General features: G+C 72.1%; 45 protein-coding genes (1 of these 45 cut by a window edge). 20 read left to right on the forward strand and 25 right to left on the reverse strand.

Features of this window, described 5'->3' with window-relative positions; all coding sequences use genetic code 11:
- From ACH01S_RS01360 to ACH01S_RS01390, 7 genes are all read right to left on the reverse strand, one after another.
- Positions 1–586, reverse strand: the 5' portion of a protein-coding gene (locus ACH01S_RS01360; protein WP_067884337.1) for a LysR family transcriptional regulator. 299 nt of this gene lie to the left of the window's left edge; 586 of the gene's 885 nt are visible here — the first part of the coding sequence; its start codon is at positions 584–586; its stop codon lies off the left edge, out of view.
- Between the two features lie 167 nt (positions 587–753).
- Positions 754–1,545 (reverse strand): DNA-formamidopyrimidine glycosylase family protein, encoded by a 792-nt coding sequence (locus ACH01S_RS01365; RefSeq protein WP_067884343.1) that lies wholly within the window; start codon positions 1,543–1,545, stop codon positions 754–756.
- 6 nt (positions 1,546–1,551) lie between these two features.
- On the reverse strand, positions 1,552–2,016 hold the full coding sequence (locus ACH01S_RS01370) for an RrF2 family transcriptional regulator (protein WP_067884347.1): 465 nt from the start codon (positions 2,014–2,016) through the stop codon (positions 1,552–1,554).
- Positions 2,017–2,220: 204 nt separating this feature from the next.
- Complete coding sequence (locus ACH01S_RS01375; protein ID WP_246236903.1) at positions 2,221–3,687, reverse strand: glycoside hydrolase family 3 protein; 1,467 nt, start codon at positions 3,685–3,687, stop codon at positions 2,221–2,223.
- A complete protein-coding gene (locus ACH01S_RS01380) occupies positions 3,684–4,592 on the reverse strand; it encodes a carbohydrate ABC transporter permease (RefSeq protein ID WP_083980137.1) in 909 nt (302 codons plus the stop codon). The genes ACH01S_RS01375 and ACH01S_RS01380 overlap by 4 nt, the downstream gene beginning before the upstream one ends.
- Positions 4,589–5,560 (reverse strand): carbohydrate ABC transporter permease, encoded by a 972-nt coding sequence (locus tag ACH01S_RS01385; protein WP_067884353.1) that lies wholly within the window; start codon positions 5,558–5,560, stop codon positions 4,589–4,591. The genes ACH01S_RS01380 and ACH01S_RS01385 overlap by 4 nt, the downstream gene beginning before the upstream one ends.
- Before the next feature lie 22 nt (positions 5,561–5,582).
- Positions 5,583–6,827, reverse strand: a complete 1,245-nt coding sequence (locus tag ACH01S_RS01390; RefSeq protein WP_246236904.1) for an extracellular solute-binding protein — start codon at positions 6,825–6,827, stop codon at positions 5,583–5,585.
- 279 nt (positions 6,828–7,106) lie between these two features.
- Here ACH01S_RS01390 and ACH01S_RS01395 point away from each other — a divergent pair, with 279 nt between their 5' ends.
- Positions 7,107–8,333, forward strand: coding sequence for an ROK family transcriptional regulator (locus ACH01S_RS01395; RefSeq protein WP_067884359.1), 1,227 nt, complete (start codon positions 7,107–7,109; stop codon positions 8,331–8,333).
- Between the two features lie 117 nt (positions 8,334–8,450).
- On the opposite strand, the gene ACH01S_RS45690 is transcribed toward ACH01S_RS01395, so the two are convergent.
- Positions 8,451–8,582 (reverse strand): hypothetical protein, encoded by a 132-nt coding sequence (locus ACH01S_RS45690; protein ID WP_255220025.1) that lies wholly within the window; start codon positions 8,580–8,582, stop codon positions 8,451–8,453.
- A gap of 229 nt (positions 8,583–8,811) precedes the next feature.
- Here ACH01S_RS45690 and secA2 point away from each other — a divergent pair, with 229 nt between their 5' ends.
- Positions 8,812–11,142, forward strand: a complete 2,331-nt coding sequence (gene secA2 / locus ACH01S_RS01400; RefSeq protein ID WP_083980139.1) for an accessory Sec system translocase SecA2 — start codon at positions 8,812–8,814, stop codon at positions 11,140–11,142.
- 74 nt (positions 11,143–11,216) lie between these two features.
- On the opposite strand, the gene ACH01S_RS41785 is transcribed toward secA2, so the two are convergent.
- On the reverse strand, positions 11,217–15,923 hold the full coding sequence (locus ACH01S_RS41785; protein ID WP_083980141.1) for an Lhr family helicase: 4,707 nt from the start codon (positions 15,921–15,923) through the stop codon (positions 11,217–11,219).
- A 128-nt stretch (positions 15,924–16,051) separates the two neighbouring features.
- Here ACH01S_RS41785 and ACH01S_RS01415 point away from each other — a divergent pair, with 128 nt between their 5' ends.
- Positions 16,052–17,311, forward strand: a complete 1,260-nt coding sequence (locus ACH01S_RS01415; protein ID WP_067884363.1) for an alpha/beta hydrolase fold domain-containing protein — start codon at positions 16,052–16,054, stop codon at positions 17,309–17,311.
- 9 nt (positions 17,312–17,320) lie between these two features.
- Positions 17,321–17,515: a DUF3046 domain-containing protein gene (locus tag ACH01S_RS41790; protein WP_083980143.1), complete on the forward strand. Its 195-nt coding sequence runs from the start codon at positions 17,321–17,323 to the stop codon at positions 17,513–17,515.
- 38 nt (positions 17,516–17,553) lie between these two features.
- Here ACH01S_RS41790 and ACH01S_RS01420 read toward each other — a convergent pair whose 3' ends face one another.
- The 3 genes from ACH01S_RS01420 to ACH01S_RS01430 all read right to left on the reverse strand — a co-directional run bounded on the left by ACH01S_RS01420 (position 17,554) and on the right by ACH01S_RS01430 (position 20,083).
- On the reverse strand, positions 17,554–18,711 hold the full coding sequence (locus tag ACH01S_RS01420) for a glutathionylspermidine synthase family protein (RefSeq protein ID WP_067884367.1): 1,158 nt from the start codon (positions 18,709–18,711) through the stop codon (positions 17,554–17,556).
- Between the two features lie 3 nt (positions 18,712–18,714).
- Positions 18,715–18,924 (reverse strand): hypothetical protein, encoded by a 210-nt coding sequence (locus ACH01S_RS01425; protein ID WP_246236905.1) that lies wholly within the window; start codon positions 18,922–18,924, stop codon positions 18,715–18,717.
- Between the two features lie 289 nt (positions 18,925–19,213).
- Positions 19,214–20,083: an ATP-grasp domain-containing protein gene (locus ACH01S_RS01430; RefSeq protein WP_067884369.1), complete on the reverse strand. Its 870-nt coding sequence runs from the start codon at positions 20,081–20,083 to the stop codon at positions 19,214–19,216.
- A gap of 240 nt (positions 20,084–20,323) precedes the next feature.
- On the opposite strand from ACH01S_RS01430, the gene recA reads away from it, so the two are divergent.
- The 3 genes from recA (at position 20,324) to rny (ending at position 24,695) form a co-directional block, all read left to right on the forward strand.
- Positions 20,324–21,448 carry a recombinase RecA gene (gene recA, locus ACH01S_RS01435; RefSeq protein ID WP_067884372.1) on the forward strand — a complete coding sequence of 375 codons (1,125 nt, stop codon included), beginning with the start codon at positions 20,324–20,326 and terminating at the stop codon, positions 21,446–21,448.
- Between the two features lie 334 nt (positions 21,449–21,782).
- The gene (locus ACH01S_RS01440; RefSeq protein WP_083980145.1) at positions 21,783–22,406 is read left to right on the forward strand and encodes a regulatory protein RecX; all 624 of its coding nucleotides are present in this window, start codon (positions 21,783–21,785) and stop codon (positions 22,404–22,406) included.
- Between the two features lie 717 nt (positions 22,407–23,123).
- Complete coding sequence (gene rny / locus ACH01S_RS01445) at positions 23,124–24,695, forward strand: ribonuclease Y (protein WP_067884376.1); 1,572 nt, start codon at positions 23,124–23,126, stop codon at positions 24,693–24,695.
- A gap of 551 nt (positions 24,696–25,246) precedes the next feature.
- Here rny and ACH01S_RS01450 read toward each other — a convergent pair.
- The 5 genes from ACH01S_RS01450 to ACH01S_RS01470 all read right to left on the reverse strand — a co-directional run bounded on the left by ACH01S_RS01450 (position 25,247) and on the right by ACH01S_RS01470 (position 31,012).
- Positions 25,247–27,268 carry a S9 family peptidase gene (locus tag ACH01S_RS01450; protein WP_067884378.1) on the reverse strand — a complete coding sequence of 674 codons (2,022 nt, stop codon included), beginning with the start codon at positions 27,266–27,268 and terminating at the stop codon, positions 25,247–25,249.
- A gap of 198 nt (positions 27,269–27,466) precedes the next feature.
- Complete coding sequence (locus tag ACH01S_RS01455; RefSeq protein WP_067884381.1) at positions 27,467–28,492, reverse strand: amino acid ABC transporter permease; 1,026 nt, start codon at positions 28,490–28,492, stop codon at positions 27,467–27,469.
- A complete protein-coding gene (locus ACH01S_RS01460) occupies positions 28,489–29,172 on the reverse strand; it encodes an amino acid ABC transporter permease (protein WP_067884384.1) in 684 nt (227 codons plus the stop codon). Before ACH01S_RS01460 ends, ACH01S_RS01455 begins: the two co-directional genes overlap by 4 nt.
- A 144-nt stretch (positions 29,173–29,316) precedes the next feature.
- On the reverse strand, positions 29,317–30,186 hold the full coding sequence (locus tag ACH01S_RS01465) for a glutamate ABC transporter substrate-binding protein (protein WP_067884388.1): 870 nt from the start codon (positions 30,184–30,186) through the stop codon (positions 29,317–29,319).
- Positions 30,187–30,289: 103 nt separating this feature from the next.
- Entirely contained in the window at positions 30,290–31,012 is a 723-nt protein-coding gene (locus ACH01S_RS01470; protein WP_246236943.1) for an amino acid ABC transporter ATP-binding protein, read from the reverse strand.
- Positions 31,013–31,317: 305 nt separating this feature from the next.
- On the opposite strand from ACH01S_RS01470, the gene miaB reads away from it, so the two are divergent.
- Positions 31,318–32,859 carry a tRNA (N6-isopentenyl adenosine(37)-C2)-methylthiotransferase MiaB gene (gene miaB / locus ACH01S_RS01475; protein WP_067884391.1) on the forward strand — a complete coding sequence of 514 codons (1,542 nt, stop codon included), beginning with the start codon at positions 31,318–31,320 and terminating at the stop codon, positions 32,857–32,859.
- A 48-nt stretch (positions 32,860–32,907) separates the two neighbouring features.
- Positions 32,908–33,693, forward strand: coding sequence for a class III extradiol ring-cleavage dioxygenase family protein (locus tag ACH01S_RS01480; RefSeq protein WP_246236907.1), 786 nt, complete (start codon positions 32,908–32,910; stop codon positions 33,691–33,693).
- Here ACH01S_RS01480 and ACH01S_RS01485 read toward each other — a convergent pair.
- Complete coding sequence (locus tag ACH01S_RS01485; protein ID WP_067884397.1) at positions 33,684–33,917, reverse strand: antitoxin; 234 nt, start codon at positions 33,915–33,917, stop codon at positions 33,684–33,686. The genes ACH01S_RS01480 and ACH01S_RS01485 overlap by 10 nt on opposite strands.
- 125 nt (positions 33,918–34,042) lie before the next feature.
- Here ACH01S_RS01485 and miaA point away from each other — a divergent pair, with 125 nt between their 5' ends.
- Positions 34,043–34,945 carry a tRNA (adenosine(37)-N6)-dimethylallyltransferase MiaA gene (gene miaA, locus ACH01S_RS01490; RefSeq protein WP_067884400.1) on the forward strand — a complete coding sequence of 301 codons (903 nt, stop codon included), beginning with the start codon at positions 34,043–34,045 and terminating at the stop codon, positions 34,943–34,945.
- A 31-nt stretch (positions 34,946–34,976) separates the two neighbouring features.
- Positions 34,977–35,795: a diaminopimelate epimerase gene (dapF, locus tag ACH01S_RS01495; protein ID WP_067884403.1), complete on the forward strand. Its 819-nt coding sequence runs from the start codon at positions 34,977–34,979 to the stop codon at positions 35,793–35,795.
- A gap of 307 nt (positions 35,796–36,102) precedes the next feature.
- Here dapF and ACH01S_RS01500 read toward each other — a convergent pair whose 3' ends face one another.
- Together ACH01S_RS01500 and ACH01S_RS01505 are read right to left on the reverse strand one after the other, a co-directional pair.
- Complete coding sequence (locus ACH01S_RS01500; protein WP_067884405.1) at positions 36,103–38,064, reverse strand: sensor histidine kinase; 1,962 nt, start codon at positions 38,062–38,064, stop codon at positions 36,103–36,105.
- Between the two features lie 522 nt (positions 38,065–38,586).
- Positions 38,587–39,198 (reverse strand): TetR/AcrR family transcriptional regulator, encoded by a 612-nt coding sequence (locus ACH01S_RS01505; protein WP_067884409.1) that lies wholly within the window; start codon positions 39,196–39,198, stop codon positions 38,587–38,589.
- A 107-nt stretch (positions 39,199–39,305) separates the two neighbouring features.
- Here ACH01S_RS01505 and ACH01S_RS01510 point away from each other — a divergent pair, with 107 nt between their 5' ends.
- From ACH01S_RS01510 to ACH01S_RS01530, 5 genes are all read left to right on the forward strand, one after another.
- A complete protein-coding gene (locus ACH01S_RS01510; protein WP_218010118.1) occupies positions 39,306–40,298 on the forward strand; it encodes a hypothetical protein in 993 nt (330 codons plus the stop codon).
- 92 nt (positions 40,299–40,390) lie between these two features.
- Complete coding sequence (locus ACH01S_RS01515) at positions 40,391–41,359, forward strand: ABC transporter permease (protein ID WP_067884412.1); 969 nt, start codon at positions 40,391–40,393, stop codon at positions 41,357–41,359.
- Positions 41,356–42,159 (forward strand): ABC transporter permease, encoded by an 804-nt coding sequence (locus ACH01S_RS01520; protein ID WP_067884414.1) that lies wholly within the window; start codon positions 41,356–41,358, stop codon positions 42,157–42,159. The genes ACH01S_RS01515 and ACH01S_RS01520 overlap by 4 nt, the downstream gene beginning before the upstream one ends.
- Positions 42,156–43,925, forward strand: coding sequence for a dipeptide ABC transporter ATP-binding protein (locus ACH01S_RS44820; protein WP_083980151.1), 1,770 nt, complete (start codon positions 42,156–42,158; stop codon positions 43,923–43,925). The genes ACH01S_RS01520 and ACH01S_RS44820 overlap by 4 nt, the downstream gene beginning before the upstream one ends.
- 203 nt (positions 43,926–44,128) lie before the next feature.
- Positions 44,129–45,592 (forward strand): ABC transporter family substrate-binding protein, encoded by a 1,464-nt coding sequence (locus ACH01S_RS01530; RefSeq protein WP_174564845.1) that lies wholly within the window; start codon positions 44,129–44,131, stop codon positions 45,590–45,592.
- On the opposite strand, the gene ACH01S_RS01535 is transcribed toward ACH01S_RS01530, so the two are convergent.
- The 5 genes from ACH01S_RS01535 to aceB form a co-directional block, all read right to left on the reverse strand.
- Positions 45,579–46,295: a hypothetical protein gene (locus ACH01S_RS01535; RefSeq protein WP_067884418.1), complete on the reverse strand. Its 717-nt coding sequence runs from the start codon at positions 46,293–46,295 to the stop codon at positions 45,579–45,581. The genes ACH01S_RS01530 and ACH01S_RS01535 overlap by 14 nt on opposite strands.
- 111 nt (positions 46,296–46,406) lie before the next feature.
- A complete protein-coding gene (locus tag ACH01S_RS01540) occupies positions 46,407–47,693 on the reverse strand; it encodes a (Fe-S)-binding protein (RefSeq protein ID WP_067884420.1) in 1,287 nt (428 codons plus the stop codon).
- On the reverse strand, positions 47,693–48,889 hold the full coding sequence (locus tag ACH01S_RS01545; protein ID WP_067884422.1) for an FAD-binding oxidoreductase: 1,197 nt from the start codon (positions 48,887–48,889) through the stop codon (positions 47,693–47,695). Before ACH01S_RS01545 ends, ACH01S_RS01540 begins: the two co-directional genes overlap by 1 nt.
- Complete coding sequence (locus ACH01S_RS01550) at positions 48,889–50,328, reverse strand: FAD-linked oxidase C-terminal domain-containing protein (protein ID WP_174564848.1); 1,440 nt, start codon at positions 50,326–50,328, stop codon at positions 48,889–48,891. The genes ACH01S_RS01545 and ACH01S_RS01550 overlap by 1 nt, the downstream gene beginning before the upstream one ends.
- 151 nt (positions 50,329–50,479) lie before the next feature.
- The gene (gene aceB / locus ACH01S_RS01555) at positions 50,480–52,087 is read right to left on the reverse strand and encodes a malate synthase A (protein ID WP_067884534.1); all 1,608 of its coding nucleotides are present in this window, start codon (positions 52,085–52,087) and stop codon (positions 50,480–50,482) included.
- 267 nt (positions 52,088–52,354) lie between these two features.
- Between aceB and hflX the strand changes: the two genes are divergently transcribed.
- From hflX to ACH01S_RS01575, 4 genes are all read left to right on the forward strand, one after another.
- Positions 52,355–53,791: a GTPase HflX gene (gene hflX / locus ACH01S_RS01560; protein ID WP_067884424.1), complete on the forward strand. Its 1,437-nt coding sequence runs from the start codon at positions 52,355–52,357 to the stop codon at positions 53,789–53,791.
- A 626-nt stretch (positions 53,792–54,417) separates the two neighbouring features.
- Positions 54,418–55,632, forward strand: a complete 1,215-nt coding sequence (gene hutI, locus ACH01S_RS01565) for an imidazolonepropionase (protein ID WP_067884426.1) — start codon at positions 54,418–54,420, stop codon at positions 55,630–55,632.
- 32 nt (positions 55,633–55,664) lie between these two features.
- A complete protein-coding gene (locus ACH01S_RS01570) occupies positions 55,665–56,510 on the forward strand; it encodes a DegV family protein (protein ID WP_067884428.1) in 846 nt (281 codons plus the stop codon).
- Between the two features lie 265 nt (positions 56,511–56,775).
- Positions 56,776–57,492: a ComEA family DNA-binding protein gene (locus ACH01S_RS01575; RefSeq protein ID WP_246236909.1), complete on the forward strand. Its 717-nt coding sequence runs from the start codon at positions 56,776–56,778 to the stop codon at positions 57,490–57,492.
- Positions 57,493–57,671: the final 179 nt, after the last annotated feature.

A 57,671-nucleotide genomic window follows, 5' to 3' on the forward strand; every position in this document is an offset into this window, starting at 1 on the left:
GCAGCTCGATGTGCCGGATGCCGGACAGGTCGTCCAGCGCGACGGACACCCGCGCCGCCAGCGGGTCGCCGGAGTGGACGGCGAGCATCCAGGGCAGCTCGCGGGACGGGCGCTGCTCGACGCCGTCCAGCGGCGGCCCGATCGTCACCCACGCGAGGTCGGCGGCGTGCGCGCGGACGGCCTCCAGGCACCGGCGGCTTGACCCGGCCGTCTCGAACTGCAGCGCCGTCTCGGGATGGCGCTCGCGGAACGCGGCGACGCCCGCCGCCATGAAGTGCCGGACGGTCGTCGCCCCGGTCGCGACGCGGACCGTCCCGCCGACGCCGCGGCGCAGGTCGTCCAGGCGGCGCAGCGCCGCGTCCAGGCCCGCGATGCCCTCGGCGGCGGCCCGCTCCAGGACGCGTCCGGCCCCGGTCGGCACGACGCCGCGCGGGCGCCGCTCCAGCAGCACGAGCCCCGTCTCCCGTTCGAGCCGCTTGACGTGCTGGCTGACCGCCGACTGGCTGCACGACAGGTCGCGGGCGACGGCGGAGAGGTTGCCCGCCGCGCAGACGGCCACGAACACGCGGAGATCGTCCAGGGTCATCTGCCCAAGGTAGAGCTGGGGGATCGATAAGGAAACCCGAGAATTGACTTGGAACGATCCCCGGCCGAGGATGCGGAGGACGGGCGCAGGATCCGGCGACCCGAGTGAACCGGCGGCGACCCGCCCGCGCGTCCCCGGGGGGCCGGGCGGGCGCCGACCGTGTCCGGCTAGCCGGGGGCGGGCTGGCAGCGGGGACACCAGAACGTGGCCCGCTCGCCCACCCGGGACGCCTGGTCGCGCCGCTCGATCCGGGCGCCGCAGCGGCGGCAGGGGCGCCCGGCCCGCCCGTACACCCAGTGCTCGCGGCCCCGTCCCAGGTCACCGGTCGTGATGTGGCCGTGCCGCGCCTTGTTGAGGTCCAGGAGCCGGTGAGCGAGCTCCACCAGCCCTTGCAGGTCGGGGACGTCCCGTACGGGGGTCCACGGATGTACGCCCCGCAGGAACAGGATCTCGGCCTTGTAGACGTTCCCGATCCCGGCGAGCAGGGTCTGGTCGAGCAGCGCCTCGCCGATCGCCTGGTCGGGCCGCCCGGCCAGGCGGGAGGCCGCCTCGGCGGCGAGCCCCCCGTCCCACGCCGGGTCGAGCAGGTCGGGCCCGAGATGGCCGACCGCCGTGTCCTCCTCGGCGGTCCGCAGCAGCTCCACCAGGCCGAGGGAGTAGCCCGAGGCCTGCCATTCGGCGTTGGCCAGCACGAGCCGGACGCGGTGGTCGCGCGGCGGCGGCCCGGCCGGGCCGATCCGCCAGCGCCCCTCCATCAGCAGGTGCGTGTGGACGGTCAGCCCGCCCTCCACCCGGATGAGCAGGTGCTTGCCGCGCGGCTCGGCGGCGAGGACCGTCCGGCCGCGCAGGTCGGCGGTCGCGAACCGGGGGACGCGGAAGTCCGAGCGCGTGAGCGGCCGCCCGGCGAGCGCCTCGCGCAGCCTGCGGGCGGTCAGCCAGACGACGTCACCTTCCGGCATGGGGACTCAGATGAAGGAGGGGCTTTCCCAGGCGGACGGGTCCTCGGTGAGCTTGCGGACGGGCTCCGGCAGCTCGCCTGCCGCGATGTGGGACAGCATGACCTGCTCCAGGATGGACCGCTCGCTGGCGCGCAGCGCGATCCACACCTCCTGCAGGGAGCTCGCGGGCCCCTCGTACCCGACGTGCTCGGGGCGCTCGCCCCGGACGCCGAGCAGCGGCCCGTCGATGGCGCGGATGATGTCGGCGAGCGAGATCTCCTCGGCCGGGCGCGCCAGCCAGTAGCCGCCCTCCGGCCCCCGCTGGCTCCGGACGAGGCCGGACCGGCGGAGCTGGCCGAGGATGTTCTCCAGGAACTTGGGCGGTATCTGCTGCGCCTCGGCGAGCTGGACCGCGGTCACCGGGCGGGACCCGGCGACCGCCAGCTCGGCGGAGGCGCGCAAGGCGTAGTCGACCCGGGCGGACAATCGCATGTACGCATTATCCCTTGTCGTCCGCACCGCTCGGACCGGCGGGGCCGCCGCGGGCGTGACACGCCCGCCGGAACCGGGCTCTTGTCCGGCGGGCGCGCCACGGGCCGGCGGGCCGCTCTCCGGCGGTCCCGGCCGGGCCTCGCGGGCCCGGCCGGGAGCGGTCGGATGCGGTCAGTTCACGGCCGGTTCGCGGTTGGTTCGCGGTCAGTTCGCGGTGGTCAGGCCGAGCAGCTCGGCGGCGGCCTGGGCGTTGGCGGCGGCGGCCCCGTAGGTGGCCATGTACACCGCGGAGCCGGGACGCCACACCGGGAGCCCCATCTCCACGACGACCGTGTCGGGACGGGCCGTCAGCAGCGCGTTGGCGAGCGCGCGCTGGCCCGCGTGGCGGTGCGCGTCCCGCAGCACGATGATCAGACCGCGGTCCTTGGCACGGTCCAAGACCTTCTCCACCGTTCCGTCCGCGCCGTCCGCCTGAACAGCGTCCGGCGCCCACGGACCGAGGCCCCACGGGGTCGGGCCGACCGCGATGTTGCCGCTCGACTCCGTCTCGACGACGAGCGGCGCCGAGTCCCAGCCGGGCAGCGAGCCCGACACCCGCACGGCGCGGCGCGCGGCCTCCAGCCCGGCGGCCCGGTCGACGACGGCGGCGGTGTGGCCCGCGAGCCACTCCTTCAGCCGCCGCGTGCGGTCCCCGGCGTCCCACAGGCGCTCCGCCGCGAGCCGTCCGGTGCGGACCGCCTCGCCGATCGCGGCGAGCGTCGCCTCGACCGTCTCGGCGTGCTCGTTCGGGCCGAGGCACAGCAGGTCGGCGCCCGCGATGAGGGCCCGCACGGACGCCTCGGGGATGCCGATCGCGCCGCTCGCGCCCTCCATGTCCAGCGCGTCGGTGACGATCACGCCCTGGTAGCCGAGGTGCTCGCGGAGCAGTCCGGTGATCGCCTCGGGGGAGAGGGTCGCCGGCACGCCGCGGGTGATGGCGGGCAGGTTGAGGTGCCCGGTCATCACCGCGCGGGTGCCGGCCTCGATCGCCGCCCGGAACGGGACGAGTTCGCGCCTGTCCAGCAGTTCCAGGTCGGCGTCGACGAGCGGGATGGACAGGTGCGAGTCGTCCACGGTCGCGCCGTGGCCGGGGAAGTGCTTCGCGCAGGCGGCGACGCCCGCCTCCTGCGTCCCCGCGACGGACGCGGCGGCGTGCCGCGCGACCAGCTCGGGGTCGGCGCCGAACGAGCGGGTGCCGATCACCGGGTTGTCGTCGGCGGTGTTGACGTCCACCGACGGCGCGAAGTTGAAGTTGACGCCGACCTCGGCGAGCTCGGCGCCGAGCGAGCGGTAGATCCGCCGGGTCAGCTCCGGGTCGTCCACGGCGCCGAGCGCCGCGTTGCCCGGGTAGGGGCTGCCCGCCCGGTGACCGCCGAGCCGGGTGACGTCGCCGCCCTCCTCGTCGATGGTCACGAACGGGTCGCCGGCCTTGCGCATCTGCGCGGTGAGCGCGGCGAGGGACTCCGGGCTCGGGACGTTCCCGGTCAGCGCGAACAGCGTCACGCCGCCGAGCCCGGCCTCAAGCTCGTCGAGCACCCAGCGGGGCGCGGTCGGACCGGGGAAGGAGGGGAGGAGCGTGCCGCGGGCGAGCCGGTCGATCTCGGCCGCGGTCGCGATGTCGTTGGTCGTCACCCCTTCACCGCCCCGGCGGTGAGTCCGGACACCATTCGGCGCTGGACGAGCAGGAAGAAGGCGATCACGGGAATGGTCAGCAGCGTCGACGCCGCCATGATGGGCCCCCATGCGTTTCCGCTGCGGCCGAAGAAGAACTGCAGCATGATCGGGAGGGTGTACTTGTTCTGGTCGTCGAGGAACGTGAACGCGAAGATGAACTCGTTCCACGCGGTGATGAACGAGAAGATGCTGGTCGCGACCAGACCGGGCGCGACGAGCGGGAGCATGACGCGGAAGAACGTGCGGATCGGGCCGGCGCCGTCGATGGCGGCGGCCTCCTCCAGTTCGCGCGGCACCGCGGCGACGAATCCCCGCAGCATCCAGATCGCGAACGGCACGGCGAAACCGATGTAGACGATGGAGAGGCCGGCCAGGCTGTTCAGCAGCTCCAGCCGCTTGAGGTCGAGGAAGAGCGGGATGACCAGCGCCTCCAGCGGCACCATCTGGACCACCAGCAGCATGACCAGGAACGTGGTGCGGAACCGGAAGCGGAACCGCGCCACCGCGACGGCGGCCAGCAGCGAGAGCAGGCTCGACACGATGACGGTGACGATGGCGAGGATCGCGCTGTTGCGGAAGTACTCCCAGAAGGAGACCTCGGCGATCCCGCCGTTCAGGACGAGGTCGAAGTGCGCGAGCGTCGGATGGGACGGGAAGGGCTTCGGCGTCGTGCTGAAGATCTCGGTGTTCGGCTTGAAGGCCGTGGAGACCATCCAGAACACCGGGAAGACCGCGAAGATGAAGACGAGGAGGCCCGTCCCGTTGAGAAGTACCTTGCGCCAGCGCTTGGAGGCTCCGGGGCGGCGGCCGCCCGCGTGCGCGGCGGGCCGCGGACCGGGGCGCCGCGCCGTCGTGGCCGTCACTTCATCTCCCCCTGTCGGACCATGACCCGGACGTAGAGGGCCGTGACGATGAGCAGGATGATCGTGAGCACGAGCGCGATCGCCGAGCCCATGCCGAGCTTCGGATTCATCGACCCGAAGGCCTCCGAGTAGGCGTACAGCGACAGGTTGAACGCGTCGCGGTTGGCCAGCCCGGACATGATGAAGAGCTGCGTGAAGACCTTGAAGTCCCAGATGATCGACATGACGATCAGCACGAGGAAGATCGGCTTGAGCATCGGGTAGGTGAGGCTCCAGAACGTCCGCCACGGGCCCGAGCCGTCCACCCGGGCCGCCTCGTACAGTTCGCCGGGGACGCTCTTCAGCCCCGCGAGCACCGACACCGCGACGAACGGGCACGCCTGCCAGACGACGCACACGGTGAGGACGGTGTAGGTGGACAGCGGGGTCGCGAACCAGTTGTAGTCGTTCCAGCCGCCGCCGACGAGGAAGTTCGGCAGCAGGTCGAGGAACCAGTTGACGACGCCGCCGGTCGAGCCGAACAGCCAGCTGAAGATGATCGCCGCCGTCACCGGCGGGGTCGCCCAGGCGACCATGACGCCGCCCGCGACGAAGGACGACATCTTCCGGCCGAGCTTGTTGAGCAGCAGCCCCACCAGCGTGCCGACGACCATGGTGAGGGTCACCGCGACGACGGCGAACAGCACCGTGTGCCGGAGGGTCTGCCAGAAGAAGGGGTCATTGAGGATCTTGTCGAAGTTCTCCGTCCCGACCTGCTCGGCCGGCTCCCCGCGCAACTGGCGGTTGCCGACCTTCTGGAACGACATGATCCCGATCTGGATCATGGGCCAGAACATCAGGACGACGATCACGACCACGGTCGGCGCGATCAGCAGGTACGGCCCGAATCGGGGCCTGCGGCGGGCGCGCGCCCGGCCGGACGATCTCCGGCCGGGCGCCTTGCCCACCGCGGGTGCGGTGTCGAGCATGGACGTTCCGATCAGCCGGGTACTACGGGTTCAGCAGGGTGTTGGCCTGCTCGTTCGCCTTCTTCATCTCCGCGTCCGCGGGCTTGCCCTGCATGATCGCCTTGACCGCGTTCGGCAGCACCTTCTTGGCCTGCTCGAACTCGCCCCACCCGGCGCTGATCGGCGGGAACTTGGTGTTGGTGGCGATCTGGGTGAAGACCTGCAGCTTGGGGTCGCTGAACGAGACGTCCGAGCGCATGGACGAGAAGCCGCTGTAGTCGGCCCACGCCTTGGCGTTCTTGGCGTTGTTCAGCACGGTGATGTAGTCGAAGGCCGCGCTCTTGGCCTTGCTGTCCTTCCAGACGGCGAGGTCGGAGCCGCCCGCCATCACGGGAGCGTTCCCGCCAGCCTTGCTCGGGATGGGGAAGACGCCCCACTTGTCCTGGTTCTTCGTGGAGATCTTCTTCATCTCCTTGAGGGACCAGCTTCCGTCGAAGTACATGCCGAGCTTGCCGAGGGCGAAGTCGCGCTGCGGACCCTCAAGCTCGTTCTTGCCGATGTACTTCTCGGGCGCGACCTTGTCCTTGTTGACGAGGCCGGCGTAGAAGCTGACGGCCTCGACGGCGGCGGGCTGGTCGAGCTGGCCCTTCCAGGCGTCGCCCTCCTTGGTGGCCACGTCGCCGTTGTTGCCCCAGATGAAGCTGAGCAGGGCGTTGGTCTGGTCGCTCGGGACGCCGATGCCCGGAACCTTCTTGGAGTCCTGGATCTTCTTCGCCGCGGCGGAGAGCTCGGCCCAGGTCTTCGGCGGCTGGATGTTCAGCTCCTGGAACCAGTCCGTGCGGTACCAGACGCCCCGGACGCCGCCGTACCACGGCACCGCGTAGGTCTTGCCGCTCGCCTGGTCGTTCTCCAGCGCGGTCTTGTTCAGCGTCTTGCCGTCCGCCCAGCCGCCGAACTCGTCGGTGATCTCGGCGAGGTTGCCCTGCTCGATGTGCGACTGGACGTCGGTGTTGCCCAGCTCGGTGACGTCCGGGCCCTCGCCCCCGGCCGCCGCCTTCTGGAACGTGGTCGCGACCTGCGGCCACGGGACGTACTTGATCTGCACGTCGGTGTTCGGGTGCTTGGTCTTGAAGTCGGCCTCGACGGTGTCCAGGAACTTCGTCTGCTCCGGCGTTCCCTCGCCCATCATCCAGACCTTGAGCTGCGCCGGGTCCTTGGCCCCCGCGCTCCCCTTGTCGTCCTTGTCGTCGCCGCCGCAGGCCGTGGCGGCCAGGGCGATCGCGGCCACCGTAGCCGCAACCTTGATGTACTTCACTGGGGATCCTTTCCGGCATCGCCTCGCGCGGCCTTGTGGCCTGCGGTGCGAGGGGAGATGGGGACCCTTTAGGGTCCCAGCCATGCCCCTCTCGCGTTCGCAACGCTCGCGGGCGCCCTGCTCGCCAGTCCGCGCTCTGCGCGCGCCCCCGGTCCGGGGTACCGGACCGGTCGGCGCTTGGGCGTAAACTAACAAGAAACTTTCCTAAACAAAACCTGCCGTTAGCGGATTGAGACATCGAGGGGTACCAGCATGGTCGCCAACCGCCCGGGAACGCCGAGGCTGCTGCGCGAGCTCAACGATCGCGCGGCCCTGGACCTGCTCGTGCGCCAGGGTCCGCTGACCCGCGCGCAGATCGGGGAGCACACCGGGCTCTCCAAGGTAACCGCCTCCCAGCTGTTGTCGCGCCTGGAGGACCGCGGGCTGGTCTCCGTCGTGGGATCGCAGGCCGGGGGGCGCGGGCCGAACGCCGCGCTGTACGCGGTCGTCCCGTCCAGCGCCTACGTGGCGGGCCTGGAGGTCGGGCCGGACGGCGTCACCGCGGGCGTCGCCGACATCACCGGGCACATGGTCGCCCAGGTCACCGTGGACCCGAACGGCGCCGACGAGCCGGTGAAGATGGTGCACAGCGCCGTCGTGAAGGCGTGCCGCTCCGCCCGGGTCGCGCTGTCCAGGCTGAGCGCGTTCGTGATCGGCACCCCCGGCGTCGTCGACCCGCGGTCCGGCGACGTGCAGTTCTCCTTCGACCTGCCCGCCTGGCACGAGGGCGTCCTCGCCGCGCTGCGCACCGACCTGCGCCGTCCCGTGACGATCGAGAACGACGTGAACCTCGCCGCCATCGCCGAACGCGCCTACGGGGTCGCCCACGACACGCCCGACTTCGCGCTGATGTGGCTGGACCGCGGCATGGGCCTCTCGGTCATGCTGGGCGGACGGCTGCACCGCGGCCGGTGGGGCGGCGCGGGCGAGATCGGGTACCTGCCCGTGCCCGGCGCCCCGCTGCCGATCGGCTCCGCCCGCCGCGCCCCCGTGGACGAGGGCGTCACCGAGTCGACGTCCTGGGGGATCCCGACCCTCGCGGGCGGCTACGGCGCCCTCGTCGGCGCCGACGCCGTCCGGTCGCTCGCCCACGAGCACGGCGTCACCGAGCCGACCGCCGTGGAGTGCGTCCGCGCGGCCGCCGCCGACGAGACCCGCGGCGGCGCGTTCCTCGACGACCTCGCCCGCCGCATCTCCTACGGCGTGACCTCGGTGAACATCGTCCTGGACCCGGGACTCGTGGTGCTGTCGGGCAGCCTCGGGCGGGCGGGCGGACGGCCCCTCGCCCGCCGCATCGAGGAGATCGTCGGGCGGATCAGCCCGACCAGCCCGACCGTGTCCGTCACCGAGGTGGAGGGCAACCCCGTCCTGCGCGGGGCGCTGTACGCGGCGCTGGAGCAGGCGCGGGACGACGTGTTCTCGACGGCGGGCGCGTCCTAGCCCTCCTTCCGGTCTTTTCCGGCTCCGGGAACGCGAAAGCGCCCCCGCCGATGGCGGAGGCGCTCGCTGACGCGTTCCCCGTGAACCCCGATACCGGGCCTGACCTGGCCGACGCCGCTACTTGGCGGACGTCGCCTCGGCCGGCTCCGGGAGGCGCCGCGGGTCGTTCAGCGCCCTGTCGATGACGGTCTGACTGATGATCTGGCGCCTGCGCCGGAGCGCGGCGGCCTTGCGTGCCGTAGGTGTCATGGTGAAACCCCGTTCCGCGGCGGCGTTCCCCCCGCCACCGCAACCCCGTGATGACCCCATGTTCTCAAACGAGAGGCTCGTCGGGGATCCGTCCGAGGAATGAAATCGGTGTCAGACCAAGTGGGGAGAACGGCCTCGGTCCACAGGCGGGTCCGGCCCTGGGATCATGGGAACGCAGTCACCCACCGGCCCGTTGGGGGAACCGTGACCGATCGACCAAGGGTATGCCATGGCGCTGCGTGAGCGGCTGCGCAGGCTCGTCCAGAAGCCCGGAAGCGTCGACCTCGCGCCCTTCCGCGCCCTGGTCGCGGCGGCCGCCGAGCGCGAGGACGCCGCCCGGAGGCTGTCCGACGAGGAGCTGACCGCCGCCGCGTCCGCCCTCCGCCGCGAGGAGGACCTCGCCGAGCTGTGCGCGCTCGGCCGCGAGGCCGCCCGGCGGACGCTCGGCGAGCGCCCGTTCGACGTCCAGCTCGTCGGGACGCTCGCGCTGCTGTCCGGGCACGTCGCCGAGATGGCGACCGGCGAGGGCAAGACGCTCTCCGGCGCTTTGGCCGCCGCCGGATACGCCTTGCGCGGACGCCAGGTTCACGTGATGTCCGTCAACGATTATCTGGCGCGGCGTGACGCCGAGTGGATGGGACCGCTGTACGCGATGCTCGGCGTCACCGTCGGCTGGGTCGGGCAGTCGTCCACGCCGGAGGAGCGGCGCGCCGCCTACCGCGCGGACGTCACCTACGCCCCGGTCAGCGAGATCGGCTTCGACCTCCTGCGCGACCGGCTCGCCACCGACCCCGGCGACGTGGTGCTGCCCGAGCCGTCCGTCGCGCTGATCGACGAGGCCGACTCGGTGCTGGTGGACGAGGCCATGGTCCCGCTCGTCCTCGCGGGCGCCGCCGACCTCGACGCCGCCGACCCCCGGTACGCCGACCTCGTCCGGCGGCTGCGGCCCGGCCTGCACTACGCCGCCGACGACGAGTCGCGAAACGTCCAGCTCACCCCGGCGGGGGCGCGCGAGGTGGAGCGCGTCCTCGATCTCGACCTGTACGCGCCGGAGAACCTCGCCGTCCTGACCGCCGTCAACGTCGCCCTGCACGCCGAGGTGCTGCTGAGCCGCGACGTCGACTACATCGTCCGGAACGGGGAGGTGAAGCTGATCAGCGAGTCGCGGGGCCGGGTCGCGCTGCTGCAGCGCTGGCCGGACGGCCTCCAGGCGGCGGTCGAGGCGAAGGAGGCGCTCGCGGCGTCGCCGAGCGGCGAGATCCTCGACTCGATCACCGTCCAGGAGCTCGTCGGGCGGTATCCCGTCCGGTGCGGCATGACCGGGACGGCGATGGCCGTATCCGGCCAGCTCACCGAGTTCTACTCGCTGCAGATCGCGGTGGTGCCGCCGAACCGGCCGTGCGTCCGCGACGACGAGCCCGACCGGCTCTACGCGACCTCCGCCGACAAGGAGGTCGCGATCGTCGAGGCGATCTCCGCCGCGCACGCCGCCGGGCGCCCGGTCCTGGTCGGCACCGGGGACGTCGCCGAGTCCGAGCGGCTCGCCCGGCGGCTCGCCCGCGCCGGGCTGGACCGGGTCGTCCTCAACGCCAAGAACGACGCCGAGGAGGCCGCGATCATCGCCGAGGCGGGGGCCTACGGCGCGATCACCGTGTCCACGCAGATGGCCGGGCGCGGGACCGACATCCGGCTCGGCGGCAGCCCGTCCGCCCCGCCCGGCACGGCCCCGGCGGAGGCGCCCGGCACCGACCACGACCGGGTCGCCGCGGCGGGCGGCCTGCTCGTCATCGGAACCGGCCGCTACCACAGCAGCCGCCTGGACGACCAGCTCCGAGGCCGCGCCGGACGGCAGGGCGACCCCGGCGGCTCGGTCTTCTTCACAAGCCTCCAGGACGACCTCGTCACCCGCTACGCGCCCGACGAGAAGACCAGGGCCGCGGCCGACGACGACGGGCTCATCACCGACAAGGGCGCCCACTGGATCGTCGGGCACGCCCAGCGCGTCGCGGAGGGCGTCGACCTCGAACTGCACCGCAACACGTGGCGCTACAACCAGCTGATCGGGCTCCAGCGCCGGGAGGTGCTCGCCGAACGCGCCGCCGTCCTCACCGGCGACGCCGCCGACCGGACCATGGCCGCCGACGCCCCCGGCAAGCACGCCGAAATGGTGAAGATCGCCGGAGCCGAGGCGGTGGCGGCTGCCGCGCGGCAGATCGTCCTGTACCACCTGGACCGCTGCTGGGCCGAGCACCTCGCCTTCCTCACGGACCTGCGCGAGGGCATCCACCTGCGCTCTCTCGGCCGGGGCCTCGACCCGCTGGTCGAGTTCAACCGCGAGGCGGTCCCGGCGGGCAAGCGCCTCCTCGGCGACGCGCGCAGCCGCTCCGTCGCCGCGTTCGAGGAGCTGACCGCCTCCGAAGACGGCATCGACCTCTCCGCCGCCGCCCTGAAACGCCCGTCCGCGACCTGGACCTACCTCGTCCACGACAACCCGTTCGGCTCCCTCGACGAACGCGCCCTCCGCGGCCTGATCAACATGTTTAAACCCCGCCGCCACTAACCCCACCCACCCCCCAAACCCAGCGCCCGCAGACCTGACCTGCGAAATCACCGCACCGCAGCGTCCGCGCGTGGTCAGTTGCGGAGGCGGAGGCCGCGGGGGGTTGGGTGGAAGCCCGCTGATTCCAGGGCGGCGGCTAGGGGGGAGTCGGTGATCGCCGTGCCGTCGGCGCGTTCGACGGTGAGCCTGCCGAGTGCGCCCTCGCGGACGGCGAGGGCCAGCGCGTCGACCGCCGGTTGCAGGACGGCGGGGTCGTCGTCCCAGGTCAGGAGAGTCCGGCCGCCGCGTTCGACGTAGAGGACGAGGCGGCCCTCGACCAGCGCGACGAGGGCGCCCGCCTTGCGGCCGGGCTTGTGGCCGCTTGCCACCTCGTCGTCGCGTTCGGGCCAGGGGAGGGCCGCGCCGTACGGGTTGGCCGGGTCGGCGGCGGCCAGGATGAGCGCCCGGTCGGCGGGCTTCGGGGGCGTCTCCCAGAGCGCGGAGATGTCGTCCGGCGCGACCGGGCCCGGCCGGAGGGCCCGCAGCCGGTCGACGGCGCCGGGCAGGGCGAACTGCGCGGCGCCCAGGCCCTCGACGAAGTAGCCGCGGCGGCACCGGCCGGTCTCCTCGAACGCCCGCAGCACCGGGTAGACGGCGGAGAACCCGCCGGGCGTGCGCTCGGCCGCGACCGCCCCGCGGATGACGATGCCGTACCGCTCAAGCAGCGCCTCGGCGAGAGCGTGCGAACGCAAGGTGGCCGTGGACTCGCGCTGGGGGAGCGGCCACCAGCGTCCGCCGACCGTGGGCGGACCCGTCCGGGAGGGCATGACGGGACGTCCGCGACGGGTCGACCGTGACCGGTGCGTCGGACGCCCCGAACCGAGCGCCGCGCGGAGCGGAGCCAGGGTGTCGTTGGTGAGGTGCCCGGACCAGACGAGATCCCAGACGGCGGTCACGAGGTCGGGGTCGTTGGCGGTGACGTGCTGGTTGACGCGGTCGGAGAGCGTCCGGAAGAAGAGCGCGCCGCCGTCGCCGAGCGTGTCCAGGACGGCCTGGTGGACGGGCGTGAGGGTGATCTCCGCGGGTTCCGGCATCAGCAGCGGCGCGGTGTCGGCCAGGTAGAGCGCCACCCAGCCGTCGCCGCCGGGCAGCCCGCCCTGGCCCGCCCACACGACCTCGCCCGCGGACGTCAACTCGTCCAGCATGGCGGGGGTGTAGCCGGGCACGCGGGACGGCAGCACCAGCGACTCCAGCGCGGACGCGGGCACCGCCGCGCCCTGCAACTGCTCGACCGTCTGGACGAGCGCGTCGACACCGCGCAGCCGGGACCCGCCGGTGATGCCGTGCCAGACCGGCAGGAAGCGGCCGAGCGACTCGGGCGGGGACGGCTCGACCTCGGCGCGCAGCCGGGCCAGCGAGCGGCGGCGGAGCGTCCGCAGCACGCCGGTGTCGCACCATTCGCCGGTCAGCGGGCCCGACACCTTCTCGACGGGCAGGAACTCGCCCTCGGCGACGCGTCCGGCACCGGCCAGCCTGCGCAGCGTCTCGACGACGACGGCCACGCCGAGGCCGAAGCGGGCGGCGGCCTCGTCCGCCCGGAACGGGCCGTGGGTGCGCGCGTACCGGGAGACCAGGTCGCCTAGCGGGTCGCCGACCGGTTCGAGGAACGCCTCCGGGACGCCCACCGGCAGCGGCGCGCCGAGCGCGTCGCGCAGCCGCCCGGCGTCCTCGATGGCGGCCCACCGCTCCTCTCCCGCGATCCGCACCCGAATCGCCCGCCGCGTCGCCTCCAGTTCGGCCAACCACCGCGAAACCTGAACCAGAACCCCCATCCCACCGTCTCCGACGCCCCCACCCCGTTCGGCGGCGTCGGTGGCCCCGGGGGGTTCGGTGATTTCGGCCGGTTCGGTGGTGGTGGCATCGGTCCGTTCGGTGAGTTCGGTTTCTTCGGCGATACCGGTGTGTTCGGGGGAAGCGGTGCGTGCGGCGACCTCTGCCGTGGTGAGGGGGCCGAGGGTGCGCAGGAGGTCGGCGACGCCCTCCATGTCGCGGGCGCGGCGGTCGGGGGCGAGGCGCTGGAGTTCGCGTTCGATCTCGGCCACCGCGTCGGGGTCGAGCAGTTCGCGCAGGTCGGCCTGGCCGAGCAGTTCGGCGAGCAGCGCGGAGTCGAGCGCGAGGGCCTGGGCGCGGCGTTCGGCGAGGGGCGAGTCGCCCTCGTACATGAACGCGCCGATGTACCGGAACAGCAGAGAGCGCGCGTAGGGCGACGGCTCGGGCGTCTCCACCTCGACCATGCGGACCTTGCGCCCGGACATGTCGCGCATGAGCTGCACCAGGCCGGGGACGTCGAACACGTCCTGGAGGCACTCCCGCATCGTCTCCAGGACGATGGGGAACGACGGGTACTTGCTGGCGACGGCGAGCAGTTGCGAGGCGCGCTGGCGTTGCTGCCACAGCGGCATCCGCTTGTCGGGACGGCGCCGGGGAAGCAGCAGCGAACGCGCCGCGCATTCACGGAACCGGGCGGCGAACAGGGCTGAGCCGCCCAGTTCGTCCACGACGATGCGCTCGATGTCGTCGGCGTCGAAGACGGCGAGGTCGAGGCCGGGCGCCTCGTCCATGTCGGGGATGCGGATGACGATGCCGTCGTCGGCGTGCATGGCCTGCGCGTCGACCCCGTACCGCTCGCGCAGGCGGCCCGCTATGGCGAGGGCCCAGGGCGCGTGCACCCGCGCGCCCAGCGGCGAGTGGACGACCATACGCCAGTCGCCGAGTTCGTCGCGGAACCGTTCGACGACCATGGTCCGGTCGTCGGGGACGTGGCCCGTGGCCTCCCGCTGCTCGGTGACGTAGGAGACGAGGTTGGCGGAGGCCCAGTCGTCCAGCCCGGCGGCGGTGACGCGGGCGCGGGCGTCGTCCGCGGGCAGGGCGGACAGCTCGCGGGTGAACGAGCCGAGCGCCCGGCCGAGCTCGGCGGGACGTCCGAGCGTGTCGCCGTGCCAGAACGGGAGCTTGCCCGGCTGGCCCGGCGCGGGGGAGACGAGGACGCGGTCGGGCGTGATGTCCTCGATGCGCCAGGAGCTCGCGCCGAGCACGAACACGTCGCCGACGCGTGACTCGTAGACCATTTCCTCATCGAGTTCGCCCACCCGGGATGCCTTCTCCCCGACGAGGAACACTCCGAACAGGCCGCGGTCTGGGATCGTCCCCCCGCTGGTCACCGCGAGGCGCTGCGCTCCCGGACGTTCGCGCAGTACACCGGTCACGCGGTCCCAGACGAGGCGGGGACGGAGTTCGCCGAACTCGTCGCTGGGATAGCGCCCGGCGAGCATGTCCAGGGTGGCCTCAAGCGCCGAGCGCGGGAGCGTCGAGTAGGGGGCGGCTCGCTTGACCAGCGACTCGAGGTCGTCAACGGTCCACTCGTCCATGGCGACCATGGCGACGATCTGCTGTGCGAGGACGTCCAGGGGGTTGCGCGGGTAGCGCAGTTCCTCGATCTCGCCTCCGCGCATGCGTTCCGCCACCACCGCCGTCTGGACGAGGTCGCCCCGGTACTTGGGGAAGATGACCCCCTTGGACACGGCGCCCACCTGGTGGCCCGCGCGTCCGACCCGCTGCAGCCCGTTGGCCACCGACGGCGGCGACTCCACCTGGACGACCAGGTCGACGGCCCCCATGTCGATGCCGAGTTCCAGGCTGGACGTCGCGACGACCGCCGGCAGGCGGCCCTCCTTCAGCGCGTTCTCGATGCCCGCCCGCTCCTCCTTGGAGACGGAGCCGTGGTGCGCACGGGCGATCTCTGAAGGCGCCCCCTTGGCCGCCCCCGCCTCGGCCATCAATTCGGCCGGGGAATGGTTCTCGGGGAGGGGCGCACCGGTCGCGCGCTCGTAGGCGAGTTCGTTCAGGCGTCCGCAGAGCCTCTCCGCCAACCGCCGGGAGTTGGCGAACACCAGCGTCGAGCGGTGCGCCTGGATGAGGTCGAGCAGACGGTCTTCGACATGGGGCCAGATGCTGCGCTGGCGGGCGTCGGCCGTACCGGAGTCGTCGACGAACTGGCCGACCTCGCCCATGTCCTCCACGGGGACGACGATGTCGAGGTCGAACACCTTGTCCGAGGGCGGCTGGACGACGGCGGCGGGCCTCGTCCCGCCGAGGAAGGCCGCCACCTCCCCGGTCGGACGGACGGTCGCCGACAGCCCGATGCGCTGGGCCGGGCGTTCGAGCAGGGCGTCCAGGCGTTCGAGGGACAGCGCCAGGTGCGCGCCGCGCTTGGTGCCCGCCACCGCGTGCACCTCGTCGACGATGACGGTCTCGACCCCGCGCAGCGACTCGCGCGCCTGCGAGGTGAGGATCAGGAACAGCGACTCCGGCGTCGTGATCAGGATGTCGGGCGGTTTCGCGGCCAGCCGCCGGCGCTCGTCGGCCGGGGTGTCGCCCGACCGCATTCCGACGCGGACGCCCGGCTCGGGCAGGCCGAGGCGGCGCGCCGCGTGGCGGATGCCGGTCAGCGGGGCGCGCAGGTTGCGCTCCACGTCGACGGCGAGGGCCTTCAGCGGCGACACGTACAGGACGCGGCAGCGCCGCAGCGGCTCGGCCGGGGCGTCGCCGGTCGCGAGCCGGTCGAGCGACCACAGGAACGCGGCGAGGGTCTTGCCGGAGCCGGTGGGCGCGACGACGAGCGTGTTCTCGCCGCTCGAGATCGACTCCCACGCCCCGGCCTGGGCGGGGGTGGGCGCGGCGAACGCCCCCGCGAACCAGTCGCGGGTCGCGGGGGAGAAGCGTTCGAGCACGTCACCGGCCATGGCGCCATAGTGCCTCGCGGGTCTGACATTCCGCCGCCGGGTGGCGCGCGTCACATTGTAAGCAAGCACTTGTCCGGGCAAGGTCTACGGGTAGGACACCCGCCCTCAGGACCCTTCAGGGAGCCGCGATGCCCTACGTCCTCCTCGCCCTCGGGATCCTGGTGGCTCTGGCCGCCGCGAACGCGCACTCTCCCCGGCGCAGCGTCTTCCTGCTCGTGCCCAGCTTTTTCTTCGGCTGGCTCACCATCGAGCTGGCACCGCACGTGCTCGTCCTCTGGGCCGTGGCGACCGCGCTCACGGCCGTGTTCGGCGGACTGGACGGCTGGGCAGGCTGGCTTGGGCTCGGCCTGGCCATCGCTGGCATGGCGGGTCTCGGCGCCACACTCGTCGCCGCCCGCCGTACGGTCGTCACCCTGCGGGACTGCGGCGCGCCCCTCGACCTGGATCCGGAGGGTGCACCCCGGTACCCGCTTGCGCATCTGGTCGTGCCGCCGCTGTGCCTGATCCCGCGCAGGGGCGTGCGCGTCGAACGCAACGTCGTGTACCGGCAGGACGGACGGCTGCGCCTGAAGGCGGACGTCTACCGTCCCGCCGGTGAGGGCGAGCTGCGTCCAGGGCTCATGCAGATCCACGGGGGCGCGTGGGTGATCGGGGACAAGCGTGAGCAGGGGCTACCGCTCCTCAACCACATGGCCGTCCAGGGGTGGGTCGGCTTCAACGTCAACTACCGGCTGAGCCCACGCGCCACCTGGCCCGAGCACCTGATCGACCTCAAGCACTTCATCGCCTGGTACAGGCAGCATGCCGAGGAATACGGCGCCGACCCCGATTTCCTGTGCGTGACGGGCGGCTCGGCTGGCGGGCACCTCACCGCGATGGTCGCGCTGACCGCGAACGTGCCGGAATTCCAGCCGGGCTTCGAGGACGTCGACACGTCCGTGCGCGGGGCCGTCCCGTTCTACGGCGTCTACAACCTCTTCGAGGCCGGGCCATGGCCTCGCCCCATGGGCGCCACACACCTCCTGGAACGGATGGTCATCAAGCAGCCTTTCGCCGCCGACCCGGAGGCGTACGCCAAGGCCTCACCGGTCACCTACATCCGCGAGGACGCGCCGCCCTTCTTCGTCATCCACGGCAGCCGCGACTCGCTCATCCCCGTGGCGGAGGCCCGCCGATTCGTCGAACGGCTACGGGACGTCTCAGCGGCACCTGTCGTCTACGCCGAGATGAAGGGCGCCCAGCACGCGTTCGACGTCTTCCCCTCCTACCGGACGGCCCGCGTCATCGAAGCGGTGGAGCGCTACCTGACCGGCCTGCACCGCCAAGGGAGCGGTACGGAGGTGCCCGGCGAGATCGTGCGGGCCTTGGGGGACCGGTCCGTCGGATAGCGTGGACGGGTGCGGCTCACAGTCTTCTGGGATCGGATGAGGCAGCAGTTCGGCGAGTCCTACGCCGAGAGCGTGGCCAAGGACTACGTCATGGCCGAGCTGGACGGCCGCACCATCGAGCAGGCCCTCGCCGACGGCGAACCCGCCAAGAAGGTCTGGCAGGCCGTCGTCGCCACGTTCGACGTCCCCTCCACGCTGCGATAACGGGGCCCGCGCCGGACAGAGCCCGCAACCGACGGGTCCTACAGCGGAATCCGGTGCGGGACGAACGACGACGTGTCATCGGTGATCAGCCCGGACGTCTCCCTGATCCCCAGCCCCGCCGCCCCGTCGTGCACCACCCACGCGCCGAGCACCGGGTGCTCGCCGTCGAAATCGGGAAGCGCGCAGAATTCCTGGAAGACGAAACCCTCCGCGCCATAGTCGCCCTGAGTCCGCTGCTCGCTTCCGTCCGGGGTGACGATGCGCATGCTCGCGCCCTCCCGTCCGAGTAGTGGTTTCTGCACATAGGACGTCAGGTGCGACGGCGTGTTCAGGTAGGTGGGCAGCAGATTCGGGTGCCCGGGGAACAGTTCCCAGAGGAGGACGAGCAGCGCCTTGTTCGACAGCACCATTTTCCAGATCGGTTCGATCCACGACGTGGGGGCGCCTGGAATGCTGCGACCGAACGGCTCTGCGACGATCCACTCCCACGGGTAGAGCTTGCAGAGCGTACGGATGTCGCGTTCGTCCAGGTCAACGAATCGTCCACGGGCTGGGTCCCAGCCGATGTCCTCCATGGCGATCGCCATGCCGGGCAGGCCCGCCTCCTCGGCGGTCTCCTGCATGTAGGCGATCGTCATGACCTCTTCGCCGGTCTCGTCACCGGTCGTCCAGGCGAAATGGACCGGGCCGCCGTCCACGGCGGGAGCCATTTCCTTCCAACGGGCTACCAGCCGTTCGTGGATGGAATTCCATTGGTCGTCTTCTGGGTGCGTCTCCTGCAGCCAATACCACTGGACGACGGAACTCTCGACCAATGCGGTCGGAGTATCGGCGTTGTACTCCAGAAGCTTGGCGGGACCCTCGCCGTCGTAGCGCAGATCGAACCGCCCGTACAGGTGCGGGTCGCCGCGCCGCCACGACTCCTCGATCAGGGGCGCCACCCAGTCGGGGATGCCGAGGACGTGATAGCGGCCTGTGGAGACGACGTGCTCCACCACGTCCAGGCACATCCGGTGCAGTTCTTCGACCACGCCCTCCAGGGCCAGGACCTCGTCCATGTCGAAGACGTAGTGCACGGACTCGTCCCAGTAGGGGCGGGTCAGGTGCTCTGGGTGCGCGGTGCGATGGAAGGCGAGGCCGTGCGCCTCGACCCGCTCCGCCCAGCCGTCACGCGGCGTCGAACGGACACGTCGCATGGGTCAGCTCCCGCCCCGGCCGCCGCCGCCGAACCCGCCCCGGCTCAGCGTCCGTCCGCCGCTGGACTTGATCTTCCCCTCGGGCCGGTAGCTGCTGCCGCCCGACACGAAACCGTTCGAGCCCCTCTTCCCGCCGTAGTACCAGAAGTATCTGCCGTAAGAGGAGGTCGACCCGTTGTCGATGTCGTTGACGTCGCAGTAATCGTCAGGCACGACCCTGTAGCCGCTCCTGCCCGTGGCGGGGGCGTTCCTGTCCACGCATCTCGCCGTGGTGGAACCGGAGCCGCAGGCGACCAGCGTCAGCGACAGGGCGCTCACCATCCCGACCTTCACCGCATGGGAACTGAGCCGGCGTGCGGGCTCCTGTGGGGGCAAGGGAGCACGTCCTTCCACGGTCGGCGGCGACGAGGCGGGCCTGAAGGGGCCGAAAGGTGAGATGCGCGAAACACCCATCCGGGTTCCGGCTCCCGCCGATCGATTCGCCGCGCGGGTCCTTCGAGGGTCAATCCGGAACGGGCAGGTGGGCGTAGAGGTCCATCGCGTCCACGGACGCGGGCAGATCGCTGACCTGCCCGTCGCCGACCTCCACCACGCGCCACTCGCCGTCCGTCCGGCGGGCGAGATCGGTCGTGATGAACCGGCAGCCCAGCGCGCGCACGGCCGGGGCCACGATGTCCAGGTCGGGATCGGGTTCCACCCCGGGGCTGTCGGGGTGCGGCCCCACCAGGGCGGGCTCGCCGTCCACCCACCACACGCGCGCCTCACCGTCGCCGTCGTAGTGCTCGAACTCGCGCACGACGAGGCCTCCGGTCAGGTGCTCGTCCCGCAGAGCGACCATCTTGGAGGCGATGTGGTGAAGCTGAGCGAGATTTCTCACGTCCGGGACGAAGCACGCCTCCTCCCACTCGTGCTTGCACGACTTCACGTAGTCCTTGACGATGCCCGGCCCGCTCTGCAGCGACCGGACGAGTTCCCCGAGTTCGCTCAGGTCGCCTGGGTCCTGGCCCGGGCGGAGGGGGCGCCACACGCTGTGCGGGGTCAGTCCCGCGAACGTGTCATGCCAGCCGGGCAGTTCGTGGGCGCGCCGGTAGTCGTCCGGATGCGTGAGCAGTACCGTCCCGCGCTGCTTCAAGGCCGCGGACATCGCGGCGTACTCCGCCGCCGTCACCATCCAGCCGCGGTACCAGACGGGGCCCAGGTCGGGGGGCACCGCACGGACCGCGTCGTCCACGTCGCCGCGCCGGACCGCGTCGTGGTCGATCAGGGCTATCTCGCCGTAGTGGTCCCGCACGGCCGCGGCCTCGCGGGAGAAATGGGGGTCAACGCGCCGAGGGTGGAGCGGATCGACGCAGAAGAGAACGGTCAGCGTCATGATTGGAACCCTCCGTGGACGGCGCCAGCGTACGGGGTCGGGACCACGGAACGCACGGAGATTCCACCCGAATCGACGTATCGGACGATGATCGAACGGATGTTCGGTACGCTGGTGCGGCACGCGGGTTATCCACAATCGCGCCCGCGACTCGAAAGTGTCGGAGGCCCGCCGTAACGTCGCCCTCGACATCGCAAGCAGCGGCCGAGAGCCGACAGTCACGACGAGAAGGACATCTCAATGGCAGCGAACGACCGGGAGAAGGCTCTCGAAACCGCACTCGCCCAGATCGAGCGGCAGTTCGGCAAGGGGTCGGTCATGCGGATGGGCGAGGAGGCGCGCGCGCCCGTCGAGGTGATCCCCACCGGCGCGATCTCCCTCGACATCGCGCTCGGCATCGGCGGCCTGCCCCGCGGCCGGGTCGTCGAGGTGTACGGCCCCGAGGGCTCCGGCAAGTCGTCGCTCGCGCTGCACGCCGTCGCGAGCGTGCAGAAGAAGGGCGGCATCGCCGCGTTCGTCGACGCCGAGCACGCGCTCGACCCCGAGTACGCGTCCAAGCTCGGCGTCGACATCGACGCGCTGCTGGTCTCCCAGCCCGACACCGGCGAGCAGGCGCTGGAGATCACCGACATGCTGATCCGCTCCGGCGCGATCGACGTCATCGTCATCGACTCCGTCGCCGCGCTCGTCCCGCGCGCCGAGATCGAGGGCGAGATGGGCGACAGCCACGTCGGCCTCCAGGCCCGCCTCATGTCGCAGGCGCTGCGCAAGCTCACCGGCGCGATCAACCAGACCAAGACCACCGCCATCTTCATCAACCAGCTCCGCGAGAAGGTCGGCGTCATGTTCGGCTCCCCGGAGACCACCACCGGCGGCCGGGCGCTGAAGTTCTACGCCTCCGTCCGGCTGGACGTGCGCCGCATCGAGACCCTCAAGGACGGCACCGAGGCCGTGGGCAACCGCGTCCGCGTCAAGGTCGTCAAGAACAAGATGGCCCCGCCGTTCCGCGTCGCCGACTTCGACCTGCTGTACGGCCAGGGCATCAGCCGCGAGGGCGGCCTGATCGACCTCGGCGTGGAGCACGGCTTCGTCCGCAAGTCGGGCGCCTGGTACACCTACGACGGCGACCAGCTCGGCCAGGGCAAGGAGAACGCCCGCAACTTCCTCAAGGCCAACCCCGACCTCGCGGACGGCATCGAGAAGAAGATCAAGGAGAAGCTCGGCATCGGGCCGAAGGTCGACAAGGAGGCCGAGCCCCCGGCCCCGGACGCGGCCCCCGCGGCAGCGGCCGCCGCCCCGCCCATCACGCCCGCCGCCAAGCCCGCGAGCCGGAAGTCCGCCAAGGCCAAGCCGGGTGATTCCTGACGGAGAATGCCCCGATAAGGGTGACTCTTGACGATGAGTAAGCGATGATCTCGTATGCAGGGCGGCGGCGCCTTACCCGTCACCACACCACCGGTGCGCGGACCTTCCCCGACGGCGCCGCCGCTCCCAGGCCCTCCGCCCCGCCCGGGCCCGCATCCCCATGACCACCGACCACCCAGACCCAACCCCACCACCCAAACGCCCAACCACGCCCCCACCACCGGCCACGCCACCACCGGCCGCGAAGTCAGTGGCCGCGAAGTCACGGGGCACCAAGGCACGGGGTGGCAAGCCACCGGGCACCAGGGCACTGGGTACTAAGGCACCGGGTGGCATGTCATCAGGTGGCGAGGCACCGGGTGGCGAGGCACCGGGTGGCGAGGCACTGGGTGGCAAGTCATCGGGTGGCGAGACGCCGGGCACCAAGGCATCGGGTGGCGTTGGGGCAGCGGGGACGGAGGCTGCCGCGCGGGAGCATTGTCTGCGTCTGCTCACGTCGGCTCCGCGTACGCGTGCACAGCTCGCGGACGCGTTGCGCCGCAAGAGCGTCCCTGACGACGTCGCCGACCGTGTTCTCGACCGCCTCACCGCCGCCGGGCTGATCGACGACGAGGCGTTCGCCCAGGCGTGGGTGCAGTCCAGGCACGCCGGCCGCGGCTTGGCGAAACGCGCCCTCGCCGCCGAACTCCGCCGCCGCGGCGTCGCGGACGAGACCGTCAACGACGCCGTCGACGCACTCGACCCGGAGCAGGAGGAACACACCGCCCGCGCCCTCGTGGACCGCAAGCTCCGGTCCACCAGGGGTGCCGACCCGACCAAACGCATGCGCCGCCTGGTAGGCATGCTCGCCCGCAAGGGCTATTCACCCGCCCTGTCCTACCGCCTGGTCAAAGAGGCCCTGGCCGAAGAGGGCACCGACCCCGAGTCCCTCCCCGAACCTCCACCCCCCGCCGACTGAGCGTCGTTAGGCGAGCCGTCGACTGAGTGTTCTTAGGTGAGCCGCCGACTGAGCGCCGCTAGGTGAGTCGCCGACTGAGCGTCGTTGGGCGAGCCGCCGACTGAGCGTCGCTAAGTGAGCTGCCGACTGAGCGTCGTTGGGCGAGCCGTCGACTGAGTGTCCTTGGGCGAGCCGCTGACTGAGCGTCGTTAGGCGAGCTTGTCGAGGGCGCTTGTTGTGGGTGGTTGTTGCGGGCGGTTGGTGCGGATGGTTGGTGGGGCTGTGAGAGCGGGTGGTTGGTGGGGCGGTGGGAGCGTGTGGCGTGTTGGTGACATGTGGGGTGGCTCGGATGGCGGGGCGTGGTCGGCTCTGACCGGGGGGTTGAGGGGCAGGTCAGAGGTGTGGGGGCGGTCAGGAAGGGCGGTAAGGAAGGACTCACGTTGACGTTCGGTTAGTCCGGAATGCCCCGCGTTTGCTTGCTCATTACCTCCATGCCGCTTACCGTTACGGCAGTGAGGAGTTACTCCGCGTCTCGCGGATTGCGATACGACCGAGCACGTTCCAGCGGCTGAGAGGCATACAGGACACGTTCGCCGACCGGATGCGGCCGAATCACCGGGTGCGCGCGGTGCGCGGCCCCGCTCGGTCGTGCCTTCGGTCGTCCGCCGGGCGCGAGTAAATCCTCGCTAGGCAGGGTCCCGACTCCGGACGGACCCGCGGCGAGGAAGGATCTGCCTCATGGAGAGCGTCCTGCTGGGTGCAGCGCTGCTGGTGACCCTGGTCGCTCTCGTGATCGTCGTGTCGCGGCGGCCGGGCATGCCCGGCAAGGCCGCGGCGGAGCTGGCCCGGGCGCACAGCGAGGCCGACGAGATCCGGACGAAGGCCGAACGCCAGGCCGCCGCCGTCCTGGAGAAGGCCGAGCGGGACGCGCGGGAGATCGCCGCGACCGCCCGCGCGGAGGCCGAGGACGAGGGCCGGACGCTCCGCGACGACCTCCGCACCGTCCGGGAGGACCTGGAGCGCCGGGAGGCCCGCCTCGCCGAGCGTGAGCAGCGGCTGGACGGCGAGGTCCGCCGCCTGGAGGAGTGGTCCGCCCGCCTCGCCGAGACGAAGAAGTCCCTGGAGGCCCGCAAGGAGGAGCTCGACGGGGTCGAAGAGGAGCGGCGCAAGGTGCTGGAGCGCGCCGCCGGGCTCACCGCCGAGCAGGCCAAGGGCGAACTGGTCGCGGCGATCGAGAACCAGGCGAAGCGGGAGTCGATCCCGATCGTCCGGGAGATCGAGAACACGGCGCGGGCGGAGGGCGAGAAGCGCGCCCGCAAGATCGTGACGCTGGCCATCCAGCGGGTGGCGAGCGAGCAGACCGCCGAGTCCGTGGTGTCCGTGCTGCACCTGCCGAGCGACGAGATGAAGGGCCGGATCATCGGGCGCGAGGGCCGCAACATCCGCGCGTTCGAGACGACGACCGGCGTCAACCTGATCATCGACGACACGCCCGAGGCGGTGCTGCTGAGCTGCTTCGACCCGGTGCGCCGCGAGGTCGGGCGGCTGACGCTGGAGAAGCTCGTCCTGGACGGCCGGATCCATCCCCAGCGCATCGAAGAGATCTACGAGCGCAGCAAGAGCGACGTGGAGCAGCTCTGCGTCCGGTCGGGCGAGGACGCGCTGGTCGAGGTCGGCATCGGCGACATGCACCCGGAGCTGATCGCCCTGCTCGGGCAGCTCCGGTATCGGACGTCGTACGGGCAGAACGTCCTGAAGCACCTGATCGAGTCCGCGCACCTCGCCGGGATCATGGCGAGCGAGCTGCGGCTGCCGGTGGAGATCGCGAAGCGGTGCACGCTGCTGCACGACATCGGCAAAGCGCTCACTCACGAGGTGGAGGGCAGCCACGCGCTGATCGGCGCGGAGATCGCCCGCAGGTACGGCGAGCACGAGGACGTCGTCCACGCCATCGAGGCGCACCACAACGAGGTCGAGGTCCGGACGGTGGAGGCGGTGCTCACCCAGGCGGCGGACGCGATCAGCGGCAGCCGTCCGGGAGCGCGCCGCGAGTCGCTGGAGGCGTACGTCAAGCGCCTGGAGCGGCTGGAGGAGATCGCCCGCGACAAGCACGACGGCGTCGAGAAGGTCTTCGCGATGCAGGCCGGGCGGGAGATCCGGGTCATGGTGAAGCCGGACTCCGTCGACGACATCCAGGCGCAGGTCATCGCCCGGGACATCGCCAAGCAGGTCGAGGACGAGCTGACCTACCCGGGCCAGATCCGCGTCACCGTCGTCCGCGAGTCCCGCGCCATCGAATTCGCCCGCTGACCCGCCCGAACCCCTGACCCACGCCACCCGAACGCCCCACCTGACCGTGCCGTGCGGACGCCGCTGACCGTGCTGCCGCTGACCGCGTTGCCCGGACGTGTTGCCCGGACGTGTTGCCTGACCGGGGCGTGCGGACGCCGCTGACCGTGCCGCCGCTGACCGTGCCGCCGCTCACCGTGCTGCCCGGACATGCCGCCTGGCCGGGCCGTCCGGAGGCCGCTGGCCGTGCTGCCGCTGACCGCGTTGTCCGGACGCGTCGCCTGGCCGGGCCGTTTGGACGCCCCCTGACCTGCGTTGCATGGACGCGTCTTCTGATCGCGTCGTTCGGATGTCCCCCTGGCTGTGCCGTCCGCTGCCCGCGTTGCCTTACCGGGGCGTTTGGGCGCCACAGGACTGTGCTGCGCGGACGTGGGGTGTGGGGGCGCCGTTTGCTGGGCGCGGCTGTGTTGCCTGGGCGCGTTGCCGGGGTGGGGCGGTTAATCGTGTGGGTTGGTCGGTGAGCCCGCCCGTCCGGGCCCGGGGTGCCGGGGGCGGACGGACGGGTGGGCGGGTCAGGAGACCGTCAGGGTGATCGGCTGGACGCCGCGCGGCTCGAAGCCCAGCGTCTGGCCGTAGAACGCGAGTTCCGCCTCCAGGCAGCGGATCACCGTGTCGGCGCGCCGGAAGCCGTGCGACTCGCCCTCGAACGTCAGGTAGGCGTACGGGGTCTTCTTCGCGGCGAGCGCGGCCGCGAAGCGCTCCGACTGGTCCGCCGGGACGACCGGGTCGTTCAGGCCCTGGAGGAGCAGGACGGGGCACGCCGTCCGGTCGGCGTGGCCGAGCGGCGACCGCTCCTCGTAGGCGCGCTCGAAGCCCGGCAGCGGCCCGATCAGCCCGAACAGGTAGTGCGACTCGAAGTCGTGTGTGGCGGCGGCGAAGCTCTGCAGGTCGCTGATCCCGTAGTAGGACGTCGCGGCCTTGAACACGTCGGTCTGGGTGATCGCGGCGAGCGTCGTCCAGCCGCCCGCCGAACCGCCGCGGATCGCGAGCCGGGCCGGGTCGGCGATGCCGCCGTCGATGAGGAAGCGCGCGGCGGCGACCGCGTCCTCGACGTCGACGACGCCCCACTGGCGCCGTAGTCGCTCGCGGTAGGCGCGGCCGTGGCCGGTCGACCCGCCGTAGTTGACGTCGATCACGCCGATGCCGCGGCTGGTGAAGTAGGCGCGTTCCAAGTCGAGTGCCTTGGACACGCGCCCGGTCGGACCGCCGTGCACGAACACGACGTACGGCGGCAGTTCGCCCTCAGGCCCGGCGGCCTCCGGGTTCGCGGGCGGGAAGACGTAGGCGTGGACGGGACGTCCGAACGGCCCGTCCACCTGCTCGGCGCGGGGCTTGGACAGGTACGCGACGTCCGGGACCTCGGCGAGCTCGCGGCGCAGGCCCTCGACGCGCCCGGTCGTGGTGTCGACCCGGACGACCGAGGTCGGCAGGTCGGGGCCGCCCGCGATGCCGACGATCGTCCCGCCGTCCGTGGACAGCGCGGGCTGCCAGTGCTCGTAGGGGACGTCCAGGTCGATGAGGTCGAGCGTCTCCGGGTCGTAGACGCCGAGGCGCAGGTCGCCCTCGCCGTGCAGGACGGCGAGCCGCCCGTCGCCGAGCAGCGCGTACGGCATGCCGCCGAGGTGCCACAGCGGCCCGGCGAACTCCTCCTCCGCCGGGTACAGCGCCTGCGGCGACTCGCCGTGCAGCCCGACCTGGTAGATGTTCCACCAGCCCGGCCAGTCGGAGATGACGTACAGGGACTCGTCGTCCCGCCACAGCGGCGCGAGCGCCGACTCGGTCAGGCCGCCCTTGACGGTGCGGGGCGCGACGGTCGTGCCGTCCTCCAGCGCGGCGACGCGCAGCTCGGTGCCGTCCCACGGCATGCGCGGGTGGTTCCACTGCACCCACGCCAGGTGGCCGCCGCTCGGCGACGGCGCGGGCGAGGCGTAGAACCCGGCGCCGGTGACGAGCTCGCGGATGGCGCCCGCGTCCTCGGCGGCGCTGCCGTCCAGCGGGACGGCGACGATCGCGCGCCGGATCCCGGTGCCCGCGGGCTTGTCGGCCGCGGGAGCGCCGTCCCCCTCCGGCTGCTCCCGCGGCTCGGCGATGTGGCCCTCGCAGACGCACCAGATCTCCGTCCCGTCGGGGGACAGGACGTAGTCGGCGAAGCGCAGCCCCGCCGGGACGGCGGGCTCCGGGGTCAGCGGGTACGGCTTCGGGTCGCCCTCGTCCAGCCGGTGGAGGCGCTGGTCCTCGTAGTTGGAGAACACGATCGACAGCCCGGACTCGGTGCGGACGGGCAGGTACGACCGCCCGCCGTACTCATGGACGCGCGTACGCGCGTCCCAGGGCGCATGGAGGAGTTCGGTGCGGTGACCGCCCTTCAGATGGACGACCGTCGTTCGACCGCCCTCCTCGGGTCGCGTCTCCTGCCACCACACGTCGCTGCCCGAGACGGTGGGGAAACTGAGGCGCAGCCGGGCGCGGGCGACGTCGGCTGCGGAGATGGGGGAGGGCCAGGAGCCGTAGGGGAGGGTCGCACGAGCGGTCATACCAGGAATCGTCCCGCATACGGGGACGGGTTGGGGCCATGACGGGCGGTTTGAACTCGGAAAGATACACGCCGACGACTTGGGAACTCTCACCCAGAGCCGCAATTCCGGTACGCGGCGCCCGTCCCCGACACCCGGCGGAGACGGCGTCGGCCGGTGTGACACCGGTCGACGCCGTCCCGTGCGGTGCGGAAGGGGTCAGACGCCGCCCTGGGCGCCCGAGTAGCCCGAGCCCGGCACGACGGGGGCGCTCCCGCCCGCCGACATGCCCGGGGCGGGCGGCGCGCCGACGTCGCCGCCCATGGTCCTCGCCTCCGTCTTGCGGCTGCGGCGGCTGCGCGCCTCCAGCCAGGTGGCGAGCCTGCTCACCGACATGTTCAGCGCGATGTAGATCACCGCGACGACGATGCCCGCCTGGAGCTTGTTGTGGTAGGTGGCGGGCACCACCTGGAAGCCGGAGGCCAGCAGCTCGGAGTAGGCGATGATGAACCCGAGCGCGGTGTCCTTCAGCAGGACGACGAGCTGGCTCACGATCGCGGGCATCATGACCGTCACCGCCTGCGGCAGCAGCACGAGGCGCATGACGCCGTTCTTGCGCAGCCCGATGGAGTAGGCGGCCTCCGACTGCCCCTTCGGGATCGACTGCACGCCCGCGCGGACCACCTCGGCGAGCACCGAGCCGTTGTACATCACGAGGCCGAACACGACCGCGGCGAACGCCGGCACCGTGATCGTCCCCGCGTTGATCTCCACGCCGAAGATCGAGAAGAAGTTGTCGACGAGGACGCGCTGCAGCGTCCCGAACGACGACTCGGCGATCGACGGGCTGATCTTGTTCGGGATGAAGAAGGCCAGGAAGATCAGGATCAGCAGCGGGATCGCCCGGAAGAACTCCACGACGACCCCCGCGGGGACGCGGATCCACCAGTGGTCCGACAGCCGGGCCAGGCCGAAGACCACGCCGAACAGCAGCGCCAGCACGGCGGCCACGGAGGCGGCCTTCAGCGTGTTCCACAGGCCGGGCAGGATCAGGTTGTCCCACACGTCCCACTTGGTGAACGGGCTCCACAGCTCGCCCGCGAACTGGCCCTTCTCGTTGAAGCGCCAGACGAGCGCGGCGAGCACGGCCAGCAGGACCGCGGACGTGACGACGGCCACGATCCTGTTGCGCACACGCGCGCGCGGCCCCGGAACGTCGAAGAGGACGGTCGCTTCCCTGCTCATCTCGCCACCGCCATCCGCTTGTGCAGCCAGCCGAAGAAGAACCCGGTCGGCAGTGTGAGGATCATGAAGCCGATGGCGACGCCGATGAACAGCGGGAGCGCGCCGCTGGTGAAGGACGGCAGGTCGAGCAGGGTCTTCGTGGCGGCCGCCGCCTCGCCGTAGCTCGCCGCGGACGCGACCGTCGTGTTCTTGATCATCGCGATCAGCACGCTGCCGAGCGGCGCGATCACCGCGCGGAACGCCTGCGGCAGGATGATGATCCGCAGCGACTGGGTGAAGGTCAGCCCGATCGAGCGCGCCGCCTCCGCCTGGCCGAGCGGCACCGTGTTGATGCCCGCGCGCAGCGACTCGCAGACGAACGCGCCGGTGTACCCGGACAGGCCGAGCACCGCCCACCAGTAGTAGGTGGTGCCGGGGTTGTCGGAGAAGGTCAGCGCCAGGACGTCGTTGAGCCCGAGGCTGCACATCAGCAGCACGAGCGTGAGCGGGGTGTTGCGGACGACGTTGACGTACGCGGTGCCGAGCACGCGCAGCAGCGGGACCGGGGCGACCCGGAAGCTCGCGAGGACCGTGCCGATCAGGAGGGAGAGCACCGCCGAGACGGCGGCCAGCTTCACGGTGCCCCAGAACCCGTTGAGGATCTCGTCGAAGTTGTCGAAGAACGGGCCGAAGTCAAACATTGCTCAGCAGTTCCATGGCGTTCCAGCGGGTCGGGCCACACGGGCGCCCCGCCGGGGACCGCGCGGTCCCCGGCGAGCGCGCCGCGTGACGTCTCGTCCTCGGAGCGGGCGCCGCGATCGGACGCCCGGCCAGGGCGTCTCGGATCAGCTGCAGCCTTCCATCTGCGGGACGGTCGTGACGAGCTTCAGCCCGGTGCCCGAGAAGTGCTTCTCCAGCAGGGTCTTCGCGGTGCCGTCCGAGTACATCTTGGTGATGGCCTGGTTGACGGCCTCGCAGGTCTCCTTGTCGCCCTTCTTGATGCCGACGCCGTACTTCTCGTCGGTGAAGGGGTCGTTGATGACCTTGAACTTGCCCTTCTGCTGGGCGGCGAAGCCGGCCAGGATCAGGTCGTCGGTGCTGACCGCGTCCAGCGCGCCGGACTGGAGCTTCGCCGCGCAGTCGGAGTAGCTGCTCGCGTCGACGAGCGTGACGCCCTTGATGTTGAGCTTGCCGTCCGGCGGGCCCTCGGTGACGCGGCGGAACGAGTTGGACCCGGCCGCCTTGCACAGCTTCTTGCCCTTGAGGTCGGCGGCCTTCTTGATGTCGTTGTTGCTGGCCTGGACCATCGTGTCCTGGTGGGCGACGTAGTAGGGGCCGCCGAAGGTCACCTGCGCCTTGCGCGCCTCGGTGATCGAGTAGGTGGCGAACACGAGGTCGACCTGGCCGCCGCCGAGGAACGACTCGCGGTTCGCCGACGTCGTCTCCTTGAACGTGATCCCGTTCTCCGGGACGCCGAGCTCCTTCGCGACGTACTTGGCGACGTCCACGTCGAAGCCGTCGTAGGTGCCGTCGGGCTTCTTCAGGCCGAGCGCGGGCTGGTCGAACTTGATGCCGATCGTCAGCTTCTTGTCGTCCTTGGCCTTCTGGACGACCGTCTTGGCCTCGGTCTTCTCCGTGTCGCTGCCACACGCACTGAGCGCCAGTGACAGCGCCATCCCCGCCCCGATGAGGGCGCCGAAACGACGTACTCGCATTTCTCCTCTACCTCTGCTCTCTGCCGGGCCCCGCTGCGCGAGCCATTTCGTCCGCTGCCGGCTGAATGGTCCGGGTCGCCGCGAGACGTCGGGCGAAACTGGTTCAGTGCGTGAGGATCTTCGAAAGGAAGTCCTTGGCGCGTTCGGTGCGCGCGTTGGTGAAGAACTCGTCGGGAGTGTTCTCCTCCACGATCTGGCCGTCCGCCATGAAGACGACCTTCTGCGCCGCCCTGCGCGCGAAGCCCATCTCGTGCGTGACGACGATCATCGTCATGCCCTCCCGGGCGAGGCCCGTCATGACGTCGAGCACCTCGTTGACCATCTCCGGGTCGAGCGCGGAGGTCGGCTCGTCGAAGAGCATCACCTTCGGCCGCATCGCGAGGGACCGCGCGATCGCGGCCCGCTGCTGCTGCCCGCCCGAGAGCTGGGCGGGGTACTTGTGGGCCTGGTTGGCGATCCCGACCCGGTCGAGCAGCTCCATCGCGTGCTTCTCGGACTCCTGCTTGCCCTGCTTGCGCACCTTGATCGGCCCGAGTGTGACGTTCTCCAGGATCGTCTTGTGGGCGAACAGGTTGAACGACTGGAACACCATGCCCACGTCGGCGCGGAGCCTCGCCAGTTCCTTGCCCTCCTGCGGCAGCTCCTTGCCGTCGACGAGGATCGTCCCTCCGTCGATGGGCTCCAGCCTGTTGATCGACCGGCACAGGGTCGACTTCCCGCCTCCGGACGGGCCGATGACGACGACGACCTCGCCCGAGTTGACAGTGAGGTTGATGTCCTTGAGGACGTGCAGCTCGCCGAAGTGCTTGTCGACGTGTTCGACCACGACGAGGGGCCTTCCGGCGCCCGAGGCCGGCGCCGGCCCGGTGTCCTCCGGCCCGCCCTGGGTCAGGTCGGGCCCGCCTTCGCTGTCCGTCATGCGCTCGGACTTTACGTCATCGGCGCGGCCGGGAAAGTCGCCGCGCGGTACCGATACGATCACGAATACCCATGTCGGACGGGGTTCCGCCGTGGCGGAGAGTGATCATCAGTGCTGGCGCGCGGAACGGTGGGCGGCGCTTCGACCGCCCAGGTGACGGGGGTCAACCCATTCGGTGATATCGCCGCGGGCCCGTACCCTTGGTAACCGTCATGAATGCGCCAATGGAGACGGCCCCGCGCACGTACGAGATTCGTACCTACGGGTGCCAGATGAACGTCCACGATTCCGAGCGGCTGTCCGGTCTGCTGGAGTCGGCGGGATACGTGCGCGCCGGGGACGCCGAACCCGACGTGGTGGTGTTCAACACCTGCGCGGTGCGGGAGAACGCCGACAACCGGCTGTACGGGAACCTGGGGCACCTCCGCCCCGTCAAGGACTCCCATCCCGGCATGCAGATCGCCGTGGGCGGCTGCCTCGCGCAGAAGGACCGCGACACCATCGTCAAGCGCGCCCCCTGGGTGGACGTGGTGTTCGGCACCCACAACATCGGATCGCTGCCCGCGCTGCTGGAGCGCGCCCGCGTCCAGGACGAGGCGCAGGTCGAGATCGAAGAGTCGCTGGTGACCTTCCCCTCGACGCTGCCCACGCGCCGGGAATCCCCGTACGCGGCGTGGGTGTCGATCTCCGTCGGGTGCAACAACACGTGCACGTTCTGCATCGTCCCGTCGCTGCGCGGGAAGGAGCGCGACCGCCGTCCCGGCGAGGTCCTCGCGGAGGTCGAGGCGCTCGTCGCCGAGGGCGTCCTTGAGGTCACGCTGCTCGGCCAGAACGTCAACGCCTACGGCTCGGGGTTCGGCGCCCTGTCGGACGCGCCCGACGACGTCCGGTCGATGACGTCCGGCGGGCAGTCGGCGTTCGCGGGGCTGCTGCGGGCGTGCGGCGGGATCGAGGGGCTGGAGCGGGTGCGGTTCACGTCCCCGCACCCGAAGGACTTCACCGACGACGTCATCGCCGCGATGGCCGAGACCCCGAACGTGATGCCGTCGCTGCACATGCCGCTCCAGTCCGGGTCGGACGCGGTGCTGCGCGCGATGCGCCGCTCGTACCGGCAGGAGCGCTACCTCGGGATCATCGAGAAGGTCCGGGACGCGATCCCGGACGCGGCGATCACCACCGACATCATCGTGGGCTTCCCCGGCGAGACCGAGGCCGACTTCGAGCAGACGCTGCACGTCGTCCGGGAGGCGCGGTTCTCCTCGGCCTTCACGTTCCAGTACTCCAAGCGCCCCGGCACCCCGGCCGCGACCATGGACGGGCAACTGCCGAAGGAGGTCGTCCAGGAGCGGTACGAGCGGCTCGTCGCCCTCCAGGAGGAGGTCTCCTGGGAGGAGAACAAGAAGCAGCTCGGCCGCACGCTGGAGGTCCTGGTCGCCGAGGGCGAGGGCCGCAAGGACGAGGCGACGCGCCGCCTGTCGGGTCGTGCCCGCGACAACCGGCTCGTCCACTTCCTGGCGCCGGACGAGCCCGTCCGGCCCGGGGACATGGTGACCGTCGAAGTCACCTACGCCGCGCCGCACCATCTCGTCGCCGACAAGCCGGCGCTCGGCGTCCGGCGGACGCGCGCGGGCGACGCCTGGGAGGCGCGCCAGGGCGGCGGTGACCGGCCGCGGGGGGTTTCCCTCGGTATGCCGTCGATCGGACGCCCGGCCGCGGCCGACGCGCCCGCCGCGGGGTGCGCCGTCCGCCCGTGACCTCCGGCATGATCGGGGTGGTCAGGCGGATCCCGGCTGGGAGGCAGTGTGCTCGTATCGGCGGCGGTGTGCCCGCATCCGCCCCTGCTCGTCCCCGCGATGGCGGGGGAGGCGGCGGGGGAGCTCGACGCGGTGCGCGCCGCGTGCGCGCGGGCCGTCCGGACCGTCCTGGACGGCCTCGCCGCGGGCGGCGGGACGCTGATCGTGGTGGGCGGCGGCCCGGACACGCGCCGCTACGGGCCGGGCGCCTACGCGACGCTCCGCCCCTACGGCCTCGACTGGACGAGCCCGGAGCGCCCTCCGGGCGCGCCTCCGGGCGAGCCGCTGCCGCTGTCGCTCACCATCGGCCGCTGGCTCCTGGAGGGCCAGGACGCGGCGGCGGACGCCGCGTACCAGGCGGTCGCGTCCGACGCCCCCACCGCGGAGTGCCTGGCGCTCGGACGGGAGCTGGCCGCCTCGTCCGGCCGCGTCTCGCTCCTCGTCATGGGCGACGGCTCGGCGTGCCGCTCGGAGAAGGCGCCGGGGTACCTGGACGAGCGCGCCGCCCCCCACGACGCGGCGGTGGCGCGTGCCCTCCGACGAGCCGACGCCGCCGCCCTCGCCGCCCTGGACCCGGGGCTCTCCCGGGAGGTGCGGGCGGCCGGGCGCGCGGCGTGGCAGGTGCTCGCGGGCGCGGCCGGCGAGGGGGCCTTCAGGGGCGCCGTCCTCGCCGAGCAGGCGCCGTACGGCGTCGGCTACCTCGTGGCGGCCTGGTCGACGGTGGCTCGGTCGACCGTGGCTCAGTCGACGGAGACCGGGTCGGTGGAGGCCGGGTCACGACGGGGTCAGGGCTGACCGGGGTGCCCCGGGCCGGGCTGGTCACCGCCCCCCGGACCGCTCTGGCCGCCCTCGGCGCCGCGGTCGATGTAGTCGCCGGCCTTGTCCTGGACCTTGTCGATCTTGTCGGCGTACTTGCCGCCGGTGTGCTCGTCGATCGTGTCTCCGGCCTTGTTCACGCCATGCTTGGCCTTGTCGGAGTGCTGCCCGAGCATCTGCTTGACCTTGTCGACGATGGACATTCCAGAATCCCCCCGGATCCCTCGTCGTCGGCGGCGGCGCGCGAAACCGCGCGACACCCGTACAACCCGGCTATACCCGTTCTGTTGCCACAATCAATCCCGTGACCTCACTGAACGCGTCCCCGGTGGCGGCGGTGGTCGGCGCGACCGCCGCGGGCAAGTCCGACCTCGCCGTGGAGCTGGCGCTGCGGCTGGACGGGGAGGCCGTCAACGCCGACTCGATGCAGCTCTACCGCGGCATGGACATCGGCACCGCCAAGCTCACCCGCGCCGAGATGCGCGGCGTCCCGCACCACCTGCTCGACGTCTGGGACGTGACGCGGACGGCGAGCGTCGCCGAGTACCAGCGGCTCAGCGCCGACGCGATCGCGGGCGTCCGGGCGCGCGGGCGGGTCCCGATCCTGGTCGGCGGGTCCGGCCTGTATGTGCGGGCCGCGCTGGACCGGATGGAGTTCCCCGGGACGGACCCGTCCGTCCGCGCGCGCTTGGAGGACGAGCTCGCCCGGGTCGGGCCGGGCGCGCTGCACGAGCGGCTGCGCGGGCTCGACCCGGCGGCGGCGGAGGCGATCCTGCCGAGCAACGGGCGGCGGATCGTCCGGGCCCTGGAGGTCATCGAGATCACCGGCCGCCCGTTCACCGCGACCCTGCCCGAGCACGTGTACCGCCACGGCTCGGTGGCGCAGGTCGGGCTGAGCGTCCCCCGGGACGAGCTGGACGAGCGCATCGCCCTCCGGGTGGCGCGGATGTGGGACGCGGGCCTCGTCGACGAGGTCCGAGAGTTGGAGAAGCGCGGCCTCCGGGACGGCCTGACCGCCGGCCGCGCGCTCGGCTACGCGCAGGTGCTCCGCTTCCTCGCCGGGGAGTGGACGGAGGACCAGGCGAGGGACGAGACGATCCGCGCGACCCGGCGCTTCGCCCGCCGCCAGGAGTCGTGGTTCCGCCGCGACCCGCGCGTCGCGTGGCTCCCCTACGACGCCCCTGACCTGGTCGATCGCGCGCTCGCCCTGGTCGCCGAGGCGTCCCGCTGAAGCTCGGTGGCAAGGCCCTAGTATCGAAGGCATGCGGTTCGTCAAGGGGCATGGCACCGAGAACGACTTCGTGATCCTGCCCGATCCGGACGGCGCGCTCGACCTCACGGCGGACGCCGTGGCGCGGCTGTGCGACCGGCGGGCGGGGATCGGCGCGGACGGCGTCCTGCGGGTCGTCCGGGCGAAGGCGGCGGGCCCGGAGCCCGGCCTGGACTTCGGCGACGCCGAGTGGTTCATGGACTACCGCAACGCCGACGGCGGCATCGCCGAGATGTGCGGCAACGGGCTGCGCGTCTTCGCCCGCTACCTGGTCGAGACGGGCCTCGCCGCGCCCGGCGAGTGGGACGTCGCGACCCGGGCCGGGCTCCGCCGCGTCACGCTCGGGCCGTCCGGGGACGTGTGCGTCGACATGGGCCCGGCGTCGATCCTCGGGGCCGGGGAGGCCTCGCTCGCGGGGACGGTGTTCCAGGGCGAGCGCGTGTCCGTGGGCAACCCGCACCTGGCCTGCCGCGTGGACGGCCCGGTCGCCGCGCTGGACCTGTCGCGCGCCCCCGCCTTCGATCCCGCCGTGTTCCCGGACGGGGTGAACGTCGAGTTCTTCCGCCCGGTCGGGGACCGGCACCTGGAGATGCGCGTCTACGAGCGCGGCTCGGGCGAGACCCGCTCGTGCGGGACGGGCACCGTCGCGGTCGCCGCGACCGCCGCCGCGCAGGCGGGGGCCGGCCCCTCGGAGTGGACCGTGGACGTCCTCGGCGGGCGGGTGACGGTGGCGCTCGACGCGGGGACGGCCCGGCTGACCGGCCCGGCGGTCCTCGTGGCGGAGGGGGAGACGTGGCCCGGATGGCTCTAGGCGCGGTTTCCCGGCGGGAATCGGGGCCGTCCAACGAGGTCCCGGCTCGAACGGGACAATTGTCCCTCACCAACGGGACCTTCCGCCGCATAACTTCTTTCTTGCACACCCTCTGGTGAATGGCCCGTATGGACCGGGATGGGAGCCTCGGTGCCGTACGGAGCCTGAGGGCCGGTGGCGACCTTCTTGGCGGGGGGCGGTCACCGGCCCTCCCACCGGGTGGGCCGGGACGAGACCCGGCGAACCGCCAAGACGACGCCGCCGCTCAGGTGCGGTCCCGCCGCGCTGAGCCCGCCGCGCTGAGGCGCTACGGGTGGACGCCGTTCACCGGCAGCCGGGCGCGGACCAGCGTCCCGCCCTCGGGCCCGGGCCCCACCGTGCAGGTTCCGCCCAGTTCGGCCGCGCGTTCTCGCATGGACGACATGCCGATCCCGGACCGCACGTGTGACGGCAGCCCGACCCCGTCGTCCCCGACCGTGACGTCGAGATCGCCGTTGAGGTGCAGCCGCACCACCGCGCATCCCGCCTTGGCGTGCCGGTGCACGTTGGTCAGCGCCTCCTGGACGATCCGGTAGGCGGCGACCTCGGCGGCGGCGGGCAGGCCCTTCAGGTCGCCGTCCACCTGGACGTCCACCTTGGGGCCGTCGCCGGTGGCGACCACGCCGCCGAGGGCCTGGATGGCGCCTTCGAGGCCGAGGTCGTCCAGCGCGGGCGGCCGGAGCCCGTACACGAGTTCGCGGATGTCGCCGATGGTGCGGCCCATGGTGGCGCGCAGGCTCTCCAGCAGCGCGTCGACGGCGTCGGGGTCGGTCTTCAGCGTGATCCGGGCGGCGTCGACGGTCATCGCGAGGCTGGCGAGCGTCGGGCCGAGCCCGTCGTGCAGGTCGCGGCGGAGCCGCCGCCGCTCCTCCTCGCGGGTGCGCAGGATGTGCTCGCGGGACCGCTGGACGTCGGCGGCGAGCCGCGCCGCGTTCGCCAGTTCGGCGAGGTTGCGGGCGAGGATCCCCGACAGCCGCGCGTCCGGGGTGCGGGTGACGCCGAACAGCAGCCGCCCGACCGGCTCGCCGTGCCACACCAGCGGGATGAGCTGCGGACGGTCGCCGAGCATGCCGTCCTCGGCGGAGATCGTCCGGCCGTCGCGGTCGAGCACCTCGATCAGCACGCCGGTGGCGTGCAGCGCGGAGCGGGCGACCTCGGCGGCGACGGCGAGCGCCGCGCCCGGGTCGGCGGCGGTCTGCAGCCGCCGGTTCAGCCGGTCGGCGATCCGGTACGGGTCGCGCTCGCCGTGGATGAAGCCGTCGACGGTGCGCTGGAGGCGGCGCCGGACGGGCTCGAACACCGCGCCCGCGACGATCGCCCCGGCGAGCCCGGCGAGCGTGCCCCTGCCGTGCGCCATCAGCCCGGCGGCGCCGACCAGCGCGAAGTAGACCCCTGTGATCACCACGACGAGGCCCGCGTACACCAGCGTCCGGCTGACCACGAGATCGATATCGTAGAGCCGGTACCGGGTGATCGCGATGGCGATGCAGATCGGCACGGCGACGATCGTGATGTTGCGGACCGGGTCGCCGATCGGGCCGTTCTCGCCCACGTAGATGATGCCCTCGGCGAGCAGGCCCGGATACACCACCCAGCCGATCTGCCGCCGGACGTCCGGCGGCGCCACGACGAACCGGATCAGCATCGACAGCAGCCCCGCCGCGAGCGTGCCGATGATGATCGCGCTGATGGCCACGGGGATCTCACCGAACGGATACACCGAGACGCCGTTGTGCCAGCGCCGCACGTCCGGGTCGAGCGTCACGTGCACGCAGACGATCACGGGGACGAGGCAGGCGAGCACGAGCACCGGCCGGAACCAGCGCGACACCAGCCGTCCGTCCGGGAAGATCAGCGGCAGGACGAGGGTCAGGGCGTAGGTGTCAATGGCCCAGAGCCAGGTGGCGAGCCATTTCACGAACCCGGTGCCGGGCTTGTCGTGCAGCTCGAACCAGGGGCCGAGGTTGAGCGAGAGGACGTACACCGAGGCGCTGAAACCGGCCCCGAGCATGAGCCAGCCGACCGAGAGGCGGGGCCGGTGCCGCAGCAGCACGGCGGCCGCCGGCGTCCAGGCGAGGGCGACGAGGATCTCCGGGTGCCACCAGACCATCCGCAGGTCAGCGGGCAGTTCCGTGCCGATGGCGAGGGACGTCGCGACGAGCAGCACGGCGCCCAGCGCGAGCAGGAACCCGACGCGGCCCGCGCCGCGGCCGCGTTCTGCCGTCTCCACATGCACTCCCCTGGACCGAAAGTAATGGAATGTTAAAGCGTCTGGCTCCTTGTCCTGCTACCTCAAGGGCGTCCGCCTCAGGACACCGGGATGGGGTGCGGCCGAGACTGGGCCCGTCACGGCACATCGGTGCGTGCCGTGATGGTAACCGCGGATTCCGGCGGTGAGAACGGAAGGCGCAGGTCAAGCTCGTCCGATCGGACGTTCTGGACATGTCCCTCCCGCGTCGCCGCCGGGCGGGGCAGCGCGGCGCGGGCGGCGCCGCTGAACCTCACAGGGGCGGGTTCGGAACGCCGCCGGCGCCGGCCCGGAGGACGGCGCGGAGCGAATCCGGACATCGCGACCGGCACTTTTCGGACGCGGGAGCAGGCCGGTCGGTTGTCAGGACGTCCGGGTCAGGCCAGTTGAGTCAGGTCGCCGGGCCCGGCGGGGCGGCAGGCGGGTCCGCGCCAGGCGCGCACCAAAAGGGCGGATTCCCGCCAGCGGACGCGCCCGCGACCGGATTCGGGGAGGGGCGGGGGTTCAGGCGAGCGGGGCCAGCATGCTGTCGCGGGTGAGGGCCTTGATGCCGCGCCGCAGCTCCGCGGGCGAGATGTCCTTGACGATGAGCCGCTGCAGCAGGAACCCGGGCATGATCGCGAACAGCGCCTTCCCGGCGGCCGCGACGTCGGTGCCGGGCGGGAGCTGCCCGGCGTCGACCAGGCGGCCGAGGTAGTACGTCCATGTGTCGCGGATGCGGGTGAGGTTCTCCGCGACGTACCGGGCGATCTCCGGCTCGTGCACGGCGAGCGCCCACGCCTCGGGGGCCAGCCGGAGCGGGCCGCCCTCGGCCGACAGCTCGGCGAGCCTGACCGCGAGCCGCTCGACCAGCTCGTCGATGGGCAGCGGCGGGTCGGTGTGCGCCAGCTCGTGCAGGAACGCCTGCAGCTCCCCGGCGACCGACGCGATGTTGGCCTCGATGATCTCGTTCTTGCTCTTGAAGTAGCGGTAGACGGCGCCCGCGGAGAGCCCGGCCTCGGCGAAGATGTCCTGCATGGACGTGTCGTGGATGCCCTTGCGGACGAAGCAGGCGCGCGCCGCGTCCAGGATCTGGCGGCGGCGGCGCTCAAGGTGCTCCTCGCTGACTCGCGGCATGCGGCCACAATAAAACGAACGTTCGTTTCTTGACAAGCCGGAAGCGCCGGTGCCACGCTGGCCGCATAAAAGAGAACGGACATCCGCTTTATTTAGGAGTGATCCCCGTGCTGCGGTCCTCCCTCGCCCGGCGCGCCCTCGGCGCGGCCGCCGGCGCCGCGCTGCTGCAACTCCTCATGATCACCGCGTTCTGCTGGCCCGCGGCCCGGACGGCGCCGCGCGACGTTCCGATCGTCGTGGCCGGGCCGGGGTCCGCCGCCGTCGCGCAGCGGCTGGAGCGGGAACGCCCCGGCGCGTTCGACGTCGCCGCCGTCCGGGACGAGGCCGCCGCCCGCGCCGCGCTCACCGGCCGCGACGCCTACGGCGCGATCGTCACGACGCCGTCCGGGCCGAAGGTGCTCACCGCGTCCGCCGCGTCGCCGGTCGTCGCGCAGCAGCTCGACGTCCTGGCGGAGCGGCTCGGCGGCGGGGCGGCGGCGGACGCGGCGGCGCCGGCCGTCCAGGACGTGGTCGCCGCCGACCCCGACGACCCGCGCGGCGCCGGGCTCGGCGCGCTCGCGCTCCCGCTGATCATGTCCGGGCTCGCCGCCGCGGTCCTGCTCACCTTCGCGGTCCCGGCGGTGCCGTGGCGCGCGGCGGGCGCGGTGCTGTTCGCCGTGCTCGGCGGGTTCGGCGCGGCGGGCGTCGCGCGGGGCTGGCTGTCGCTCCTGCCCGGCCCCTACGCCGGGCTCGCCGGGACGATGGCGCTGGCGATCCTGGCCGTGACCGGCGCCGTGGCCGGCCTGGCCGCCGTCCTCGGCCGCGCCGGGATCGGGCTCGGCGGACTGCTGTTCCTGCTGCTCGGCAACCCGCTGTCCGGCGCCACGTCGGCGCCCGAGCTGCTGCCGCGGCCGTGGGGCGAGATCGGCCAGTTCCTGCCGCCCGGGGCGGCGGTGACGCTGCTGCGGTCGGTGGCCTTCTTCGACGGCGCCGGCGCGGCGCGGCCGCTCGCCGTCCTGGCCGCGTGGGCGGTCGGCGGGCTCGTCCTGCTGGCGGTGGGCGGGCTGCGCGGCCGCGTCCGGGACGAGACCGGGCGGGACCGGGAGCCCGCGCTCGTCTGACGCTTTCTCCCGCTACTCCGGACGTTTCCCCCGCGCGGAATGTGATCACTCAGTAGCATTCTGTGACTCTGCCGGGCGTTCGAGAGGGAGACATGGCGGCGTTCCTGCTGCGCCGGCTGGCGAACCGGCTGGTGCTGGGCGCGCTGGCCGCCAGCCTCGGCTACCTGCTCGCCGCCGCGGCCCTCGACCCGCGCGCCGGGTACGAGGGCCGCGTCCCGCGCCCGCCGGACGCGGTCGTCGACGCCCGGCTCACCGCTCTCAACCTCAACGACCGGACCCCGCTGGCCGACCGGTACCGGACGTGGGCGGCGGGCGTCCTGCGCGGCGACTTCGGCCGGACGTCGGACGGCCGGCCGGTCGGCGGCGAACTGCGGCGGCGGCTCGGGGTGAGCCTGCGGCTGGTGACCGCCGGGGCCGTGCTCGGAAGCGTCCTCGGTGTTCTCGCGGGGGCCTGCGCGGCGGTGCGCCGCGGGACGGCCGATCGGCTGATCAGCGCCGGGTCCTATCTGCTGGCGGCCGTTCCGGTGTTCGTGCTCGCGGTTCTGCTGCAGAGCGCGGCCGGCGCGGCGAACGACGCCGCGGGCGTGCGGGTCTTCCAGTGGGTCGGTGAGACGACGCCGGGGGAGTCCGGGGTCGTCGACCGGGTCCAGCATCTGGTGCTGCCCACGGTCACCATTGGGCTGACGCAGTTCGCCTTGTATTGCCGGTATCAGCGGGCGCTGATGCTGGACGTCCTGCACGCGGACTTCGTCCGGACGGCGCGGGCCAAGGGGCTGCGGCGGCGAAGTGCTCTGCTGAGGCACGGCCTGCGCACGGCCGTGGCGCCGCTGGCGGCCTATTTCGCCTACGCCTCCGGACTGCTGCTTCTCGGCGGGGTCTTCACCGAGAAGGTCTTCGGCTGGCACGGGATCGGCGAATGGCTCGTCGACTCGATCGGCCGCGGGGACGTCAACGCCGTCGCGGCGATCGGATGCGTCGCGGCGTGCGGGGTCCTGTCGGCCGGGGTCGTCTCGGACGTGCTGCACGGCGCCCTCGACCCGCGCGTCCGGGCGGCGGCGTGATCGCAGGCGGTCGGCGCGCGGCCGCCGGGGCGGTGCTGCTGGGCGCGCTGCTCGTACTCGTGGCCGCCGGGCCGCTCGTCTCGCCGTGGGGCTGGGACGAGATCGATTTCGCGGCCTTCCGGGAGGGGCCGTCCGCCGCGCATTGGCTCGGGACGACGCAGAGCGGCCGCGACGTCTTCGCCCTCACCCTGCGCGGCGCGCGGACGTCGCTGCTCATCGGCCTTCTCACCGCCGCGATCTCGACCGGGCTGGCCGCCGCCGTCGGCGCCGCCGCCGGATACGCGGGCGGCGCGCTCGACCGCGGCCTGACGTGGGGGACCGACGCGCTGCTGATCCTGCCGCCGCCGCTCGTCGTCGCCGTGCTCCGGCCGGGCGGCGGAACGGCGGTCCTCGTGCCATTGCTGGCCGCGTTCATGTGGATGGTCACGGCGCGGGCGGTGCGCGCCGAGACCGTTTCGCTGCGCGGGCGCGAATTCGTGCTCGCCGCGCGTTTCCTCGGCGTGCGGGCGCCGCGCGTGCTCGTCCGGCATGTGCTGCCGCGGCTCGCGTCACTGCTCGCCGTGGACGCGAGCCTGAACGTCGGTATCGCCATCGTCGCGGAGAGCGGACTGTCGTATCTGGGGCTCGGCGTTCGTCCGCCGGACGTTTCGCTGGGCGTCCTGATGGCGGACGGAAGCGGTGCCGGCGGCGCCTTTTCCTGGCCGTTCGGATTCGCCGCCGGATTGCTCGTCCTCATCGTCCTGGCGGTGAGTCTGGTGGGCGACGGATTGCGCGACGTCCTCGACCCGGAGTCGCGGTGACGGTGTTACGGGCGACGGATGTGACCGTCCGGTACGCGCAGGGCGTTGCCGCTCTCCATGGCGTGAATTTCTCGGTGGACGCTAACGAAGTGCTCGCCATCGTCGGAGAGTCGGGCTCCGGCAAGAGCACTCTCGCGCTCGCTCTGATGGGGCTGCTGCCGGAGACGGCCCGCGTTGACGGATCTGTTCTGCTGAGCGGGCGGGAGCTGCTCGGACGATCGGATGCCCACCTTTCCCGGATACGCGGCAAGGAAATGTCGATGGTGTTCCAGGACGCGATGTCGGCGCTCACTCCCGTCCGCACGGTGGGGGATCAGATCGCCGAGGCCGTCCGCGTCCATTCCCGGGTCGGCCGGACGGCGGCGCGTGCGCGGGCCGCCGAACTGCTCGGGCTCGTCGGCGTCGCGGCTCGCCGCGCGGGCGCCTATCCGCATGAGCTCTCCGGTGGAATGCGGCAGCGCGCGCTGATCGCGATGGCGATCGCCAACGGCCCGTCCGTCGTCATCGCGGACGAGCCGACCGCGTCGCTGGACGTGACCGTCCAGGCGCAGGTCATGGACGTGCTGCGGGCCGTGAAGGACGCGACGGGAGCCGCGATCCTGCTGATCAGCCACGACCTCGGCGTCGTCGCCGGGCTCGCCGACCGCGTCCTGGTCCTGCGCGCCGGACGCGTCGTGGAGTCGGGTCCGGTCGAGCAGATCTACCGGGCCCCGGCCGCGCCGTACACCGTCGAATTGCTGCGGTCGCTGCCGCGTTTGGACGCGCCGTCGCCGCGGCGATTGCGGGACGGCCCCGTCGTTCTGGAAGTGGACGGCCTCGTCAGGCATCACCGAATTCGGCGCGGCGCCGGGACGGTCCGCGCCGTGGACGGCATCGCGTTCGACGTCAAGGAAGGCGAGACCCTCGCGCTGGTGGGGGAGTCGGGCTGCGGCAAGACGACGGCCCTGATGGAGATCATGCGTTTGTCGCGCCCGCGGAAAGGGCGGATCTCCGTACTCGGCCAGGACACCGCGCGCCTGAACGGCGCGCGGCGGAGAGCACTGCGGCGCGCCGTGCAGATGGTGTTCCAGGATTCGCGTTCGTCCCTGAATCCGCGCATGCGCGTGGCCGACATCCTCGCCGAGCCGCTGATCACGCATGGGACTCCGGCGCCCCGGGAGCGGGTCGGCGAATTGCTGGAATCGGTGGGGCTCGGGCCCGGCTATGCGCGCCGTTATCCGCACGGCCTTTCCGGCGGGGAGCGGCAGCGCGTCGGCATCGCGAGGGCGCTCGCGCTGGAACCGCGCCTGCTGCTCCTGGACGAGCCCGTCGCCGCCCTCGACGCGTCGTCCCGGGCCGGTGTCATGGACCTTCTCGAAAAGCGGACCGACATGGCGTGCCTGTTCGTCGCGCACGACCTGGCCGCCGTCCACCGCATCGCTCATCGGGTCGCCGTCATGCACATGGGGCGCATCGTCGAAATCGGCCCGGTGGACGACGTGTACGGCAACCCGGCGCACCCCTACACACGCGCGCTTCTCGACGCCGTTCCGATTCCCGATCCCGTCCTCGAAAGGCGTCGTGACCGCGTCGTCCTGCAAGGAGAACCGCCCGATCTGACGGAGCCGCCCGCCGGATGCCGCTTCCTTTCCCGCTGTCCGCGCTATGCGATGCTCACCGCCACCGAAAGAAGCCTGTGCGAAGAACACGACCCCGCCATGGCGCCGGGCGCCGACCGGATGGTCGCCTGCCATCACCCGCTCGTCGGCGTGGAGGCTGGAAGGTGAAACGCGCGCTCGCCGCGATTCTGCTCCTGGCCGGGACGGGCTGCAGCGCAGGCATTTCCTCGACCGCGCCCGCAAGCCTTCCCGCCTCCGACGTGAACCCGGTGCCGCGAGCCCGCGTCGCGAACGGCGGCACACTGCGCTGGCCTCTGCCGGAGTTCCCGTCCCAATGGAATTTCCATCACGTCAATGGCACGAAGGGCGTCGTGAACCATGTCGTCCAAGGTGTGCTGCCCTATCTGATGCGCGCGGACGGGAAGGGCGTGCCGCACGCCGTCCCCGAATATCTCATGTCGGTGACGCTGACCCGGACCGGGCACGGCCAGACCGTCACCTACCGGCTCAACCCGCACGCCAGATGGTCGGACGGCCGTCCCCTCGGATACGACGATTTCGCGGCTCAAGCCCGCGCCTTGTCCGGACGCGACCCGCGCTACGAGGTCTCCACGACGACCGGCTATCGCCAAATCACGTCGGTCGACCGAGGCGCCGCCGAAAACGTCGTCAAGGTGACCTTCGGCGGCACGTACGCCGACTGGCGCAGCCTGTTCAGCCCGCTCTACCCGTCCACCGCATACGGCACGCCCCGCGCGTTCAACGCCGCCTGGACGAACCGTCTCCCCGTGACCGCGGGCCCCTTCAGAATCAACGCGATCGACCAGACGGCCAAGACCGTCACCCTCGTCCGTGACCCCGCCTGGTGGGGCGCGCCCGCGAAACTCGACCGCATCGTCTACAGAACCATGGACACCGCCGCGATGCCCGGCGCGTTCGCCAACCGCGAGATCGACCTGATGGACGTCGGGCTCGACGCCGACGCCCTGGAACGCGCTGAGAACACGCCCAAAACGAAAGTCCGCCGAGCGGGAGGGCCGGACTGGAGGCAGTTCACATTGAACGCCGCCGGGCCCGTCCTGTCCGACATTCGGGTGCGGCGCGCGGTCATGCTGGGCATCGACCGGCGGGCCATCGCGAGAGCCGACCTGTCCGGGCTCGGCGCGCCCATCCAGACGCTCGGCAACCATTTCTACGTCAACACCCAGAACGGCTACCGCGACAATTCAGCGGAGTACGGCGCCTACGACCCGGCCCGCGCGAGGCGCCTCCTGGACGACGCGGGCTGGAGGCCCCACGGGAAATACCGCGCCAAAGCCGGACGGACGCTCGCGCTGCGGTTCGTCGTCCCGTCCGGGGTCCCGATCAGCAAACGCGAAGGGGAACTGACCCGCGCGCTGCTCGAACGCATCGGCGTCAGGGTGGACATCGAGCCGGTGCCCGCCGACGACGCGTTCGACCGCTACGTCGCGCCCGGGAACTTCGACATCGTCCCCTTCTCCTGGCTGGGCTCGGCCTTTCCCGTCTCGCCGATGAAGTCGGTCTTCGCGCGGCCGCGCGGTCGCCACGTCCAGCAGAACTACTCCCGCACCGGCACCGAGGCGATCGACAGGGCCGTCGACCGTGCGGTTGCGGAGGTGGACCCCGAGAGGGTCCGCGTCCTCGTGAACGAGACCGACCGGCTCGTCTGGAGCCAGGCGTCGGTGTTGCCGCTGTATCAGCGTCCCCAACTCGTCGCCGTCCGGGCGGATCTCGCGAACCTGGGTGCTTGCGGCTTCTTCGAGCCCGCTTACCAGGACATCGGTTTCACGTCCAAGAGGGTTAGGGGAACTTGAGCGGGATGCCCTTGCGGTCGCTCGTGAACCGGGCGTTCCACACGTAGAGCCGTAGGTCGGAGGCCGACAGGCCCGCGTCCACCGGGAGGTCCGTGGCGATCCGCACCACGTACGACGCGCCCGCCGGGATCATCGCGCTGCCGTTCTCGTCGACCGGCGACCGGGCCCCGTCGACCCTGGCGGTGATCTCGCTGTGGTTGGGGAGCGTGCACATGTCGTCCGGGATGCCGGGCTGCGGCATGCACCGCTCCCGTGCCGCCTCCGGCACCCGCGACTTCGGCAGGAACAGGTCGGCGGGGTAGTCCAGCAGGACGGGCCGCCGCTGGCTGTTGGTCAGGACGTAGTCGGCGTAGGCGTACGTCGTCCCGGACGGGGGAGCCTTCGTGGCGCCGAGCGGCTGCCTGTCCGTCCCGGCCTTGACGGCGGCGAGGCTGTAGCCGTAGCCCTCCGGCGTCATGAACTCGACCGGCGGACCGGTCTCCGGCGCGGCCACCGACGGGCCGCGCTCGTCCGCGCCGGTCTGCCCGGCGGAGGCCGGACGGGCCGGGTCCGTATCGGAGTCGCCGGGCCGGAGCACGACGATCGCGGCGGCGACGGCGGCGATCCCGACGGCGCCCGTCAGGGCCCCGGCGAGGCCGATCCTCCCGGTGCCGCTCTTCTTCCTCCGGCGGTGCGACCGCCGGGGCTGGTGGCTGCTGGACATGGTCTCTGCGTGCTCCCTCTGGCCCGCTCCGGGCACGGCAAGCGCGTCCCATCACAAGGAGGTGGACACGATACCCGACCGCATGAATCGGTCGTCCCGCAGGTCAGGGGGTTACGAAGTGCGCGTGAGAAGGGTGTCGCGGGAAAGGCCCCGCAGGGAGGCGTCCAGCACCTCGGCGGTGTGCGCGACGGCGATGGGCGCGCCGCGGCGGCGCAGCGCGGTCGCGATCTGCATGGAGCAGCCGGGGTTGGCGGCGACGAGCAGCTCGGCCCCGGTGGCGTCCACGTTCACCGCCTTGCGGTCGCCGAGCTCCGCCGCGGCCTCCGGCTGGAACAGGTTGTAGGTCCCGGCCGACCCGCAGCAGATCTCCGGGTCGGCGATCTCCCGGACCTCCAGCTCCGGGATCGCGGCGAGCAGCGCGCGCGGCTGGCTCCGCACGCCCTGCGCGTGCGCGAGGTGGCACGCGTCGTGGTAGGCGACGGCGACCGGCAGCGGCGCCCGCTCCGCGCGGGGGCCGAGCTCGGCGAGGAACTCGGCGAAGTCGCGGGTCTTCGCCGTCAGCGCGTCCGCCCGCCGCGACCAGGCCGGATCGTCGGCGAGGAGCGCCCGGTAGTCCTTCATGGCCGAGCCGCAGCCCGCCGAGTTCACGACGACGGCGTCGACGGACTCGAACGTCTCGATCGTCCGGCGGGCGAAGGCGCGGGCCTCGTCCGCGCGGCCGGAGTGCAGGGACAGCGCCCCGCAGCACCCCTGGCCCTTCGGGATGACGACGTCGCAGCCTTCGAGGGCGAGGACGCGGGCCGTGGCGGCGTTGACGCCGGGGAAGAACTCGCCCTGCACGCAGCCGGACAGCATCCCCACCGTCGCGCGGCGCTCGCCCCGGGCCGCGACCCGCTCCGGCAGGCGCGGCGTCCTGCCGAGCGGCGGCGCGAGCCGTTCCATGGCGGCGATCGACGGCGAAATGCGCTCCAGGACGCCGCTGCGCCGCACGAGCCGTTCCAGACCCGATTTCTGGTACGCGCGCAGAGGGCCGCGCAGAGCACGGAGCCGCCGCCTGTACGGGAACAACTGGAAGACCATTTCCCGTATGGCGCGTTCTTTCAGCGAACGGGGGTGCTCGCGTTCGACGTCCGCGCGGGTCGTCTCGATGAGCCGGTCGTACTGCACCCCGGACGGGCAGGACGTCACGCATGCCATGCAGCCCAGGCACGCGTCGAAATGCTGCACCATCGCGTCGCTGAACGGCTCACCGTCCACGTGCTGCTGCATCAGGTGGATGCGGCCCCGGGGCGAGTCCATCTCCTCGCCCCACAGCGTGTACGTCGGACAGGTCGGCAGGCAGAAACCGCAGTGGACGCAGTCGCCGAGCAGTTTCGGGAGGTCGTCCTGGGCGCTCATCAAATCCCTCCCACGAATCGTCCGGGGGACAACCGGTGGTCCGGGTCGAACTGGTCTTTCACGCGCCGCATGAGCGCCAGCCCTGGAACCGGGCCCCACACATCAATTTCGCCGCGCACCTCCTCAGGCGCGTAGCGGACGACGGCGCCGCCGCCGTGACGGCTCAGCGCGCCCCTCAGGCCGCCCAGCACGGTCGCCACCTTCTCCGGGGCCGGGCCCGTGGGGACGCCGACGTGGCCGTGCCCGCTTCCACTCCAGGTTACGGCGATCTCCGGGCCGAGCGTCGTGAGGACGTCGCGGAGGGCGGGCGGCGGAGCCGTGACGTCGATGAGGGTGGTGCCGTCCGGGTAGCGGCCCCAGCCGTCCGGCGCCGAGTCCGCGATCTTGGCGTTCTCGCCTAGCAGTTCGGCGATTTGCCTAGCGCGTACCTCAACGCCTTCTGGGACGCCCTCCAGGAGAACGGCGACCGTCCCTGGGCTGATGTATTCGAGGGCGCTCGGCGCCACCGCGGAATGCAGGACGGTCTGGACGGCGTCATGCGCGTCCTCCGCTCCGGTCACCCGACACGACACGTACGCGCTGGCCGACGCCACCGGATGCAAGCGGAACGTGGCGTCCACGATGAGCCCGAGGGTTCCGAACGAACCGGAGAAGAGGCGTCCCAGGTCGTACCCGGCGACGTTCTTGACGACCTTCCCGCCGGACCTCGCGATCTGCCCGTCCGCCCGGACGATCGTCAGCCCGATGACCAGGTTCCGGGGCGTCCCGTACAGCGTGCGCAGCGGACCGGCCGCGCCCGTGGCGATCGTCCCGCCCACGGTGGAGCCCGGCAGGGGGACGTCGAGCGCGAGCCGCTGGCCGCGCTCCGCGAGCAGCGCGCCGAGCCGCTCCATCGGCAGGCCCGCCTCCGCCTTCGCGACGAGGTCCCCTGCGGCGTGCTCGATCAGCCCGTCCATCCGGTGGGTGTCGACCAGGAGATCGCACCGCTCCGGAGGTGTTCCCCAGTCCAGACGGGTCTCGGCCCCACGCGGGACGACCGCCAGACCCATCTCCGCGGCGACGCGCATGACATCGGCGGCCTCGGACGCGTCCTTCGGCGCGGCGACCAGAGCGGGCTCCACACCGAGGACGCCCTCCGCGGGCTCACCGGGCCGTACGTCACCGCAGACCTTGGCCAGGGCGTCGATGGGCTGCATCAGAAGAGGTCCGCCTTTCCCTCGAACGGGTGGGGGCCCTTGCGTACACCGGGCACCTCGCCGCACAGACGCGGCGTGGGGAACACCTTGCCCGGGTTGCACAGTCCCGCAGGGTCGAATCCGCAGCGGACCATCTGCATCGTGTCCAGGTCGGCTTCGGTGAACATCCGCGGCATGTACCGGGACTTGTCCACTCCCACGCCGTGCTCGCCCGTGATGGAGCCGCCGTGCTCGATGCACAGGTCGAGGATCGCCCCGGAGACCTCCTCCGCGCGCCGCTCCGCGCCCGGCTCGGCGTCGTCGAACAGCACCAGGGGGTGCAGGTTCCCGTCGCCCGCGTGGAACACGTTCGCCACCCGCACGCCGGACTCGGCGGACAGCGCGTCGATCCTCGCCAGGACCTCCGGCAGCACCGTCCGGGGGATCACGCCGTCCTGGACTATGTAGGCCGGGCTGATCCGGCCGACCGCCGCGAACGCCGACTTGCGCCCCTTCCAGATCAGCGCCCGCTCCGCGTCGTCGGCGGCGATCCGGATCTCGAACGCGCCCGCGTCCCGGCACAGCCGCTCGACCTGGGCGAACTGGGCGGCGACCTCGGGCTCCGGGCCGTCCAGCTCCACGATCAGCACCGCGCCCGCGCCCGGCGGGTACTCGCAGCGCACCGCCGCCTCCGCCGCCTCGATCGACAGCGCGTCCATCATCTCGATCGCCGCCGGGACGACGCCCGCCCCGATGATCGCCGACACCGCCGCGCCGCCCGCCTCGATCGAGTCGAACGCCGCGAGCAGCGTCTGCACCGTCTCCGGCAGCCGCGTCAGCCGCACGGTGATCTTGGTGGTGATGCCGAGCGTGCCCTCCGCGCCGACGAACACGCCGAGCAGGTCGTAGCCGGGGCCGTCCGCCGACAGCTCGACGATCTCCCCGTCCGGCGTCACGACCTCGCAGGCCAGCACGTGGTGCGCGGTGAACCCGTACTTCAGGCAGTGGGCGCCGCCGGAGTTCTCCGCGACGTTCCCGCCGACCGAGCAGATCTGCTGGCTGGACGGGTCGGGCGCGAAGTAGTACCCGTACTGCCGGACGGCCCGCGTCACGTCCAGGTTGATCACGCCGGGCTCGACGACGGCCCGCTGCCCCGGGATGTCGACCTCCAGGATCCGCCGCATCCTGGACGTGACGATCAGCACGCCGTCCGCGCGGGGGAGCGCCCCGCCCGACAGGCCCGTCCCGGAGCCGCGCGCCACGTAGGGGACCCCGGCCGCCGCGCACTCGCGCACGATCGCGGCGATCTGCTCGGCGGTGTCGGGCAGCACGACGATCCCCGGCGTCGACCGGTGGTTGGTCAGCCCGTCGCACTCGTACGTGCGCAGCCGCACCGGGTCGGTGATCACCCGGTCGGCGCCGAGCAGCTCCGCCAGCCTGCGTCCGAGCCCGCCGGGCAGCGCCTCGGTCGGCGACGGCTCGTTGGACAACGGCTCGTTGGGCAACGGTTCCACCTTTTCCACGATCCCCGATAGTGGCCCAGGGACGAACCCTTTGGAACCCACGTTCCTTACGGGCGCGGGTTCCAAAGGGTGCGCACGCCGTCCGGGTCTACGGGAAGCTCTGGTAGGCCGGGATCGTGAGGAACTCGGAGTACTCGTCCGCGAGGGTGACCTCCTTGAACAGGGTCACGGCCTGGTCGTAGCGGGGCTCGTTGTACGCCTGCCCCAGCTCCTCCTTGATCTTGGCGAGCTCCTCGTCCAGCAGCTCCTCGACCCACTCCTTGGTGATCTTGCGCCCGTCGGCGGTGGACACGCCGTTGTAGATCCACTGCCAGACCTGCGAGCGGGAGATCTCCGCCGTCGCGGCGTCCTCCATCAGGTTGTGGATGGCGACCGCGCCCGCGCCGTCCAGCCAGGTGGCGAGGTAGCGCAGCGCCACGTCGATGTTGTTGCGCAGGCCCGCCTCGGTGATCTCGCCGGGGGTGTCCTTGACGTTGAGCAGGTCGGCGGCGGTGACGCGGACGTCCTCGCGGAGCCGCTCGCGCTGGTTCGGCCGGTCGCCGAGGACGCCGTCGAACACCTCCCGGCAGACCGGGACGAGGTCGGGGTGCGCCACCCAGGAGCCGTCGAACCCGTCGCCCGACTCGCGCGCCTTGTCCGCCCGCACCTTCTCCAGCGCGATCTTGTTGACCTCCTCGTCGCGGCGGGACGGGATGAACGCCGCCATCCCGCCGATCGCGTGCGCGCCGCGCTTGTGGCACGTCCGGACGAGCAGCTCGGTGTAGGCCCGCATGAACGGCGCGGTCATCGTGATCGCGTTCCGCTCGGGCAGCACGAAGTCGGCGCCCCGCTCCCGGAACTTCTTGATCACGGAGAAGAGGTAGTCCCAGCGCCCGGCGTTCAGGCCCGCGGAGTGGTCGCGCAGCTCGTAGAGGATCTCCTCCATCTCGAACGCCGCCGGGATCGTCTCGATCAGGACGGTCGCGCGGATCGTGCCGCGCGGGACGCCCAGCGCGTCCTGCGCGATGTTGAACGCGTCGTTCCAGAGCCGCGCCTCCAGGTGCGACTCCATCTTCGGCAGGTAGTAGTAGGGGCCCTTGCCCTTGGCGAGCTGGCGGCGCGCGCAGTGGAAGAAGTACAGGCCGAAGTCGAAGAGCGACCCGGACATGGGCTCGCCGTCGACGAGGAGGTGCTTCTCGTCCAGGTGCCAGCCGCGCGGCCGGACGACGATGGTCGCGAGCTCCGCGTCGTCCTTGAGCGCGTAGGACTTCCCGCTCTTGTCGTCGGTGAAGTCGATGGCGCGGTCGAGGGCGTCGCGGAGGTTGAGCTGCCCCTCGATCATGTTCGTCCACAGCGGCGTGTTGGCGTCCTCGAAGTCGGCCAGCCACACCTTCGCGCCGGAGTTCAGCGCGTTGATCGTCATCTTGCGGTCGGTCGGGCCGGTGATCTCGACGCGGCGGTCCTCCAGGCCGGGCGCGGGGTCGGCGACCCGCCAGGCGTCGTCCGCGCGGACGCCCGCGGTCTCGGGGAGGAAGTCGAGCGTCCCGCCGGCGGACAGGGCGCGCTGCCGCTCGGCGCGGGCGGCCAGCAGCTCCGTCCGCCGGGCGCCCAGCTCGCGCTGCAGGGAGGCGAGCAGGCCGAGCGCCTCGGGGGTCAGGATCTCCTCGTACCGATCGCCGAGGGGTCCGGTGACCTCGATGCCGTCAAGTCCAGCCATCTGCGCCATCCCTTTCGTATAGTGAAATTCGGGTTCTGGTATGTGGAGAACGGTACTTGGCGTGGTCGAAGGCGGTCAAAGCGGGGTAGTGGAGTGGCCGGGCGCGCATGGACCCCGCGTTCACCGGGACACGTCCCCGCGCGCGCTTGCGTCAACCCAGGGAGATAACCGCGTGACCACCGGGGACCGCCGTGAGACCATCGGCGGGAAGAAACGGCGGGACGACCGGGAAGACACGGCCGCGCCGCGGCGTTCTACCGAGGACATATGACTCAACCTTTTTCTGCAGACCAGACCCAGACCTCCGAAGAGTTCGAGTACGAGCCCATGACGGGCGAGCTCGACCTTGAAGACCGCCGGGCACTGCGCCGCGTCGCGGGCCTGTCCACCGAGCTGGAGGACGTCACCGAGGTCGAGTACCGCTCGCTCCGCCTGGAGCGGGTCGTCCTCGTCGGCGTCTGGACGGAGGGCACCGCCGAGGCCGCCGAGAACTCCCTGCGCGAGCTGGCGCTCCTCGCCGAGACCGCGGGCTCGGAAGTGCTGGAGGGGCTTGTCCAGCGGCGCTCCCGGCCCGACCCGGCCACCTACATCGGCTCCGGCAAGGCCGCCGAGCTGCGCGACGTCGTCATCGCCACCGGCGCCGACACCGTCATCTGCGACGGCGAGCTGGCCCCGAGCCAGCTCCGGCACCTGGAGGAGACCGTCCAGGTCAAGGTGATCGACCGGACCGCGCTGATCCTCGACATCTTCGCCCAGCACGCCAAGAGCCGCGAGGGCAAGGCGCAGGTCGAGCTCGCGCAGCTCGACTACCTGCTGCCGCGGCTGCGCGGCTGGGGCGGCAACCTGTCCCGGCAGGTCGGCGGGCGCGCCGCGGGCGGCGTCGGGATCGGCGGCCGCGGCCCCGGCGAGACCAAGATCGAGCTGGACCGGCGGCGGATCCGCACCCGGATGGCCAAGCTGCGCCGGCAGATCGCCGAGATGTCCAAGGCCCGCGACACCAAGCGCGGCGAGCGCCGCCGCCACGCGGTGCCCGCCGTCGCCATCGCCGGCTACACCAACGCGGGCAAGTCGTCGCTGCTGAACCGGCTCACCGGCGCCGGGGTCCTGGTGGAGGACGCCCTGTTCGCCACCCTCGACCCCACCGTCCGGCGGGCCGAGACGCCCGGCGGGCGCGCCTACACCCTCGCCGACACGGTCGGGTTCGTCCGGCACCTGCCGCACCAGCTCGTCGAGGCGTTCCGCTCGACGCTGGAGGAGGTCACCGACGCGGGGCTGATCCTGCACGTCGTGGACGGCTCCGACCCGGCGCCCGAGGAGCAGCTCGACGCCGTCCGCGAGGTGCTGCGCGAGATCGGCGCCGCGGAGATCCCCGAGATCGTCGTGATCAACAAGGCCGACGCCGCCGACGACCTCGCGATCGCCCGGCTGCAGCGCCGCGAGCCGCACAGCGTCGTCGTGTCCGCCCGCACCGGGTTCGGCATCGAGGAGCTGCGCGCCGCCATCGAGGCCGACCTGCCCGGGCTGGAGAGCGAACTGCGCGTCCTCGTGCCCTACGACCGGGGCGACCTCATCGCGCAGGCGCACGAGCGCGGCGAGGTGCTCAAGCAGGAGCACGGCGCCGACGGCACCCTGCTGCACGCCCGGGTCCCGGCGGACCTCGCCGGGGAACTGGCGCGGTACGAGGCCGTGACGCCGACCGTCTGAGCGGTTCGGCCTTCCCCCGCGGGTTCTCCGAACCCGCGGGCGGGACCGAGCGTCTCAACAGGCTGTCCGGATGGTTCGTTCGAACCGTCCGTCCGAACCGAACCGGCGACCCGCCGGGTCCCGCGGGGCCCGGCGGGTCTCCGCAGTTACGGGCGACGCTCCGTTAGATTCGGACGCGTCCGGAACCTGTGGCCACGTCGATCCTCGTCGCTGAATGGTGACAGCTTCACGAATCGGCTTGACGGTGCGGTTGAAATCCGTACGGTCGTAGAGCTAAGGGGCGGGGAGATGGCTGTCGAAGCGCTGCTATCAGAGGTTGTCGGACGGGCCTTCGGTGCACTACCGTGACGAAACCGATATCTCCGGTCTCGTTGCCCAGTGGTGGTCGCCCGATCACCCGACCCACCAATGGTGAGTCGCCGGCATCCAGTCGGCGTTTCGGATCGAGAGCAGGTGGCCCACTCCATGAAAGATCCAGGCGCCAGACCGAGAGCAGGCGGCCGGCCACGTCCTCACGCCACGTCCGAGCACCGCACCGACGCGCCGTCGCCGCACGGCGCCCCGCCGCCGCACGGCGCCCTTGACCGCGCTGAAGCGCACATCGTCCCACCCTGGTCGGTGAACCTATGACGGTACGGCTGTTGACGAACATCGGCAGGCTCTGGACGGGCACCGACGTCTGCAGCAACGCCGCCGTCCTCATCCACGACGACCGGATCGTCTGGGCCGGGCCCGCCTCCGACCTCCCGCAGCGCGTCCCCGGCATCATCGACGACATCGTGGACGTCGACCACGTCGAGAACCTCGGCGGCGGGCTCGTCACGCCGGGGCTCATCGACGCGCACTCCCACCCGGTCTACGCGGGCAACCGCTGGGCGGAACTCGCGATGCGCACGAGCGGGTCGTCCCACTCCGCCATCACCGCGGCGGGCGGCGGCGTGAACTCGACCGTGACCGTCACCCGCGGGACGGACCCGTGGACGCTCTGCAACGGCGTCCGCGAACGGCTCCGCCAGTGGATCCTCGCCGGGACGACCACCGTCGAGGCCAAGACCGGCTACCACCTCACCCGCGACGGCGAGCTCGCCGACATCCGGATGCTGCGCTCGCTGGAGGGCGAGCCGTCCATGCCGCGCATCCACGCGACGTTCCTCGCCGCGCACATCCTGCCGCCGGAGTTCTTCGGACGCCGCCGCGACTACATCGAGGCCGTCCGGCTGTGGGCGGGCGACGCCGCCGTGGCGGGCGCCGACTCGATCGACGTCTACTGCGACGAGGGCCACTTCACCGCCGAGGAGGCCCGCGCCCTGCTGCTGACCGGCAAGCGCGCCGGGCTGAAGGCCCGCATGCACGCCTGCGCCAACGAGCGCGTCGGCGCGGCGCAGGTCGCCGCCGAGGTCGGCTGCGCGTCCGCCGACCTGCTCACCCAGGCCAACGACGACGACATCAAGGCCCTCGCGCACGCGGGCGTCACCGCCACCGTCTGCCCCGGCAGCTCGCTCAACAGCAGCCGCGCGCCCGCGCCCGTCCGGCAGATGCTCGACCGCGGCGTCACCGTCGCGCTCGGCACCGACCACAACCCGGGCCAGTGCGGCATCACGTCCATGCCGCTCGTCATCGGGCTGTCCGTCGCGATGTTCGGGCTGAGCGTCACCGAGGCGCTGCGCGCCGCCACGCTCGGCGGAGCCGCCGCCCTGCGCGTCGGCGACCGCGGCTCGCTCGCGCCCGGCATGCTCGCCGACATCGTCCTCTGGGACGCCGACCACGAGGGCGCGTTCGCGTGGGCGTTCGGCCTGCGCGCACTGCGGATCTGGCGCGGCGGCGTGCCCGTCCAGCCCTGACCCGCCGTCCCGGCGGCGGGTAGCGTCCTTTCATGGGAAACGCCGTCGCGGTCGTGACGGACTCGACCGCCTACCTGCCGTCCGGGCCGGCCGGACGGCACGGGCTGACCGTCGTCCCGCTGCAGATCGCCGTCGGCGGCGCCACCCGCGACGAGGGCGACGTCGGCGCCGCCGAGGCCGTGCGCGCGCTGCGGGAACGGCACGCCGTGACGACGTCGCGTCCGTCGCCCGGACGCTTCGCCGCCGCCTACCGGTCGGTCGTGGACGCGGGCGCGCGCGAGGTGGTCTCCGTGCACCTGTCCGCCGCCATGTCCGGGACGGTGGAGGCGGCACGGCTCGCCGCCGCCGACGCGTCCGTCCCGGTGCGGGTCGTCGACAGCGGCACCATCGGGATGGGCCTCGGATTCGCCGCGCTCACCGCCGCCTCGGTCGCCCTCTCCGGCGGGACCTCGCAGGAGGCCGCGGACGCCGCCCTGCGCCGGGCCAGGCTCACGCGGTCCCTTTTCTACCTCGACACCCTGGAGTACCTGCGGCGCGGTGGACGGATCGGTGCCGCCGCCACCCTGCTGAGGTCCGCCCTCATGGTGAAGCCCCTCTTGCACATCGCGGGGGGACGGATCGCGCCGCTGGAGAAGGTCCGGACGTCCGCGCGCGCTCTGGCCCGGCTGGAGGAACTCGCGGTCGCGGAGGCGGGCGGGCTGCACGTTGATCTGGGTGTGCAGCACCTCGCCGCATCGGCACGTGCCGACGCCCTTGCCGCCCGCCTGTGCGAGCGGATCCCACATGTCGCTGACGTGTACGTAGGCGAGGTCGGCCCGGTAATCGGCGCCCATGTCAGCCCTGGAATGCTCGGCGTGGTCGTGGCGCCGCACCTCTGACGGCCTGGCGACTCGGCGCCGGTGGAACTCCCGGCGGGCGGATTCACCGGTTGCCCGACAGTCCTCGCCGTCATCGATGGGGCGGGGGCGGTGTGGCCTCTGCTCAGCCGATCCGCGCGGGGGCTGCGTCGGCTGTCGCGCGAGCCGATGCGCGGCGGTGTGGTCCCTGCCTTGCCGGTCCCCTCGGAACGGTGCTGACGCAGAGTTATCCACAATTGGCGGAGCGCTTACGGCGGGTCGGCGGGCGCGCCTAGCGTCGGGTGCCATGAGACCCGACACGCAGGCCCGGCTGCAGTCCGCGATGGGGCGCCTCAGCGTTTCCGAGGCGCCGCCCTCGGCCCGCCTACGCGCGGGCCCGGAGCGGTCGAATGTCCGCGTCCTGGTGATCCTCGGGCTGATCGCCGCCGTGGTGGCCGCCGGGTACTTCTGGATGGCGCGCCCACGGCCGCGGGATTCCGCGGCGCCGCTGCCGAGCGCGACCCTCGCCGAGACGCGCGAGGGTTCGTCCGCGAGCCCGCCCGCGAGCCCGGTCGCGGCGGGGGCCTCGGTGGTCGTGCACGTCATCGGGAAGGTCAGGCGTCCCGGTGTGGTCACGCTCCCGGGCGGGTCGCGCGTAGCCGAGGCGATCAAGGCCGCGGGCGGGCTGCGCCCCGGCGCGAAGACCGGCACGCTCAACCTCGCCCGCAAGCTGGTGGACGGCGAGCAGATCCCGGTGGGCGTCCGCGGCTCCGCCCCCGCCGCCCCGGTCGCCGCCGCCCCGCCCGGGCCCGACGCCCCGGGCGCGCCCGCGACGCCGATCGACCTCAACGCCGCCACCGCCGACCAGCTGGACGGGCTTCCAGGCGTCGGTCCCGTCCTCGCCCAGCGCATCGTCGCGTACCGCACCGAGCACGGCGGCTTCCGCTCCGTCGACGAACTTCGGGAGGTGAGCGGCATAGGCTCCCGCCGCTTCGACGACCTGAAATCCAGGGTCCGCGTATGACCCACGACCTGCGCCTGCTCGCCCCGGCCCTCGCCACCTGGATCACCGCCGCCACGACCATGGGCCTCCCACCGGCCGCCACCTGCGGCTTGGCGGCCATCACAGCCCTGATGGCCCTCTACCTCCTGGCTCCCCGCCGCCGCTCGAACACGAGAGGAGGCTCTAACCCGAACCCAGCC

Origin of the sequence: Actinomadura chibensis NBRC 106107, assembly GCF_001552135.1 — a bacterium.
GTDB classification, from domain to species: Bacteria; Actinomycetota; Actinomycetes; order Streptosporangiales; family Streptosporangiaceae; genus Spirillospora; species Spirillospora chibensis.

Coding starts and splice junctions, on each gene's coding strand:
- recA (WP_067884372.1), top strand. CDS start 20,324: ATGGCAGCGAACGACCGGGAGAAGGCTCTCGAAACCGCACTCGCCCAG.
- ACH01S_RS01515 (WP_067884412.1), top strand. CDS start 40,391: ATGGCGGCGTTCCTGCTGCGCCGGCTGGCGAACCGGCTGGTGCTGGGC.
- ACH01S_RS01420 (WP_067884367.1), bottom strand. CDS start 18,711: ATGCGACGTGTCCGTTCGACGCCGCGTGACGGCTGGGCGGAGCGGGTC.
- hutI (WP_067884426.1), top strand. CDS start 54,418: ATGACGGTACGGCTGTTGACGAACATCGGCAGGCTCTGGACGGGCACC.
- dapF (WP_067884403.1), top strand. CDS start 34,977: ATGCGGTTCGTCAAGGGGCATGGCACCGAGAACGACTTCGTGATCCTG.
- ACH01S_RS01540 (WP_067884420.1), bottom strand. CDS start 47,693: ATGAGCGCCCAGGACGACCTCCCGAAACTGCTCGGCGACTGCGTCCAC.
- aceB (WP_067884534.1), bottom strand. CDS start 52,087: ATGGCTGGACTTGACGGCATCGAGGTCACCGGACCCCTCGGCGATCGG.
- ACH01S_RS41785 (WP_083980141.1), bottom strand. CDS start 15,923: ATGGCCGGTGACGTGCTCGAACGCTTCTCCCCCGCGACCCGCGACTGG.
- ACH01S_RS01430 (WP_067884369.1), bottom strand. CDS start 20,083: ATGACGCTGACCGTTCTCTTCTGCGTCGATCCGCTCCACCCTCGGCGC.
- ACH01S_RS01455 (WP_067884381.1), bottom strand. CDS start 28,492: ATGAGCAGGGAAGCGACCGTCCTCTTCGACGTTCCGGGGCCGCGCGCG.
- hflX (WP_067884424.1), top strand. CDS start 52,355: ATGACTCAACCTTTTTCTGCAGACCAGACCCAGACCTCCGAAGAGTTC.
- ACH01S_RS01460 (WP_067884384.1), bottom strand. CDS start 29,172: ATGTTTGACTTCGGCCCGTTCTTCGACAACTTCGACGAGATCCTCAAC.
- ACH01S_RS01395 (WP_067884359.1), top strand. CDS start 7,107: ATGGTCGCCAACCGCCCGGGAACGCCGAGGCTGCTGCGCGAGCTCAAC.
- ACH01S_RS01570 (WP_067884428.1), top strand. CDS start 55,665: ATGGGAAACGCCGTCGCGGTCGTGACGGACTCGACCGCCTACCTGCCG.
- ACH01S_RS01465 (WP_067884388.1), bottom strand. CDS start 30,186: ATGCGAGTACGTCGTTTCGGCGCCCTCATCGGGGCGGGGATGGCGCTG.
- ACH01S_RS01365 (WP_067884343.1), bottom strand. CDS start 1,545: ATGCCGGAAGGTGACGTCGTCTGGCTGACCGCCCGCAGGCTGCGCGAG.
- ACH01S_RS01385 (WP_067884353.1), bottom strand. CDS start 5,560: ATGCTCGACACCGCACCCGCGGTGGGCAAGGCGCCCGGCCGGAGATCG.
- ACH01S_RS01370 (WP_067884347.1), bottom strand. CDS start 2,016: ATGCGATTGTCCGCCCGGGTCGACTACGCCTTGCGCGCCTCCGCCGAG.
- secA2 (WP_083980139.1), top strand. CDS start 8,812: ATGGCGCTGCGTGAGCGGCTGCGCAGGCTCGTCCAGAAGCCCGGAAGC.
- ACH01S_RS01575 (WP_246236909.1), top strand. CDS start 56,776: ATGAGACCCGACACGCAGGCCCGGCTGCAGTCCGCGATGGGGCGCCTC.
- rny (WP_067884376.1), top strand. CDS start 23,124: ATGGAGAGCGTCCTGCTGGGTGCAGCGCTGCTGGTGACCCTGGTCGCT.
- ACH01S_RS01485 (WP_067884397.1), bottom strand. CDS start 33,917: ATGTCCATCGTCGACAAGGTCAAGCAGATGCTCGGGCAGCACTCCGAC.
- ACH01S_RS01440 (WP_083980145.1), top strand. CDS start 21,783: ATGTCATCAGGTGGCGAGGCACCGGGTGGCGAGGCACCGGGTGGCGAG.
- ACH01S_RS01535 (WP_067884418.1), bottom strand. CDS start 46,295: ATGTCCAGCAGCCACCAGCCCCGGCGGTCGCACCGCCGGAGGAAGAAG.
- ACH01S_RS01450 (WP_067884378.1), bottom strand. CDS start 27,268: ATGACCGCTCGTGCGACCCTCCCCTACGGCTCCTGGCCCTCCCCCATC.
- ACH01S_RS45690 (WP_255220025.1), bottom strand. CDS start 8,582: ATGACACCTACGGCACGCAAGGCCGCCGCGCTCCGGCGCAGGCGCCAG.
- ACH01S_RS01505 (WP_067884409.1), bottom strand. CDS start 39,198: ATGCCGCGAGTCAGCGAGGAGCACCTTGAGCGCCGCCGCCGCCAGATC.
- miaB (WP_067884391.1), top strand. CDS start 31,318: ATGAATGCGCCAATGGAGACGGCCCCGCGCACGTACGAGATTCGTACC.
- ACH01S_RS01415 (WP_067884363.1), top strand. CDS start 16,052: ATGCCCTACGTCCTCCTCGCCCTCGGGATCCTGGTGGCTCTGGCCGCC.
- ACH01S_RS01545 (WP_067884422.1), bottom strand. CDS start 48,889: ATGCAGCCCATCGACGCCCTGGCCAAGGTCTGCGGTGACGTACGGCCC.